Source organism: Streptomyces sp. NPDC029138 (assembly GCF_055564375.1).
The window spans coordinates 284885-341409 of sequence record NZ_JBVHWM010000002.1 but is presented as its reverse complement, the minus strand read 5'-3'; the positions used below and the strand labels follow the sequence as shown (position 1 = coordinate 341409).

General features: G+C 72.1%; 49 protein-coding genes, 4 pseudogenes and 1 riboswitch (2 of these 54 running past the window's edge). Of the genes and pseudogenes, 10 read left to right on the top strand and 43 right to left on the bottom strand.

The annotated features are described in order from the left end of the window. Positions 1 to 162: pseudogene (locus tag ACZ4WH_RS03790) on the top strand (uridine kinase family protein) (it extends 466 nt beyond the left edge of the window). A 431-nt stretch (positions 163 to 593) separates the two neighbouring features. After that, positions 594 to 2465 (top strand): AAA family ATPase, encoded by a 1872-nt coding sequence (locus tag ACZ4WH_RS03785; protein ID WP_468176239.1) that lies wholly within the window; start codon positions 594 to 596, stop codon positions 2463 to 2465. Between the two features lie 77 nt (positions 2466 to 2542). On the opposite strand, the gene ACZ4WH_RS03780 is transcribed toward ACZ4WH_RS03785, so the two are convergent. The 9 genes from ACZ4WH_RS03780 to ACZ4WH_RS03740 form a co-directional block, all read right to left on the bottom strand. Next, a complete protein-coding gene (locus ACZ4WH_RS03780; RefSeq protein WP_468176237.1) occupies positions 2543 to 3616 on the bottom strand; it encodes a hemolysin family protein in 1074 nt (357 codons plus the stop codon). Further along, on the bottom strand, positions 3613 to 4947 hold the full coding sequence (locus ACZ4WH_RS03775; protein WP_468176235.1) for a hemolysin family protein: 1335 nt from the start codon (positions 4945 to 4947) through the stop codon (positions 3613 to 3615). Before ACZ4WH_RS03775 ends, ACZ4WH_RS03780 begins: the two co-directional genes overlap by 4 nt. Before the next feature lie 164 nt (positions 4948 to 5111). Beyond that, positions 5112 to 5582, bottom strand: coding sequence for a PH domain-containing protein (locus ACZ4WH_RS03770; protein WP_468176233.1), 471 nt, complete (start codon positions 5580 to 5582; stop codon positions 5112 to 5114). Between the two features lie 16 nt (positions 5583 to 5598). Then, positions 5599 to 6447, bottom strand: coding sequence for an ATP phosphoribosyltransferase (gene hisG / locus ACZ4WH_RS03765; protein WP_468176231.1), 849 nt, complete (start codon positions 6445 to 6447; stop codon positions 5599 to 5601). 55 nt (positions 6448 to 6502) lie between these two features. After that, positions 6503 to 6775: a phosphoribosyl-ATP diphosphatase gene (locus ACZ4WH_RS03760; protein WP_031174442.1), complete on the bottom strand. Its 273-nt coding sequence runs from the start codon at positions 6773 to 6775 to the stop codon at positions 6503 to 6505. Between the two features lie 34 nt (positions 6776 to 6809). Next, positions 6810 to 7295 carry a 6,7-dimethyl-8-ribityllumazine synthase gene (gene ribH / locus ACZ4WH_RS03755; protein WP_103816493.1) on the bottom strand — a complete coding sequence of 162 codons (486 nt, stop codon included), beginning with the start codon at positions 7293 to 7295 and terminating at the stop codon, positions 6810 to 6812. Between the two features lie 23 nt (positions 7296 to 7318). Then, complete coding sequence (locus ACZ4WH_RS03750) at positions 7319 to 8632, bottom strand: bifunctional 3,4-dihydroxy-2-butanone-4-phosphate synthase/GTP cyclohydrolase II (protein WP_468176229.1); 1314 nt, start codon at positions 8630 to 8632, stop codon at positions 7319 to 7321. Beyond that, positions 8629 to 9270, bottom strand: a complete 642-nt coding sequence (locus tag ACZ4WH_RS03745; protein ID WP_030644795.1) for a nicotinamide mononucleotide transporter family protein — start codon at positions 9268 to 9270, stop codon at positions 8629 to 8631. The genes ACZ4WH_RS03750 and ACZ4WH_RS03745 overlap by 4 nt, the downstream gene beginning before the upstream one ends. Further along, on the bottom strand, positions 9267 to 9875 hold the full coding sequence (locus ACZ4WH_RS03740; RefSeq protein ID WP_468176226.1) for a riboflavin synthase: 609 nt from the start codon (positions 9873 to 9875) through the stop codon (positions 9267 to 9269). Before ACZ4WH_RS03740 ends, ACZ4WH_RS03745 begins: the two co-directional genes overlap by 4 nt. A 164-nt stretch (positions 9876 to 10039) precedes the next feature. Continuing rightward, positions 10040 to 10170: riboswitch (FMN riboswitch) on the bottom strand. Between the two features lie 259 nt (positions 10171 to 10429). Between ACZ4WH_RS03740 and ACZ4WH_RS03735 the strand changes: the two genes are divergently transcribed. Together ACZ4WH_RS03735 and ACZ4WH_RS03730 are read left to right on the top strand one after the other, a co-directional pair. Then, the gene (locus tag ACZ4WH_RS03735; protein ID WP_468176224.1) at positions 10430 to 10804 is read left to right on the top strand and encodes a hypothetical protein; all 375 of its coding nucleotides are present in this window, start codon (positions 10430 to 10432) and stop codon (positions 10802 to 10804) included. A gap of 156 nt (positions 10805 to 10960) precedes the next feature. Further along, a pseudogene (locus ACZ4WH_RS03730) lies at positions 10961 to 11128 on the top strand (DUF4262 domain-containing protein); the annotation flags it as partial. Between the two features lie 144 nt (positions 11129 to 11272). On the opposite strand, the gene ACZ4WH_RS03725 reads toward ACZ4WH_RS03730, so the two are convergent. After that, a complete protein-coding gene (locus ACZ4WH_RS03725) occupies positions 11273 to 12721 on the bottom strand; it encodes an ROK family transcriptional regulator (RefSeq protein WP_468176222.1) in 1449 nt (482 codons plus the stop codon). Between the two features lie 131 nt (positions 12722 to 12852). Here ACZ4WH_RS03725 and ACZ4WH_RS03720 point away from each other — a divergent pair, with 131 nt between their 5' ends. Continuing rightward, positions 12853 to 14067 carry an MFS transporter gene (locus tag ACZ4WH_RS03720; protein WP_468176220.1) on the top strand — a complete coding sequence of 405 codons (1215 nt, stop codon included), beginning with the start codon at positions 12853 to 12855 and terminating at the stop codon, positions 14065 to 14067. Here the strand turns inward: ACZ4WH_RS03720 and ACZ4WH_RS03715 are convergent. Together ACZ4WH_RS03715 and ACZ4WH_RS03710 are read right to left on the bottom strand one after the other, a co-directional pair. Beyond that, a complete protein-coding gene (locus tag ACZ4WH_RS03715; protein ID WP_468176218.1) occupies positions 14027 to 14485 on the bottom strand; it encodes an acyl-CoA thioesterase in 459 nt (152 codons plus the stop codon). The two genes, ACZ4WH_RS03720 and ACZ4WH_RS03715, sit on opposite strands and share 41 nt — an antisense overlap. Before the next feature lie 107 nt (positions 14486 to 14592). Continuing rightward, on the bottom strand, positions 14593 to 15852 hold the full coding sequence (locus tag ACZ4WH_RS03710; RefSeq protein WP_468176216.1) for an alginate lyase family protein: 1260 nt from the start codon (positions 15850 to 15852) through the stop codon (positions 14593 to 14595). A 150-nt stretch (positions 15853 to 16002) separates the two neighbouring features. Here ACZ4WH_RS03710 and ACZ4WH_RS03705 point away from each other — a divergent pair, with 150 nt between their 5' ends. Next, complete coding sequence (locus ACZ4WH_RS03705) at positions 16003 to 17406, top strand: uracil-xanthine permease family protein (RefSeq protein WP_468176214.1); 1404 nt, start codon at positions 16003 to 16005, stop codon at positions 17404 to 17406. A gap of 76 nt (positions 17407 to 17482) precedes the next feature. After that, positions 17483 to 18169, top strand: coding sequence for a DUF5995 family protein (locus ACZ4WH_RS03700; protein WP_468176212.1), 687 nt, complete (start codon positions 17483 to 17485; stop codon positions 18167 to 18169). A gap of 76 nt (positions 18170 to 18245) precedes the next feature. Here ACZ4WH_RS03700 and ACZ4WH_RS03695 read toward each other — a convergent pair whose 3' ends face one another. From ACZ4WH_RS03695 to ACZ4WH_RS03665, 7 genes and pseudogenes are all read right to left on the bottom strand, one after another. Continuing rightward, entirely contained in the window at positions 18246 to 19943 is a 1698-nt protein-coding gene (locus tag ACZ4WH_RS03695; RefSeq protein ID WP_468176210.1) for a flavin monoamine oxidase family protein, read from the bottom strand. A 47-nt stretch (positions 19944 to 19990) separates the two neighbouring features. After that, on the bottom strand, positions 19991 to 20779 hold the full coding sequence (locus tag ACZ4WH_RS03690) for a carbon-nitrogen hydrolase family protein (protein WP_468176208.1): 789 nt from the start codon (positions 20777 to 20779) through the stop codon (positions 19991 to 19993). Positions 20780 to 21374: 595 nt separating this feature from the next. Further along, a pseudogene (locus ACZ4WH_RS03685) lies at positions 21375 to 22799 on the bottom strand (HAD-IA family hydrolase). Between the two features lie 14 nt (positions 22800 to 22813). Beyond that, the gene (locus ACZ4WH_RS03680; protein WP_468176206.1) at positions 22814 to 23884 is read right to left on the bottom strand and encodes an ABC transporter ATP-binding protein; all 1071 of its coding nucleotides are present in this window, start codon (positions 23882 to 23884) and stop codon (positions 22814 to 22816) included. 8 nt (positions 23885 to 23892) lie between these two features. Further along, positions 23893 to 24714: an ABC transporter permease gene (locus tag ACZ4WH_RS03675; protein ID WP_468176204.1), complete on the bottom strand. Its 822-nt coding sequence runs from the start codon at positions 24712 to 24714 to the stop codon at positions 23893 to 23895. Further along, positions 24699 to 25580 (bottom strand): ABC transporter permease, encoded by an 882-nt coding sequence (locus ACZ4WH_RS03670; protein WP_468176202.1) that lies wholly within the window; start codon positions 25578 to 25580, stop codon positions 24699 to 24701. Before ACZ4WH_RS03670 ends, ACZ4WH_RS03675 begins: the two co-directional genes overlap by 16 nt. Beyond that, positions 25577 to 26734: an ABC transporter substrate-binding protein gene (locus tag ACZ4WH_RS03665; RefSeq protein WP_468176200.1), complete on the bottom strand. Its 1158-nt coding sequence runs from the start codon at positions 26732 to 26734 to the stop codon at positions 25577 to 25579. Before ACZ4WH_RS03665 ends, ACZ4WH_RS03670 begins: the two co-directional genes overlap by 4 nt. Positions 26735 to 26938: 204 nt before the next feature. On the opposite strand from ACZ4WH_RS03665, the gene ACZ4WH_RS03660 reads away from it, so the two are divergent. Further along, entirely contained in the window at positions 26939 to 27679 is a 741-nt protein-coding gene (locus tag ACZ4WH_RS03660; protein WP_468176198.1) for a GntR family transcriptional regulator, read from the top strand. A 90-nt stretch (positions 27680 to 27769) separates the two neighbouring features. Here the strand turns inward: ACZ4WH_RS03660 and ACZ4WH_RS03655 are convergent, their stop codons facing one another. The 9 genes from ACZ4WH_RS03655 to fmt form a co-directional block, all read right to left on the bottom strand. After that, positions 27770 to 28222, bottom strand: a complete 453-nt coding sequence (locus ACZ4WH_RS03655) for an Lrp/AsnC family transcriptional regulator (protein ID WP_014671501.1) — start codon at positions 28220 to 28222, stop codon at positions 27770 to 27772. Positions 28223 to 28249: 27 nt separating this feature from the next. Continuing rightward, positions 28250 to 29737, bottom strand: coding sequence for an amino acid permease (locus ACZ4WH_RS03650; RefSeq protein WP_468176196.1), 1488 nt, complete (start codon positions 29735 to 29737; stop codon positions 28250 to 28252). A gap of 403 nt (positions 29738 to 30140) precedes the next feature. Further along, entirely contained in the window at positions 30141 to 31583 is a 1443-nt protein-coding gene (locus tag ACZ4WH_RS03645; protein ID WP_468176194.1) for a GuaB1 family IMP dehydrogenase-related protein, read from the bottom strand. Positions 31584 to 31711: 128 nt separating this feature from the next. Beyond that, on the bottom strand, positions 31712 to 32056 hold the full coding sequence (locus tag ACZ4WH_RS03640; RefSeq protein WP_468176192.1) for a barstar family protein: 345 nt from the start codon (positions 32054 to 32056) through the stop codon (positions 31712 to 31714). After that, complete coding sequence (locus tag ACZ4WH_RS03635; protein WP_468176190.1) at positions 32053 to 32484, bottom strand: guanyl-specific ribonuclease; 432 nt, start codon at positions 32482 to 32484, stop codon at positions 32053 to 32055. Before ACZ4WH_RS03635 ends, ACZ4WH_RS03640 begins: the two co-directional genes overlap by 4 nt. Positions 32485 to 32607: 123 nt before the next feature. Next, on the bottom strand, positions 32608 to 33651 hold the full coding sequence (locus ACZ4WH_RS03630; protein WP_468176188.1) for a sugar-binding transcriptional regulator: 1044 nt from the start codon (positions 33649 to 33651) through the stop codon (positions 32608 to 32610). A gap of 90 nt (positions 33652 to 33741) precedes the next feature. Further along, complete coding sequence (gene rpe / locus ACZ4WH_RS03625) at positions 33742 to 34428, bottom strand: ribulose-phosphate 3-epimerase (RefSeq protein ID WP_468176186.1); 687 nt, start codon at positions 34426 to 34428, stop codon at positions 33742 to 33744. A 156-nt stretch (positions 34429 to 34584) separates the two neighbouring features. Next, complete coding sequence (locus tag ACZ4WH_RS03620; RefSeq protein ID WP_468176184.1) at positions 34585 to 36003, bottom strand: RsmB/NOP family class I SAM-dependent RNA methyltransferase; 1419 nt, start codon at positions 36001 to 36003, stop codon at positions 34585 to 34587. 896 nt (positions 36004 to 36899) lie between these two features. Continuing rightward, entirely contained in the window at positions 36900 to 37832 is a 933-nt protein-coding gene (gene fmt, locus ACZ4WH_RS03615) for a methionyl-tRNA formyltransferase (protein ID WP_468176182.1), read from the bottom strand. A 278-nt stretch (positions 37833 to 38110) separates the two neighbouring features. Here fmt and ACZ4WH_RS03610 point away from each other — a divergent pair, with 278 nt between their 5' ends. Then, a complete protein-coding gene (locus ACZ4WH_RS03610) occupies positions 38111 to 38641 on the top strand; it encodes a hypothetical protein (RefSeq protein WP_468176181.1) in 531 nt (176 codons plus the stop codon). Between the two features lie 122 nt (positions 38642 to 38763). Here ACZ4WH_RS03610 and ACZ4WH_RS03605 read toward each other — a convergent pair whose 3' ends face one another. From ACZ4WH_RS03605 to pyrR, 14 genes and pseudogenes are all read right to left on the bottom strand, one after another. Further along, on the bottom strand, positions 38764 to 40911 hold the full coding sequence (locus ACZ4WH_RS03605; protein ID WP_468176180.1) for a primosomal protein N': 2148 nt from the start codon (positions 40909 to 40911) through the stop codon (positions 38764 to 38766). A 106-nt stretch (positions 40912 to 41017) separates the two neighbouring features. Further along, a complete protein-coding gene (gene metK / locus ACZ4WH_RS03600) occupies positions 41018 to 42226 on the bottom strand; it encodes a methionine adenosyltransferase (RefSeq protein WP_468176179.1) in 1209 nt (402 codons plus the stop codon). 249 nt (positions 42227 to 42475) lie between these two features. After that, the gene (coaBC, locus tag ACZ4WH_RS03595) at positions 42476 to 43678 is read right to left on the bottom strand and encodes a bifunctional phosphopantothenoylcysteine decarboxylase/phosphopantothenate--cysteine ligase CoaBC (protein WP_468176322.1); all 1203 of its coding nucleotides are present in this window, start codon (positions 43676 to 43678) and stop codon (positions 42476 to 42478) included. A 102-nt stretch (positions 43679 to 43780) separates the two neighbouring features. Then, positions 43781 to 44053: a DNA-directed RNA polymerase subunit omega gene (gene rpoZ, locus ACZ4WH_RS03590; RefSeq protein WP_030620214.1), complete on the bottom strand. Its 273-nt coding sequence runs from the start codon at positions 44051 to 44053 to the stop codon at positions 43781 to 43783. A gap of 53 nt (positions 44054 to 44106) precedes the next feature. Beyond that, a pseudogene (gmk, locus tag ACZ4WH_RS03585) lies at positions 44107 to 44697 on the bottom strand (guanylate kinase); the annotation flags it as partial. A 27-nt stretch (positions 44698 to 44724) separates the two neighbouring features. After that, positions 44725 to 45048, bottom strand: coding sequence for an integration host factor (locus tag ACZ4WH_RS03580; RefSeq protein ID WP_003977346.1), 324 nt, complete (start codon positions 45046 to 45048; stop codon positions 44725 to 44727). Between the two features lie 298 nt (positions 45049 to 45346). After that, entirely contained in the window at positions 45347 to 46192 is an 846-nt protein-coding gene (gene pyrF / locus ACZ4WH_RS03575) for an orotidine-5'-phosphate decarboxylase (RefSeq protein WP_468176178.1), read from the bottom strand. After that, entirely contained in the window at positions 46189 to 47295 is a 1107-nt protein-coding gene (locus ACZ4WH_RS03570) for a quinone-dependent dihydroorotate dehydrogenase (protein ID WP_468176177.1), read from the bottom strand. The genes pyrF and ACZ4WH_RS03570 overlap by 4 nt, the downstream gene beginning before the upstream one ends. A 146-nt stretch (positions 47296 to 47441) precedes the next feature. Further along, positions 47442 to 50750: a carbamoyl-phosphate synthase large subunit gene (gene carB / locus ACZ4WH_RS03565; RefSeq protein WP_468176175.1), complete on the bottom strand. Its 3309-nt coding sequence runs from the start codon at positions 50748 to 50750 to the stop codon at positions 47442 to 47444. Then, positions 50743 to 51900 carry a glutamine-hydrolyzing carbamoyl-phosphate synthase small subunit gene (carA, locus tag ACZ4WH_RS03560; RefSeq protein ID WP_468176173.1) on the bottom strand — a complete coding sequence of 386 codons (1158 nt, stop codon included), beginning with the start codon at positions 51898 to 51900 and terminating at the stop codon, positions 50743 to 50745. The genes carB and carA overlap by 8 nt, the downstream gene beginning before the upstream one ends. Continuing rightward, positions 51897 to 52511: a PH-like domain-containing protein gene (locus tag ACZ4WH_RS03555; RefSeq protein ID WP_468176171.1), complete on the bottom strand. Its 615-nt coding sequence runs from the start codon at positions 52509 to 52511 to the stop codon at positions 51897 to 51899. The genes carA and ACZ4WH_RS03555 overlap by 4 nt, the downstream gene beginning before the upstream one ends. Then, positions 52508 to 53794: a dihydroorotase gene (locus ACZ4WH_RS03550; RefSeq protein ID WP_468176169.1), complete on the bottom strand. Its 1287-nt coding sequence runs from the start codon at positions 53792 to 53794 to the stop codon at positions 52508 to 52510. Before ACZ4WH_RS03550 ends, ACZ4WH_RS03555 begins: the two co-directional genes overlap by 4 nt. Before the next feature lie 5 nt (positions 53795 to 53799). After that, positions 53800 to 54771, bottom strand: a complete 972-nt coding sequence (locus ACZ4WH_RS03545) for an aspartate carbamoyltransferase catalytic subunit (RefSeq protein ID WP_468176167.1) — start codon at positions 54769 to 54771, stop codon at positions 53800 to 53802. Between the two features lie 91 nt (positions 54772 to 54862). After that, on the bottom strand, positions 54863 to 55444 hold the full coding sequence (pyrR, locus tag ACZ4WH_RS03540) for a bifunctional pyr operon transcriptional regulator/uracil phosphoribosyltransferase PyrR (protein WP_468176165.1): 582 nt from the start codon (positions 55442 to 55444) through the stop codon (positions 54863 to 54865). A gap of 263 nt (positions 55445 to 55707) precedes the next feature. Between pyrR and bldD the strand changes: the two genes are divergently transcribed. Then, positions 55708 to 56211, top strand: a complete 504-nt coding sequence (gene bldD / locus ACZ4WH_RS03535) for a transcriptional regulator BldD (protein WP_020938842.1) — start codon at positions 55708 to 55710, stop codon at positions 56209 to 56211. A 153-nt stretch (positions 56212 to 56364) separates the two neighbouring features. Here bldD and nusB read toward each other — a convergent pair whose 3' ends face one another. After that, positions 56365 to 56525, bottom strand: the final stretch of a protein-coding gene (gene nusB, locus ACZ4WH_RS03530) for a transcription antitermination factor NusB (RefSeq protein WP_468176163.1). 274 nt of this gene lie beyond the right edge of the window; 161 of the gene's 435 nt are visible here — the last part of the coding sequence; its start codon lies beyond the right edge, outside the window; its stop codon occupies positions 56365 to 56367.

Sequence of the window (56525 nt, the reverse complement as noted above, 5' to 3'; positions counted from 1 at the left end):
CGGCGGAGCACGCGCACTTCGCCGCGGACCCCTCGCGCCCCCATGCCGATCTGCTGGTGCTCCAGCGACCTGAGGGATATGAGGTACTGCCGGGACCGGCGACGACTCCGGAAGTCGGGCAGGGCCGTGACGCTCGGTGACGGACCGTCCCTGGTGTGGTGAACTGGTGAAGAGCCTTGCGGGACAAGTTCTTCCAGTGCCTCAACTCCGCTTGACCCGGGGGCCGTACAGGTCTTACGTTCTCAATGTGCGGCTTTCGGAGTCGCTCACCAACGCGAAGCCCCCGGTTGTTCCCCCGTGACCGGGGGCTTCGTTCTGCCCGCGAAAGCCGTTTTCCGGGCGCCGCGCGCACCCGCCCTCTCACCCTCGGTCACGAATCGCCGTGCGCCCCGTCTGCTCCCACCTCGTCGAACCCCCCGTGCGGCACCCTTCGGCAGGCGGAGGTACCGCGGGTACGATGCCCTCGGTGCGACCTTCGAGCGGCTGCCTCGCGCACCTGCAACTCCGGTCCGCGGCACAGCGGTTCGACCGCGGCGACCGTCGGGCGACCGCCCGGTGGTGAACCACGGGGACACGGTCTGTGGGGGGACGTGATGGACTTCGGCACGCAGGGCCCCGAGGCCCCGGCCGACCTCGCCTGGCTGCGGGGTGTGGACGCCTACACGATGGGCGCCTACCCGCAGGCGGAGGAGGAGTTCCGCACCGCGGTGCGGATGGACGCGGGCATGGCGGACGCCTGGCTCGGGCTGCACGCGCTCCGGGTCGACACGACCACCGCGCTGCTGCGGATGTTCCGGCACCGCGACCGCTTCGGCGAACAGCGCACCCGGCACCGCCGTAGCCTCAACTCCTGGTACTGGCTGGGCTGGTGGGTGCAGCCGGTGCTGGAGAGCCCACGCGATCTGCTGCTGGCGCACGCCTCCCACTGGCTCGACGGCCGGCATGTGCCCGAGCTGGACCGCGCCCTCGCCGGTCTGCCCCCGGTCGACGCCGACCCGCAGGTCCGCTTCCTGCACGCCTGCCGCGCCTATCTGGTCAAGGACTGGGAGCAGCTGGTCCGGCACACCGACCCGCTGCTGGACGATCCCCTGCTCGGCATCGAGGCCGGCCTGTTCGGCGGCATGGCCCGGGTCCGGCTGGAGATGTACGGCCAGGCCGAGCCGCTGCTGTCGGCGGCGCTGATGCGGTGCCGCAGCGAGCAGCCGCAGCGCAAGGAGCTGCGGTACTGGCTGGCGAGGGCGCACGAGGGAACGGGGCGCTCGGCCGCCGCGCTCCCCCTGTACCGCGCGGTGCACCGGGTCGACCCGGCCTTCATGGACACCTCCGCCCGGCTCGCCGCGATCTCCGAGGGCGACGGGTACGACGAGGCGGTCGACTACGCCGCGATCACGCTGACCGGCGCGGGGCAGGACGCGGTGGACGGGCCGGACGGGTTCGATCCGCTGTTCGGCACCGAGGGCCGGGATCTGCGGCTGCCGGAGCCCGATCTGCCGACCGGGCCGCTGCCGTCGGTGACCGATCCCTCGGTTCGGGTGAAGACGGGGGTGTCCGGGGTGTCCGCCGCGCCGATCCCGGCCGGGCCGACCGACCCGGCGTTACTGGAGGAGGCGCTCGCCGAACTGGAGCGCATGGTGGGGCTCGAACCGGTCAAGCGCCAGGTCAAGGCGCTGTCGGCGCAGTTGAACATGGCACGGCTGCGGGCCGGGCAGGGCCTGCCGGTCCAGCCGCCCAAACGGCACTTCGTCTTCTCCGGCCCGTCCGGCACGGGCAAGACCACGGTCGCGCGGATTCTCGGGCGGGTGTTCTACGCGCTGGGGCTGCTGGGCGGGGACCACCTCGTGGAGGCGCAGCGGGCCGACCTGGTCGGCGAGTATCTGGGGCAGACGGCTGTGAAGGCCAACGAGCTGATCGACTCCGCGATCGGCGGGGTGCTGTTCGTGGACGAGGCCTACTCGCTGTCCAACTCCGGGTACGGCAAGGGGGACGCGTACGGCGACGAGGCCCTGCAAGTGCTGCTGAAGCGGGCCGAGGACAACCGGGACCACCTGGTGGTGATCCTGGCGGGCTACCCGGAGGGCATGGACCGTCTGCTCGCCGCCAACCCCGGGCTGTCCTCCCGCTTCACGACCCGGGTGGACTTCCCCTCCTACCGGCCGCTGGAGCTGACCGAGATCGGCAAGGTGCTCGCGGCGGAGAACGGGGACCGGTGGGACGAGGAGGCGCTGGACGAGCTGCGGTCCATCGCCGGGCATGTGGTCGACCAGGGCTGGATCGACGAACTGGGCAACGGACGGTTCCTGCGGACCCTGTACGAGAAGAGCTGCGCGTACCGGGATCTGCGGTTGTCGACGTACGCCGGTTCGCTCACACGGGACGACCTGGCGACGCTCCGGCTGCCGGACCTGATGCAGGCGTACGGAGAGGTGCTGTCGGGGCGAGGGCCACAGGATCCGTCCTCTTACTAGGCACCGGCAGGTGAGCGCCCCGAAGGGGCGCGGGGAACCGCGCGAGCAGCCCCCGCGCACCCGCAGGCGACAGCGGTCTAGGTGGCCAGCGCCCCCTCCGGCTCCCCGCTCACACGTGGCTCCGGCATCTCCCGGTGCGCCGGGTCGCGGACCTCGCCGACCAGCAGCTCCAGTACGTCCTCCAGGGCCACCAGGCCGAGCACCTTGCCGGTCGCGTCCGCCACCTGGGCCAGATGCGTGGCCGCCCGGCGCATGACCGTCAGCGCGTCGTCCAGCGGCAGCTCGGCACGGAGCGTGGCCATCGGGCGCCACACGTGCTGCGGGACGGCCCGGTCGGAGTCCTCCAGGTCGAGGACGTCCTTCACGTGCACGTACCCCATGAAGGGGCCCTTCTCGTTGGCCGCGACCGGGAAGCGGGAGTAGCCCGTGCGGGCGGTCAGCTCCACGATCTCGCCCGGGGTGACCGCCGGGGTCACCGTTACCAGGGCCTCCCGGCGCAGCAGGACGTCCGTCACCGGGCGCGAGCCCAGCTCCAGGGCGTCCTCCAGGCGCTCCCGCTCCTCCGGGTCGAGGAGGCCGGCCTGGCCGGAGTCCTCCAGGAGCCGGTTGAGCTGCTCGGTGGTGACGACCGCCTCCACCTCGTCCTTCGGCTCGACCCGGAACAGCCGCAGGATGCCCTGGGCGCAGGCGCCGAGGGACACCGTGATCGGCTTGCACAGGCGCGCGAAGTAGACCAGGCCCGGGCTGAGCCACAGCGCGGCCTTCTCCGGGGCGGCCATGGCGAGGTTCTTCGGGACCATCTCGCCGATGACGAGGTGGAAGAAGACCACCGCGGCCAGCGCGATGACGTAACCCAGCGGGTGGATCACGCCGTGCGGGAGGTGGATCCACTCGAACACCGGCTCCAGCAGATGCGCCACCGTCGGCTCGGCGACCGCGCCGAGCGTCAGCGAGCAGACGGTGATGCCGAACTGCGCGGCGGCCATCATCTGCGGCAGGTGTTCGAGGCCGTACAGCACCTGCCGGGCCCGGGCCGTGCCGAGCGGTTCGATCTGGCTGCGGCGGACGGAGACGAGCGCGAACTCGGCGCCGACGAAGAAGCCGTTGGCGAGCACGAGCAGCGCGGCGAAGACCAGTTGCAGGAGGCTCATCGGGCGGCCTCCATCACGTTCACCGCCGGGGCCGTCCTGACCAGGCGGACCCGTTCGGCGCGGTAGTGGCCGACCTGGCGGACCGAGAGCCGCCAGCCGGGCAGTTCGGCCCGGTCGCCGGGGGCCGGGATCCGGCCGAGCAGGTCGGCGACCAGTCCGGCGACGGTCTCGTACGGCCCCTCGGGCACGTCGAGGCCTATGCGCTGGAGGATGTCGACGCGGCAGCTGCCGTCCACGTCCCAGGCGGGCCTGCCGTCCTCGGGCGGGGCGGGGGCCAGCTCGGGCATGTCCTTGGCGTCGTGCTCGTCGCGGACCTCGCCGACGAGTTCCTCGACGATGTCCTCCAGGGTCACCACGCCGGCCGTGCCGCCGTACTCGTCCACGACGACCGCGATGGGCTGCTCGCTGCGCAGCCGGGCGAGCAGGGGCTGGACCGGCAGGGTCTCGGGGACGAGGAGCGCCCTGCGGGCGATCCGGCTGACCGGCGTGCGCAGCCGGTCGTGCACGGGGACCGCCAGCGCGTCCTTGAGGTGGGCCATGCCGACGATCTCGTCGATCTTCTCCCGGTAGACGGGGAAGCGGGACAGGCCGGTGGCCCGGGTGAGGTTGACGACGTCCTCGGCGGTGGCCGAGTCCTGTAGCGCGCTCACCTTCACGCGCGGGGTCATGACGTGCTGCGCGGTCAGCTCGCCCAGGGACAGAGTGCGGACGAACAGGTCGGCCGTGTCCTGCTCCAGGGCGCCGGCCTGGGCGGAGTGCCGGGCCAGGGAGACGAGTTCCCCGGGGGTGCGGGCGGAGGCCAGCTCCTCGGCGGGTTCGACGCCGAGGGCGCGGACCAGCCGGTTGGCGACCGTGTTCAGCGCCGAGATCACCGGACGGAACAGGCGGGCGAAGCGGTGCTGGGGGCCGGCGACGAAGCGCGCGACCTGCAACGGCCGGGACACCGCCCAGTTCTTGGGCACGAGTTCGCCGATCACCATCTGGATCGCGGAGGCCAGCAGCATGCCGACGACCACGGCGACGCCGGAGGCGGCACCCTCGGGGATGCCGAGCGCGGCGAACGGGCCGCGCAGCAGCTCGGCCAGGGCCGGTTCGGCGAGCATCCCGACGACCAGGGAGGTGATGGTGATGCCGAGCTGGGTGCCGGAGAGCTGGAAGGACAGCTCCTTCAGCGACTCCACGACCGTACGGGCGCGGGTGTCGCCGTCGGCGGCGGCCTTCTCGGCCTCCGGGCGCTCGACGGTCACGAGGCCGAACTCGGCGGCCACGAAGAAGCCGTTGGCGAGAATCAGCAGGAACGCCGCTCCGAGGAGCAGCAGGGGGATGGTCACGCTGCCACCGCCTTCCCGCTCTGTCGGGCAGGGGTGGCGCAGGTACTACAGGACGATCCGTCCATCGCCGGAGGGAGTCACTCCTCGGGTAGCAGGAACCCCTGTGCACCGGGCGGCGCGCAGGGGCGGAGGCGCAGCGAGAGGGCCTCCGCCCACCAGATTAATCAAGATCTGGGCTCGTGCGGCAGGGCGGACGGCGCCGAGTGGGCCTCGGCGAGCGCGCGCAGGGCCTTGGCGTCGGCGATGGCCCGCTGCTTGGCGAGGCCCGGCTGGATGCCGAGCGCGGGCAGGCTGGTGCCGTCGCTGAGGTCGAGGAACACCCAGGGGTCGCCCGGCCGGAGGTTCACCCGGAGGATCTCCTCCCAGGCCAGGCGCCGCTTGCCGGCGATGTTGACGACGGTGACGCCGGACTCGTCGGCGACCACCTTCACCCGGGCCAGCTGGGCCAGGACCCAGAAGATCAGCGCGCCGGTGACGACGAAGCTGAGCTTCGAGCCCGGGCCGAGGTGCTCCAGCAGGATCGCGATCCCGCTTATCACCAGGAAGATCACGACACCGGCGGTGAGCAGGATCGCCCGGGTGTGCCCCGGCCGGAAGGTGACGGGGAGGCGGGGAAGAGGGGGCAGGTCGGACATCTCTCGGACGTACCTCTTACAGGCGGCAGGCGTGGATGGCCGTGGTCAGGATGGCGCGGGCGCCGATGGCGTAGAGGTCGTCCATGATCCGCTGGGCCTCCTTGGCGGGGACCATGGCGCGGACCGCGACCCAGCCCTCGTTGTGCAGCGGGGAGACGGTCGGGGACTCAAGGCCGGGGGTGAGCGCGACGGCCTTCTCCAGCTGCTCGACCCGGCAGTCGTAATCCATCATCACGTACGTCCGGGCGACCAGGACGCCCTGGAGGCGGCGCAGGAACTGCTGGACCTTCGGCTCCTCGCCGTCGGCGCCGGTGCGGCGGATGACGATCGCCTCGGACTTCATGATCGGCTCGCCGAAGACCTCCAGGCCCGCGTTGCGCAGGCTGGTGCCGGTCTCCACGACGTCGGCGATGACCTCGGCGACGCCCAGCTCGATCGCGGTCTCGACGGCGCCGTCCAGGTGGACGACGGAGGCGTCGATCCCGCGGTCCGCCAGGTGCCCCGCGACGATGCCCTCGTAGGAGGTGGCGACCGTCTTGCCCTTGAGGTCCTCGATGCCGTCGGCGGTGCCGGGCTTGGCGGCGAAACGGAAGGTGGAGCGGGCGAAGCCGAGCGGGAGGATCTCCTCGGCGTCGGCGCCGGAGTCGATCAGCAGGTCGCGGCCGGTGATGCCGATGTCGAGGCGGCCGGAGGAGACGTAGATCGCGATGTCGCGGGGGCGGAGGTAGAAGAACTCGACCTCGTTCTCCGGGTCGACGATGCGCAGCTCTTTGGACTCGCGGCGCTGCTGGTAGCCGGCCTCATGCAGCATCTCCGCCGCAGGGCCGGACAGTGAACCCTTGTTGGGGACGGCGATGCGCAGCATGAGGTCGGCTTCCTTTGCGTGAAGGGGTTTTCTACGGCTGTGTGCGACAGGCGGCTTACAGGTGGGCGTAGACGTCGTCCAGGGAGATCCCGCGGGCGACCATCATCACCTGGACGTGGTACAGCAGCTGCGAGATCTCCTCGGCCGCCGCCTCCCTGCCCTCGTACTCGGCGGCCATCCAGACCTCGGCGGCCTCCTCGACGACCTTCTTGCCGATGGCATGGACACCCTTGCCGACCAGCTCCGCGGTACGGGAGGTGGCGGGATCGCCGTGGGCGGCCTTCTGCTGGAGCTCGGTGAAGAGCTCCTCGAACGTCTTCTTGGACATGGTGCTGCCCACCCTACGCGGTCGGCTCCACTCCTCAGTGCCAGGGTTCGGATACTGAGCGGAGCGTGGCCGCGGTCGCCACGGCGGCGGTCACCGCCTCGTGGCCCTTGTCCTCGTTCGAGCCCTCCAGGCCGGCCCGGTCCAGGGCCTGCTCCTCGGTGTCGCAGGTGAGCACGCCGAAGCCGACGGGGACGCCGGTCTCGACGGAGACCTGGGTGAGGCCCTGGGTGACGCCCTGGCACACGTAGTCGAAGTGGGGGGTGCCGCCCCGGATGACGACGCCGAGGGCGACCACGGCGTCGTAGCCGCGGCCCGCGAGGACCTTGGCGGCGACCGGCAGCTCGAAGCTGCCGGGGACCCGGATCAGGGTCGGCTCGTCGATGCCCAGGTCACGCAGGGCGCGCAGGGCGCCGTTCACCAGACCGTCCATCACCTGCTCGTGCCACTGCGCCGCGATGACGGCGACCCGCAGGTCGCTCACATTGCGTACGGACAGTTCCGGTGCACCCTTGCCGCTCACGTCTCTCCTCAGTGCTTTCGTGCTTACTGGTTGCCACAGGTGGTCGCGGACGCGGCCACAGAAGCCGACACGGCGGGCGTGTCGAGCCAGGGCAGGTCGTGCCCCATCCGGTCCCGCTTGGTGCGCAGGTACCGGAGGTTGTGCTCGCCGGCCTGGACGGGCATCGGCTCCCGGCCGGTGACCTTCAGGCCGTGGCGCAGCAGCGCCTCGGTCTTGTCGGGGTTGTTGGTCATCAGCCGGACGCCGCGTACGCCGAGGTCGGCGAGGATCTGCGCGCCGGCGCCGTAGTCGCGGGCGTCGGCGGGCAGGCCGAGTTCGAGGTTGGCGTCCAGGGTGTCGTGGCCCTGCTCCTGGAGTTCGTAGGCGCGCAGCTTGGACAGCAGGCCGATGCCGCGTCCCTCGTGTCCGCGCAGGTAGACGACGACGCCCCGGCCCTCGGTCTGGATGCGTTCCAGGGCGGTGTCCAGCTGGGGGCCGCAGTCGCAGCGCAGGGAGCCGAAGACGTCGCCGGTGAGGCATTCGGAGTGGACGCGGACCAGGACGTCCTCGCCGTCGCCGATCTCGCCGTGGACGAGGGCGACGTGTTCGACGCCGTCGACGGTGGACCGGTAGCCGTACGCCCGGAAGGTGCCGTGCCGGGTGGGCAGGCGGGTCTCGGCCTCGCGGCGGACGGTGGGCTCGCTGCTGCGGCGGTAGGCGATCAGGTCCGCGATGGAGATGATCGTCAGGCCGTGCTTGCGGGCGAACGGGATCAGCTCGGGCAGCCGGAGCATCCGGCCGTCCTCACCCGCGATCTCCACGATGGCGCCGGCCGGGCGGAGCCCCGCGAGCCGGGCGAGGTCGACGGCGGCCTCGGTGTGGCCGTTGCGCACGAGGACACCACCGGACCGGGCGCGCAGCGGGAAGACGTGGCCGGGGCGGACGAGGTCGGTGGGCTCGGCCGTGCCGCTCGCGAGCAGCTGGAGCGTCGTCGCGCGGTCGGCGGCCGAGATGCCGGTACTCACGCCGTGGGCGGCGGAGGCGTCCACCGAGATCGTGAACGCGGTCTTCATCGACTCGGTGTTGTCCTGGACCATCTGCGGCAGCCGCAGCCGGTCCAGTTCCTCGCCCTCCATGGGGGCGCAGATCAGGCCCCGGCACTCGCTCATCATGAAGGCGACGATCTCGGGGGTGGCCTTCTCTGCGGCGATGACGAGGTCGCCCTCGTTCTCGCGGTCCTCGTCGTCCACGACGACCACCGGGCGGCCCGCCGCGATGTCGGCGATGGCCTGCTCGACCGGGTCGAGGGCGAAGTTCTCGGTGTCGTCGGTGCCGTACAGCAGCGGTGCAGAGGTCATGCCGGCGCTCCTTCCAGTGCGGGCTGCGGGCCCCGGCGGGAGCGCAGCCACCAGTCGCGCATGCCCCACAGGACGAGTGCGCCGTAGATGACGTAGACGAAGCCGGAGAAGGCGTAGCCGTTGGCGAAGTTGAGGGGGACGCCGACGAGGTCGACGAGCAGCCAGGCGATCCAGAACTCGACCATGCCCTTGGCCTGGGCGTACATCGCGACCACGGTGCCGACGAAGATGTAGGCGTCGGGCCACGGGTCCCAGGACAGCTTCGGGTAGGCCGTGAAGAGCAGGGCCACGGCGACCGTGCCGGCGGCGGCCGCGGCGAGCATGGCCGCGCGCTCCCGCCAGGTGGCGAAGCGGGGGGCGATGTGGCCGTCGTCGGACCGGTCCTTGGTGCGCTGCCACTGCCACCAGCCGTACAGCGCGACGGCCATGACGACGACCTGCTTGCCGGCGCTGCCGGTCAGGTGGCCGTAGAAGGCGGCGAACAGGACCAGGCCGGACAGGAACTGCACGGGCCAGGTCCACAGGGAGCGGCGCCAGCCGAGGGCGAGGGTGATCAGGCCCAGGATGTTGCCGATCATGTCGGACCAGATGATGTGCTGGCCGAAGAGGGTGAACGCCTCGGAGTTCATCCAGTTCACTTGGTGGCTCCCTGGGCACGGTCGCCGAGGAGCCGCTCGACGTACTTGGCGATGACGTCCACTTCGAGGTTGACCGGGTCGCCGGGCTGCTTGTGGCCGAGCGTGGTCAGGTCGAGGGTGGTCGGGATGAGGCTGACGGTGAAGTGGTCGGGGCCGGCCTCCACGACGGTGAGGCTGATGCCGTCGACGGTGATGGAGCCCTTCTCCACGACGTAGCGGGAGAGGTCGGCGGGGAGGGAGATCTTCACGATCTCCCAGTGCTCGGAGGGCGTGCGCGCCAGGATCTCGCCGGTGCCGTCCACGTGTCCCTGCACGATGTGTCCGCCGAGGCGGGCGCCGACGGCGGTGGGGCGCTCCAGGTTGACGCGGGAGCCGACGGTGAGCGCGCCGAGGCTGGAGCGTTTCAGGGTCTCGGCCATGACGTCGGCGGTGAACTCTTCGCCCTCGTGCTCGACGACCGTGAGACAGACCCCGTTCACGGCGATGGAGTCGCCGTGCCGCGCGCCGTCGGTCACGACGGGGCCGCGGAGACGGAAGCGGGAGGAGTCGCCGAGGTTCTCGACGGCGGTGACTTCACCCAGCTCTTCGACGATTCCGGTGAACACTTCCCGGGTCCTCCTGCCTCTTCGGGCACGGACTCCGGGGCCTGTCGATGACGACAGAAAGGTACGGATGAGCACACACCGGGGGCGTCGCCGGAAAGGGACACGTCCGCGCACGGACCTGTCCAGATACGGCGGCGCGCACACGGAAAACGCATGCCCGCCCGCCGCGCACTGCCTCCCATCCGGACTTTAACCGTCGGTCCAGGAATTTCACCTGGTCAACCGGCCGCTGGAAGCGACCGGGTCGCGGACTGTAACCGCCGGTTCGGAGTTTCACCGACCCCGGAGTGCGCTGCTTCTGGTACAGGGCCAGTGTGCCACGCCCGGTACGCGTCCATGCGGGTGAGAGGTGTGGGGTCGCTCACAGCGCGTGCCGCCGCTTTCGCGTGGCGCGACCGCCTTCGTCAACTGACCGGTACGGAAAGAGTATTGGCCTCGGTCCGGACCATTGACCGTACTGGTCTAGTCCTTTTAGGGTGCGGACGGGCCCGGCGGCGGTGACGACGGCCCTTGCCCGCCGCCGGGCCGCCACCCCGCCCAGTACAGTCACCCGCATGACGGCACCGGTGATCCGCGCGATCGAGTGGGACGGGACGGCGTGGGACGACCCCACCGCCGAGCAACTCCACGATCTGCTGGCGGACATGAGTCTGACCTGGCGGTTCGTCGTCGTGGAGCGGCTCGACCGGGAGCCCGCCGGGCACCACTACATCCAGGTCCGTCTCAACGACGATCTGAGTTACCAGGTCGAGTACCGCGAGGGCGGCCCGGACCGGCACTTCCAGGCCCGGGTGCCGCGCGAGCACGACGCGTTCGCCGTCGAGCCCGTGGCCGAGGTGGTACAGGCCTGGGCGTTCGAACGGCCGGGCTGGCGGGAGGCGCTGCCGTGGGCCCCTTGGCGACCGGCGGAGGAGCCGCGCCGGCCCTGAGGTTCCGTCCCTCGATGCTGCGGCCGTAGCGGTCGGGCGAGGGGACGACGAGGGCTCTTGACGGTTCGGCGGGTGCCTGACGGGACGCCACGCGCCCTGTCAGCTGCCGCCTGTGCGCCGCTCCTGTGAGGCGAGGCCCGCCGGGCCACCTCCTTTCACCGGCGGCCACCGTTCCCGGTCCTGCAAGCAGTGTGGCCGGACCCCGATGGCCGCTTCCTCTGGCAGCCGGGGACCGACGAGCAGTACCAGCAGACCCGGCCGCAGTTGTGGTTGAAGCCGGCCGAGCACCCGGCAGGGGTCCGGGTCGAACTCGCGACCGGTTGAGGTGTCGCAGCGACTCCCCGAGTGACAGTTCGAGCGAGCCAGGACCCGCTTGGGTCGCCGCGACGAAGGTGTCTGGCAGGGGCTCGCCATCGAGGACCGATGGCCGGTTCTCACGCAGCCGCTCGGTGCGCCGGCCATACGGTGTCAGCCGCCCGGGCGCTCCGGTGGCGCGAACAGTTCGTCCTGCGCCCGCTCCCGGGCGGTGAGGAGCGCGCCGCGGAGTACGGCCGTCCCGCCGAGGCTGCTCGCCCGCACCTCGGTGACCAGCGGCGACATCAGGCGCAGCCGCTCCTCCACCAGCCCGGCGAGCACCGCGCCCCCGGCCTGGCCGACCTCCCCGCCGAGCACCACACAGCCGGGGTCCAGAACGGCCACCACGGAGGCGGCACCGACGGCGATCCGGTCGGCGAGGACACGAAGGAAGCGGGCGGCGGGAAGGTCGCCGGGCAGGGCCACCGAGGGTGTGCCGCTCGCCTCCGCCGCTTCGGGCGCCCCGCATCCGACATGCCCCGGGTTCGCTGTCGCAGCCACGTCACCCACCCCCGGCGCCACGAACCCCGCCCTCCCGGACGCCGACGCGGCGACAGCACCCGGCTCCGCGCCCCCCTTCACGTCCGCCGCACCCGGCCGCGCCACCGGCACCGGCACCCCCTGCCCCGCCACGGGAACCGGCACCCCCTGCCCCGCCTTCTCCAACTCCGCCACAGCCCCCCGCACCGCCTCCGCCGCCCCCGGGCCGTCCGGTGTGGCAGGTGTCGGGAGGCCGCACTCTGTTGCCAGGGTGGCGAGTGCCGCCGCGCCGGTGAGGGAGTGGAAGCCGCCGGCACAGTCGGTCGCCGACGGGAGGGTGTCCGTTCCCGGGACCGGCAGGAAGCCGATCTCGCCGGTACCGCCGGAGGCCCCGCGGCGCAGGGTGCCGTCCAGGACGACCGCGGCGCCGACGCCGTGGCCGAGCCAGAGCAGGACGAAGGTGTCCCGGTCCCGCGCGGCGCCCTCGCGCTGTTCGGCCAGGGCGGCCAGGTTGGTCTCGTTCTCGACGGTGACCCGGGCGCCGGGCAGCCGGTCCTGGAGGGTGGCGGCCAGGCTGCGGTGCCAGGCGGGCAGCCCGGCCGAGTCGCGGAGGTCCCCGGTGGCCGGGTCGATCAGGCCCGGCGCGCCGATGCCGACGGTGTGCAGCCGGTCGGCGCCCGCCTCCTTGGCGGCGCTCTCCACCGCCGCCACCGCCTGTTCCACGGCGGGGCCGGTACCGGCGTCCCGCCCGATCGGCACGGCCGCCTCGGCGAGCACCCGACCGACCAGGTCGGAGACGAGGACGAACACGCCCTCGGTGCGGACGTCGAGCGCGGCGAGGTGGGCGCGGTCCGCGACGAGGCCGTAGAGCCGGGCGTTGGGGCCCCGGCGCTGTGCGCCGGACTCGCCGACCACCGTGATCAGCCCGGAGGCCGTGAGCCGGTCGACCAGGTCGGCGACCGTCGGCCGGGACAGTCCGGTCAGCTGCTTCAACTGCCCTGCCGTGAGCGGGCCTTCCTGCTGCAACAGCCGCAGGGCCAGCCGGTCGTTGATGGCCCGGGCGGTGCTGGGTGATGCGGGCATGACGGGAATCCTCCCAGATCGCCGTGGCGCGGCGAGACGCTGTGGCCGCTATCTATCAGGCAGGGTTCCTGATAGTTTACGGCGCGTTGCAGCGGAGCGGGGCTGGGCACGCCCGGGGAGGGGACAGGATCATGAGTGACGTGACGCGTGCGGGCGACGAGGTCAGGCGCGCCCGGTACGCCGTGGCGGCCGTGTTCGCCGTACACGGCGCCGTGACCGGCTCGTTCGCGACGCGCGTGCCCTGGGTCCAGGACCACACCTCGCTCGGCGCGGGCCAGTTGGGGTTCGCCCTGGCCTTCACGGCGCTCGGCGCCTCGTGCGCGATGCCGCTGGCGGGCGGGATCACCCATCGCTTCGGCAGCCGTACGGCCCTGCGCGGGCTGCTCGCGCTGTGGACGCTGTCCCTGATCCTGCCGTCGATCGCGCCGAACCTGGTCACCCTGTGCCTGGCGATGTTCGTCTACGGAGCGAGCGCGGGCATGGCCGATGTCGCGATGAACGCGCTCGGTGTGGAGGTCGAGCGGCGGCTCGAAAAGTCGATCATGTCGGGACTGCACGGCATGTGGAGCGCGGGCGCCCTCGTCGGCTCTGCGGCCGGCACCCTCGCCGCGCATCTCGGCGCGGACGCGCGCGTGCACTTCGCCCTGGCGTCGGCCGTCCTCACCCTGCTCGGTCTCGTCGCCTGCACCTGGGTGCTGGACCTCCAGCCCGCCGAGGACGAGGAACCGCCGCCGCGGTTCGCGCTGCCGCCGCGTTCGGCGCTGCTGATCGGCGCGGTCGGCTTCTGCGCGGTGTTCGCGGAGGGCGCGAGCCTGGACTGGTCGGCGGTGTTCCTGCGGGACCGGCTGGACAGTTCGGCCGGGCTGGCGGCGGCCTCCACGACCGGGTTCATGCTGACCATGGCCGTGGCCCGGATCGGCGGGGACGCGGTGGTGAACCGCTTCGGCGCGGTCCGCACGGTGCGGGCCGGTGGTGTTCTGGCCGGGCTGGGCGGGCTGCTGATCGTGCTGGCCGGGCATCCGGCGGTGGCGATGGCCGGGTTCGCGCTGATGGGGCTCGGCATCGCGGTGGTCGTACCGCTGTGCTTCGCGGCGGCCGGGCACGCCGGCCCGAACCCCAGTCAGGCCATCGCGGGCGTGGCGACCATCACCTACACCTCGGGGCTGATCGCGCCGAGCCTGATCGGCGGGGTGGCCCAGGCGACCAGCCTGATGGTGTCCTTCGTGGTGGTGACGGCGCTGGCGTGCGGGCTGGCGGTGTTCGCGGGCGTACTGCGTACCGCCGAGCGCCCGGGCGGCGGCGAGGTCAGCCGACGGGCCGCAGCAGTTCCCGACCCGCGGCCCTGAAGGTCTCGCTCCAGGGCGCGGGGCGCATGGTCGCCGCGTCCAGCCGGACCAGCACCCGGGTGCCCTGGGCGTAGGTGTCGGTCCCGTCGGCCGAGCAGAACCGGAAGCCGTAGGTGAGGCCGGTGGTGCCGAGCCGTTCCAGCCAGAGATGGACGGCGTAGGTGCCGGGCCGGGTGACCGGCGCCTCGTAGCTGATGCGCAGTTCGCGGACCGCGTTGCAGGCGTCGCCGGCCGCCGCCCAGTCGCCGTCGAAGCGGACGCCGTGCTCGTTCCACAGCTCGGTCCAGGCGCGCTCGACCATCAGCGGGTAGCGGGCGTTGTGCAGCAGCCCGAGCGCGTCGAGGTCGTCGAAGTGGACGGTGACGGGGATCAGCCGGCCGTAGGAGACGGCGGGGGCGGTCGGGGCTTCGGCGGTCACGGGAAGGGCTCCTGAGCAGCGCGTGTTGGGGTGGCGACACCCCCGTACGCCACCATACTAAGCGACCGCTCAGGAGCCCGGCCGGGAAGCCCCCAGGTCAGCGGGGGTCAGCCCGCTATCGAGTCCAGCTGCTCGGTGGCGGGCCGCAGCGCCCAGAGGTCTCCCCCGGGCGGCGCCTCCAGCTTCGGCACGGCCGCCTTCGCCAGCGGGTCACCGGCGTCGGCCGCCGCGTGCACGACGTCGGCCGCCGCGTAGCGGTGGAACTCCAGCTCGGGGTGCGGCCAGGCGGCGGCGCCGGTCGCGGCGGGCAGCAGATAGTCGACCGCCTTGAACAGGGTCTGCCCGTCCGGCCCCGCGTAGCCCCACAGGTTCACGCCGACGTGCCGGCCGATGGCCGCGAGCCGGGTGTAGGCGACGAGGTCGAAGGTCGAGTAGTGCCAGCTGCGGGTGCGGGTGAGTTCCTGGGGCTGGCTGCCGTCGGCCGCGATCTGCGGGTCGATCCGCTTCGCGCGCGCGTCCAGCACGGTCCGCCGGGCGAGCGCGGTGTCGCCGGTGGCGTAGGCGAGGGCGGCGAGCTGCATGTCGTAGAAGGTGCCGTGGTTGTTGGCGGCTGCGCCCTCCTGCCGGCCGAAGTCGCTGTCCTTCAGCCAGTCGCGGAAGTCCTCGTTCCACCGGGTCATCGCGGTACGGTCGGCGGCCGTCCAGCCGGGTGCGCCGGTGGCGAGGATCGCCTGCGCGTCCAGGACGCTGGTGTAGGACTGCGAGAAGTCGATGACGCCGATGGCCCGGCCGTCGTACTTGCACGGGATGAACTGGGCGTGGTTCAGGTTGGGGTTCATCCGGGTGGCCGGGTCGAGGAACCAGGTGCGCAGGATCTGCCCGGCCTTCTCGGCGTAGCTCCGCTTGCCGGTGTAGTACCAGGCGAGCGAGAGGTCGTACGTCGCGTCGAAGACCTTCTCCACGTCCTGCCGGTCGGTCCCGGTGTCGACCTCCGGATTGCGCTGGCCGTCGCGCTGGACGTACGGGCAGCCCCAGGGGTTGTCGGCGGTGGGGGCGGTCGTGGGCCACCAGTAGGGGGCCTGGCTCAGGTAGTCGTGGACGTCGCCGCCGGGGGCGGGCTTCGGCTTGTCGACGACCGTCCAGGGGCCCTGGTCAAGCCAGCCGTCCGCGCGGGTGGTCAGGTCCGCGAGGGCGTGCCGGAGCCGGGGGTCGTGGGGCAGGCGGGCCCGGGTCTGCTGGAGTCGGACGCCGTCCAGGACCGCGGTGCGCGGGGCCTTGGGCGGTGCCGCGTGGGCGGAGGGGGCGAGCAGGGCTCCGAAGGCCACCACGGCGGCGAGGAGCGCGGCCGCTCGGGGTCTTCCACTCATTCAGGCACTCCGATCTTCGCTCGACCCGATCAGGGACTCGATCAGGTATGTGAACGCAGTTCACGAGGAGGACCGTGTGAGCGTAGAGCCGCCAGGTACCCCTGACAATGGTTCGGACCCTCTTCACGTACAGAGAAAGCGAAACCCCTCATGGATCTCGGCGTGCGCTGGAAGCTGCACGGTGACGGGCGCACGCCCGCGCCCGGAGCGGTGGTACGCCCCGACGAACGGCTGTCCTGGCCCCGCACCGTGGGCCTGGGCGCCCAGCACGTGGTCGCGATGTTCGGCGCCTCCTTCGTGGCCCCCGTGCTCATGGGCCTGGACCCGAACCTGGCGATCATGATGTCGGGCGTGGCGACCATGATCTTCCTGCTCGCCACCCGCGGCCGGGTGCCGAGCTACCTCGGCTGCTCCCTGTCCTTCGTCGGCGTGGCCGCCGTCATCCGCGCCCAGGGCGGCACGAGCGCGACCGTGACCGGCGCGGTCCTCGTCGTCGGTGTCGTGCTGTTCCTCGTCGGCCTCGCGGTGCAGCGCTTCGGCGCGCGGATCATCCACGCCGCCATGCCGCCGATCGTCACCGGCGCGGTGGTCATGCTGATCGGCTTCAACCTGGCCCCGGTGACCGCGTCCACCTACTGGCCGCAGGACCAGTGGACGGCCCTGCTGGTGATGCTCTTCACCGGTCTGGCGGTCGTCTGCCTGCGCGGTTTCTGGTCCCGCGTCGCGATCTTCCTGGGCCTGGTCTTCGGGTACGGCCTCTCCTGGGCGTCCGACCGGGTCTTCGGCAAAATCCACTCGGTGGACGCGAGCGGCAAGCTCACCGACCACTGGCGCCTGGACCTGTCCGGCGTCTCCAAGGCCGACTGGATCGGCCTGCCGTCCTTCCACGGGCCGTCCTTCCAGTGGTCGGCGATCCTGGTCGCGCTGCCGGTCGTCATCGCGCTCGTCGCCGAGAACGCGGGCCACGTCAAGGCCGTCGGTGAGATGACCGGCGACCCGCTGGACGACAAGCTCGGTACGGCGATCTCGGCGGACGGCGTCGCCTCCGTGCTGTCGACGGCCGTCGGCGGCCCGCCCAACACCACCTACTCCGAGAACATCGGCGTGATGGCCGCGACCCGCGTCTACTCCACCGCCGCCTACTGGGCCGCCGCCGGCTTCGCGCTGCTCTTCGGCGTCTGCCCCAAGTTCGGCGCGGTCGTGGCCGCGATCCCCGGCGGGGTGCTCGGCGGCATCACCGTCATCCTCTACGGCATGATCGGCCTGCTCGGCGCCCAGATCTGGCTCCACGCCAAGGTGGATCTGCGCAACCCGCTGAACCTGGTCCCGGCCGCCGCGGGCATCATCATCGGCGTCGGCAACGTCACCATGAAGTTCACCGACACCTTCTCGCTCAGCGGCATCGCCCTCGGCACGCTGGTCGTCATCACCGGCTACCACGCGCTGCGCGCCTTCGCCCCGGCCCACCTGAAGAAGCAGGAGCCGCTGCTGGACGAGGGCACGTCCTCCTACGACACGGAGGCGGACGCGGCGGCGCCGCGCGCCGAGTCGTAGTCCGGCGTTCCCCCGTTCCGGCGAAGCACCGGGCCGGTCGGCACGCCGACCGGCCCCGGGCTGGGACCCTTCCCCCATGGTGCAGCTGGAACACCTCACCGCCCCCGTCGACACCGTCGTCGCCCGGATGCGCGCGCTGGACGCGGCCCTGCCCCCACGGGACGGTGTCGCCGTGTTCAACCGGGTCTACCTCGCCGTCACCGAGGAGATCGACCGGCGCCTCGACGCCGGGGAGTTCCCGGACCCGCGCGCGGCGACCGCACTGGACGTGCGGTTCGCCGAGCGCTATCTGGCGGCGGTGGACACGGCCGCCGCGGACCGCCGCCCGCCCGCCTGCTGGCGTCCCCTGTTCCAGTTCCGCCGCCATCCCGGGGTACGGCCGCTTCAGTTCGCGCTGGCGGGCATCAACGCGCACATCGGGCACGACCTGGCCCTGGCCGTGGTCGACGCCTGCCGCACGCTCGGCTGCGAACCCGCCGATCTGGAGGACGAGTTCGACCGCGTGGGCGATCTCCTGGTGTCGCTGGAGGAGCGCATCCGCGAGGATCTGATGCCGGGCCCCGACCTGTTCCAGATCGCCGACCCGCTCACCCACCTGCTGGGCTCCTGGAGCCTGGAGCGGGCCCGGGACGCGACCTGGGCGGCGGCCCGGGCCCTGTGGGCGCTGCGGCACTGCGCCGACGTGGCCGGGGAGTTCACCGAGCGGCTGGACGCGGCGGTGGGGTTCGCGGGCCGGATGTTGCTGACACCGCTGGCCGACTGAGACTCCAGCGGGATGGAAAAGGCGCGGGCGGCCGGCATCCGGGGCCGGCCGCCCGCGCCTTGGTCCGTCTCCCGGGTCAGTCCTCGGGAAGCTCCACCGGCGCGATCTCGTCGTAGACGTCACCCGGACCCGGGTTCGCCGCGTCCGTCTCGCCGCCGAGGTGGTGCATGACGCCCCAGACCGCGTTCAGCGCGGTCTGGACGGCACCCTCGGCCCAGCCGGCCGTCCAGGAGATGTCGTCGCCGGCGAGGAAGATGCCCCGCTTGTCCTCGGGCAGCCGGTCCTGCATGAAGTGCGTGAACAGGCGCCGCTGGTAGCGGTAGTGGCCGGGCAGGTTGGCCTTGAACGCGCCCATGAAGTAGGGCTCGTTCTCCCAGGAGACCGTCACCGGGTTGCCGATGATGTGCTTGCGGATGTCGACCTTCGGGTAGATCTCGCCGAGCGACTTCAGCATGACCTCCATCCGCTCGTTCGCGGACAGCGGGAGCCACTTCAGGCTGTCGTCGCACCAGGTGTACGACAGGCAGATGACGGCGGGCTTGTCCGGGCCGTCGTCCAGCAGGTAGGTGCCGCGGGTCATGCGGTCGGTGAGCGTCATCGACATGACGTCCCGGCCCGTCTCCTCGTCCTTGTCGAGCCAGAAGGGCCGGTCGACCGGGACGAAGAGCTTGCTGGACTCCATGTAGTGGGTGCGCTCGATCGCGGTCCAGTGGTCGATCGGGAAGAGCGAGTCGTCGCAGGCGATCTTGGACAGCAGCATCCAGGACTGGGCGGTGAAGATCGCCGCCTTGTACGTGCGGATGTCGCCGTTCGCGTCCGTCACGGTGATCCGGTTGCCGGCGGTGCGGTGCAGCCGGGTCACGGCCGGCAGCGGCTTGCCGCCCTCGTGCAGCGTGGCGAGCGAGGTGCCGTACGGCCAGTGGACGATCTTCTCCGGTTCGCGCTCCCACAGGCGCAGCGGCAGCTGCTGCGAGCCGCCGACGATGCCGCGGTGGTGGTCGTCGGCCTCGGTGTAGACGACGCGGAGGATCTCCAGGATGGAGTTCGGGAAGTCGGTGTCCCAGCCGCCGGTGCCGAAGCCGACCTGGCCGAAGATCTCGCGGTGCCGGAAGGACTTGAAGGCCTCCGAGTCGCAGAGGAAGCCGTAGAAGGTCTGGTTGTCCAGCTTCTCGACCAGCTTCGCCCAGATCTCCCGGATGCGCGGCACGTCCCGCTCGCGCATCGCGCGGTTCATGTCGGAGAAGTCGGCGCCCTCTTCGAGGCACTTGTTCCAGGCCTCGGCGACGTCCCGGTAGACCTGGGGCAGGTCGTCGATGGTCTCGGCGTAGTGCGACTCACCCTTGAGGTCGACCACGGTGGACGGGGTCGCCTCGGCCAGGGGGTTCGGGAACGGCCTGGTCTCCAGGCCGACCAGGTCGATGTAGTGCTGGAGCGCGGTGGAGGACGGCGGGAAGCGCATGGCGCCCATCTCGGCGGTCAGCGAGTCGTCGCAGCCCTCGAAGCCGACCGTGCGCAGCCGGCCGCCGATCTGGTCGGCCTCGTAGACGACGGGCTTGAGGCCCATCTTCATCAGCTCGTAGGCGGCCACGATGCCGGACAGGCCGCCGCCGATGATCGCGACCTCGGTGCCGTGCTCGGTCGCCGGGACCTGGCCGAGGCCCGCCGGGTGGGCGAGGAAGTCGTCGTAGGCGTAGGGGAAGTCCGGGCCGAACATGGTGATCGGCGGCTGCTGCTCGTCGGTGTGCTCGACGGCGTTGGGCACCGTGGACGTCATGGGGTACGGACTCCTTGCGCGGGGGTGGTTCGGGGAAGGCTCGGGTGTCAGACGAGGGACCCGTACAGACCGGGGCGGCGGTCCTTCAGGTACGGGTTGTGCTCGCGGGAGGCGGCCAGGAACGCGGGGTCGGCGTCGGCGAGCACCAGCTGCTCGGCGCGGCCGGCGCGGGTGCGGGCGACACCGTCGGGACCGGCGAGGACGGAGAGGCCGACGAACTCGAACTCGCCTTCCTGGCCGACCCGGTTGACGTAGGCGACGTACATCTGGTTCTCGAAGGCACGCACCGGGATCATCGACTCGGCGACGAACTGGAAGGGGTGCATCTGCGCGGTCGGCACGATCAGGAGGTCGGTGCCGGCCAGGGCGTGGGCGCGGACGTTCTCCGGGAACTCGACGTCGTAGCAGATCAGCAGGCCCACGGTGAGGCCGTTCAGCTCGGCCTGGACGACCTGCCGCTCGCCCGGCGTGAAGTGGTCGCGCTCGAAGCAGCCGAAGAGGTGGGTCTTGCGGTAGTTCGCGAGCCGGGTGCCGTCGGCGGAGATCAGCTGGGCCGAGTTGAAGACGGTGTCGCCGGCGCGCTCCGGGTAGCCGTAGGCGAGGGCGACGCCGTGCCGGCCGGCGATCTCGGCGATCGCGTCGGCGGAGTCACCGTCGGCGGGCTCGGCGAGGCGGGCGATGTCGTCGCCGATCGCGTACCCGGTGAGGAACATCTCCGGCGCGGCCAGCAGCCCGGCGCCAGCGGCGGCGGCCCGGCCCGCGGCCTCGTCGAGGACCTTGAGGTTCTCGGCGATCGAGCCGGGGCGGCCGGAGCTCTGGAGCAGGGCGGTGCGCATGCGTCATCCTCACCGGAACGGGGGTTTGGGGGGCCAGAAAGACGGTACGGTCGCCGCGCTCGGCCGGACAAGAAGGAGCCGTTGCGCGCCGGTGCGCGGTTCGTTGCGTCGAGGAGGCACCGGGCGGCGATTCGTTGCGCGCCCGGGTACGGGGTACCGGTCGACGGGCTCCGCGCCTGACCGGCGGGAAGCCCCCGATGCGGGACGGCTGCCCCGCGCCCCACCCCTGGCTGTGCCGAGGCGGGCCGAGCCGGCGAGCACCGCCGCGAGGTCGAGGCTCGCCACCGGCGGTGGCTGACCAGGGGCCGCGCACGAACCGTGGGGAGCCACCCCCTGCCGGACGGCCACCCCCTACTGGATGGCCCCCCCTGCGGGACCGCCACCCCTGCCGGACGGCCCGCCCCCATCCTCCCCTGAGCTACGCCCCCTGGGCAGGCCGAGGTGGTGAGCACCGCCGCGTGGTCCAAGGGTCGCCACCGGCGAAGGCTGACCAGGGCCCGCGCACGAACCGTGGGGAGCCACCCCCTGCCGGACGGCCACCCCCTACGGGACCGCCACCTCCTGCCGGACGGTCCCCGCCCCCATCACCCCTGAGCTACGCCCGAGGCAGGCCGAAGGTGGTGAGCAGCGCCGTGTGGTCCGACGGCCAGTCGTTGTCGGCCGCGTTCGGCCAGTGGCGGGGGGTGCCCGTGACGACGGTGCGGGCGTCGCGCACGGTCAGGCCCCGGTGCAGCACGTAGTCGATCCGGTCCTGCGGCTCGGGCCGCCCGCTGCCGTCCTCGTGCACGGGGTGGATCGGCGACCAGGTGTGGCCGGGAGCGGCGGCGGGGTCGGGGTTGGCCTCCCGGGTGGGAGTCCGCGAACCCCGCCTCCTCGGCTGCCCGCGTCACCGGCCACGGCACGTCCGGTCGGTCGAGGTGCGAAGGACAGGTGAAGTCGGCGACGAGGACGACCGGCACGCCGTCGCGCGACGACTCGGCGATCCGGCGCAGCGCGTCTCGCAGCTGCGCGAGCCGCACCCCCTCGTGGGCGACCAGCTCGGCCGCCGGCAGCCCGTCGAAGCCGGCTTCGTAAGGGCCGTACGGCGTGTGGTGCAGGTGCGCGGTCCACACGTCGACCTCGCGACCGGGGGCCACCCGGACACGGACGCCCGCCGCGCCGTAGAAGCCGACGTCCGGGTCGCCGAAGCGGGCGGTGATCGGGTGACGGCTGAGCAGCCCGAGGTTCTCGCCGGCCCGGTGGTGGTGCCAGCCCAGGGCCTCGGCCAGTTCCTGGGCGGCGGTGCCGGCGTTCTCCTGGAGTCCGACGACGTCGGCACCGCTCTCCAGGATCACCTTCAGCCGAGCCAGAGGTTCCAGCTCATGACGCGCGGCTCGGGCGCGAGCATCCGGCCCAGCTCGGCCGGCGTGACCCCGGCCAGGCTGTCCCGCACGGTCCGGCCGGGCGCCGCGCCGATCGGGGCGAGGGACGGTACGGCGAGTACGGCGCACCCCGCGGCCTCGGCGGAGGCCACGCCGGTCTCGGTGTCCTCGACGGCCACGCAGGCCGCGGGGTCGACGCCGAGGGCGCGGCAGGCGTCGAGGTAGGGGTCGGGGGCGGGCTTGGTGCGGGCGGTGTCGTCGGCGGTGACGGAGACCGCGAAGCGTCCGGCGCCGAGCGCGTCGAGGACGACGTCGGCGACCGCGCGCGGGGACGCGGTGACCAGGGCGGTGGGGATGCCGGCGGCGGCCAGCGCGTCCAGCAGGTCCAGGGCGCCGGGCCGGGGCACGATCCCGGTGCGGACGCGCCCGGCGAACGCGCGGTGCAGGCCGGCGGCGAGGTCGGCGACCGGGCGGCCGGTGACCGCGCCGAGCCAGACGGCGGTGTGCTCGACCGGCCGGCCGAGCACGTCCGGCTGGTCGGCCTCGGTCAGCGGGCGCCCGGCGACCTGCTCGACGGCCTCCCACCACAGGCGCTCGGTGTCCACGAGCGTGCCGTCCATGTCGAACAGAACCGCCTGCGGGGCGGTGTGGGGGGTCATGTACGGGTGGTTCCTCACTTCTGGATACGTTCGGCCACCAGGACCGGCCGCTCGGGCAGCGACACGGTCACTGCGGTTCCGGCGCCGAGCCCGGCGGCCTCGTGCGCGGGCAGGTCGGCCTTGGCCTCGGTGCCGTCGGCGAGCCGTACGGTGACCCGGACGACCGCGCCGAGGAAGGCGGTGGCGACGATCCGGGCAGTGCCCCGCTCGTCGGCGCGCACCCGGACGGCCTCGGGCCGCACCAGCACGTCCACGGCACCGTCCGGCACCGCACCGTCGGCCGGCAGCCGCTGCCCGAGCACGGCGACCGTGCCACCGGTCAGCTCGCCCGGAATCCGGCTCATGGTGCCGACGAACTCGGCGACGAAGGCGGTGGCGGGACGGCCGTACAGCTCGGCGGGCTCGGCGCACTGTTCCAGGCGGCCGGCGCGCATCACGGCGACGCGGTCGGCGACCGACAGCGCCTCCTCCTGGTCGTGCGTCACGAACAGGGTGGTGATGCCCAGCTCCCGCTGGAGCCGGCGGATCTCCTCGCGGAGGCTGAGCCTGACCTTGGCGTCCAGCGCGGACAGCGGCTCGTCGAGCAGGAGCACGCGCGGGCGCAGGGCGAGGGCGCGGGCCAGGGCGATGCGCTGCTGCTGCCCGCCGGAGAGCTGGTGCGGATACCGCTCGCCCTTGTCGCCGAGCCCGACCAGCTCCAGCAACTCGGCGGCCCGGGCCCGGCGTTCGGCCGTACGGACCCCGCGCATGCGCAGCCCGAAGGCGACGTTGTCGACGGCGTTCAGGTGCGGGAAGAGGCTGTACGACTGGAAGACCATCCCGGCGTCGCGGCGGTGGGCCGGGACGTGGGTGACGTCCTCTCCGTCCACCAGAACCGCGCCGGCGTCGGGGTGCTCGAAGCCGGCGAGCATGCGCAGCGCGGTGGTCTTGCCGCAGCCGGAGGGGCCGAGCAGGGCCAGGAACTCCCCCGGCCGGACGGTCAGGTCGAGTCCGTCGAGGGCGACGGTGGCGCCGAACTCCCGTCGCAGCGAACGGAATTCGACGGTGGCGGCCTGGAGACGGGTCTCTGGCAGGGTGGCGGTCATGGTGTGTGTCATCCCCGGGAAGGAGCGGTTCGGGCGCGTCCGCCGCCGGCACCGGCGAGCGCGAGGAGGAGGGCCCAGGTGACGAGCAGGCTGAGCACGGAGACGGCGACGGACATCTGGGCCTGCGAGCCGCCGACGTTGTAGATCCACACCGCGAAGGGCTGGTAGCCGAGCAGTTGGGCGACGGTGAACTCGCCCAGCACCAGGGCCAGGGTCAGAAAGCCCGCGTTCAGCAGCGCCCCGCGCAGATTGGGCAGGACGGCCCGGACGAGCGCCTGCGGCCAGGAGGCGCCGCAGCTGCGGGCGGCCTCCACGAGGGTGCGGACGTCGATGGCGCGCAGGCCGGCGTCCAGCGCCCGGTAGACGAAGGGCAGGGCCATCACGACGTAGGCGAGGACGAGGACGACCGGGAAGTCGGGGTTCTGGATCGCCACGAAGGTCTGGAACAGCGGGGTGCGGGAGAGGTGCTCCGGGCCCCACTTCAGCACGCTGACGATCCCGGCGACGAAGGCGATCGGCGGCACCACGAGCGGCAGCGAGCACACCACCTCCACCACCGGCCGCAGCCGGGGCGCACCGAGCCGGAGCGCGACCACGGCGGGCACCATCAGCAGCAGCACGGCCGCGATGGTGGCCACGGCCAGCTCCAGGGAGAGCAGCAGGCTGGAGACGAAGCCGTCGGTGGACAGGATCTTCGTGTAGGCGTCGAAGCCGACGCCGTGGCCGGGCACGTCGACGGTGAAGACCACGGAGGCGGCGAGCGGCACCAGGAAGTACAGCGCGGCGAGGCCGAGGACGGCCCACCGCCAGGGGGTCAGGCGTCGAGCCATCGGGCGCTCCGGCGTTGCAGGGGCAGGTACACGGCCATGACCAGGCCCGCCACCAGCACCATGTCGAGGCTGAGGGCGAGGGCGACGTTCTCCTGGCCGACCAGGACGTTCCCGGAGAGGGCGTCGGCGATCTGGAGGGTGACCAGCGGGACCGCGCTGCCGACCATGGCGGCGGCGGTCGCGTAGGCGGCGAAGGCGCTGCCGAACAGCAGGACGAGCCCGCCGAGCAGGGAGGGCGCGAGCACGGGCAGGGCCACGTGCCGCCAGTACTGCGCGCCGGTGGCGCCGTTGTTCAGGGCGGCCTCGCGCCACTGGGAGCGCAGGCCGTCCAGCGCGGGCGTGATGGTGAGGACCATGAGCGGGACCAGGAAGTACAGGTAGACGAGGACCAGGCCCCAGAAGCTGTACAGGTCCCAGCCGCTGTCCTTCAGGCCGAGGTGCACGGTCAGCACGCCGGCGTTGCCGAGGGTGGCGACGAAGGCGAAGGCCAGCGGGACCCCGCCGAAGTTGGCGAGGACGCCGGAGGCGGTCAGTACGGCCTCGCGCAGGGCGCGGGAGCGGGAGCTGACCACGGCCTGGGCGAGGGGCAGCCCGAGCAGGGCGCCGAGGGCGGCGGAGATCGCGGAGAGCCTGACGCTGCCGAGCAGGGCGGTGAGGTACGGCCCCTGGAGCGAGGTGGTCAGGTTCTGGGCGCCGTACCGGCCGTCCACCGTGAAGGCGCCGTCGAGGACGGCGACGGCGGGCAGCCCGAAGGCGACGGCGGTGAAGGCCAGCAGCGGTACGACGGCGAGCCAGCCGGGGGCGCGGCGCCGCCGCTTCGCCGAAGCGACGGGCGCCACGTCCGCGCGGGTGAGGGCGGCGGTCATCCGGAGACGGCCTTCCCCCAGCCCTGCGCGAGGACCGTCTTGGCCTTGCTCTGCTGGTCCTCGGTCGGGAAGGCGGGCGTGCCGGTGACCTTCGGGAGCTTGGCGGCGGCCGTCCGGTCGAGGGTGCCGGCCTTCTCCATGGCGGCCATCAGGGCCGGGCGGGCGTACCCCTTGAGCCACAGGTTCTGGCCCTCGGCGCTGTACAGGTACTCCTGCCAGAGGCGGGCGGCGGCCGGGTGCGGGGCGTCCTTGTTGACGGCCTGGGAGTAGTACTGGGCGTACTGGCCGTCGCTCGGGATGGCGACCTTCCAGTCGACGCCCTTGGACGTGAACTCGTCGGCGTATCCGGCGTTCAGGTAGTCCCAGTCGATCGAGATCGGCGTCTCGCCCTTCTCGACGGTGGCCGGGGTGGACTCGACGGGGGTGTAGTTGCCGTTCTTCTTCAGCTTCGCGAAGAAGTCCAGGCCGGGCTGGATGTCGTCGAAGGAGCCGCCGTTCGCGAGGGCCGCCGCGTAGACGCCGCCGAAGGCGGAGCCCGACTTGGTGGGGTTGCCGTTGAGGGCGACCTGGCCCTTGTACTCGGGCTTGAGCAGGTCCTTGAAGCTGGTCGGGCAGGTCTTCACCCGCTTGGCGTCGCAGCCGATGGAGATGTAGCCGCCGTAGTCGTTGTACCAGCGGGCCTTCGGGTCCTTCTGGCCCTCGGGGATGTCGGCGTAGGAGGCCACCCTGTACGGCGCGAGCAGGCCCTGCTGGGCCGCGCTCAGCGCGAAGGAGCTGCCGAGGTCGAGGACGTCGGGGGCGCGGTCCTGGCCCTTCCTGGAGGTGACGGCGTTGATCTCGTCCTGGCTGGAGCCGTCGGGGCTCTCCACCTGGATCCTGATGCCGTACTTCTTCTGGAAGCCGTCGATGAGGGCGCCGTAGTTGGCCCAGTCGCGCGGGAGCGCGACGGCGTGCAGCGTGCCCTCCTTCTTGGCCGCCTCGGCCAGGGCGTCCAGGCCGCCGAAGTCGGCCGCGGAGGTGGCGGTGGCGGCGCTCCTGCCGTCCTTGGTGGTGGTCGACGCGTTGTCGGGGGCGGCGCCGCAGGCGCTCAGCGCGAGGGCGGCGACGACGGCGAGGGAGCCGCCGAGGACGGCGCTTCTCGGGGACACGGGCACGGTCTCTCCAGGGGACGCATGAGGCGGGAGGAAGAACTTGTCTGAACAAGTCGGCCTCAGTACGCCCGCCGCCGATGTCCGGTCCATGAACGCCCGAGAAACGCGGACCCGTGTTTGCCTGCACACTTCCGGCTGACACGGATCACCTCCGGACGTCGATTAGGCTGGTCACGCTGTGCACAGCCGCCTACGCAGAGGGGAAGCATGACGGCGCGACACGAGGAGATCGCCGACGAGCTGCGGCGCGCGATCGACCGCGAGGAGTACACGGTCGGCAGCCGGCTGCCCTCGGAGTCGGAGCTGGCCGCGCACTACGGCGTCTCACGCGGCACGGTCCGCCAGGCCGTCGCGGCCCTGACCGCCGAGGGCCTGATCGGCTCCCGCCAGGGCGCCCGCCGGGTCGTGCTGGCCAGCCGCCGCAGCCAGAGCTTCGAGGAACTGCGAAGCTTCGCCCAGTGGGCCCGCGCGATGGGCCGCGAGGCCACCGGCCGTGTGGTGTCCCAGGAGTACCGCCCGGCGACCGCCGAGGACGCGGTACGCCTCCAACTGGCCGTCGGCACACCGGTGTTGCACGTCCTGCGGGTGCGCGGCCTGGACGGCGAGCCGGTGCTGCTGGAGCGCACGGTGTACACCGACTGGATCTCCCCCGCCGTGGAGTCCATCGAGCCCGACTGCCCGTCCGTCACGCAGCGCCTGTACGACGACACCGGTCTGGTCTTCGCCTACGGCGAGCACATCATCGACGCGGTCGCCTGCGGGGCGCGCGACGCCGAGCTGCTGGGGGTACGCCGCACGAGTCCGCTGCTGCGGGTGCGGCGCGTGACGACCACCCGGGAGGGGCGCCCGGTGGAGTGGTCGGACGACCGGTACCGACCGGACGCGGTGAGCTTCAGCGTGCGAAATTCCCTGGGGAACAACGCGCTGGCGCGAAAGACGGCGGAGTAGAGCGCCCGAAGGGGCGCGGGGAACTGCGCGAGGAACCTCGGCGCACCCGCACCCGGCCCACCACCGGACGCCCCGGGCTGTGATCCGCGCTTACCCCGGCGCCCCCGAGGAGAACCTCCTCAGCAGGGGCGACAGCACCAGCACCGACTTGGTCCGCTCCACGAACGGCTCCCCCGCGATCCGCTCCAGCACCCGCTCGAAGTGGCGCATGTCGGACGCGAAGACCTGCGCGACCGCGTCCGCGTCCCCCGTGACGGTGGACGCGGCCACGACCTCCTGGTACCGCTCCAGCCCCCGCTGGATCGTCTCCGGCGAGGTGTTCCGCCGGCAGTAGATCTCGATGAACCCCTCGGTCTCCCAGCCGAGCGCCGCCGGATCCACCCGCACGGTGAATCCGGTGATCGCTCCGGTGGCCCGCAGCCGGTCCACGCGCCGCTTCACCGCGGGCGCGGACAGGCCGACCATCTGCCCGATGTCCGCGTAGGAGCGGCGGGCGTCCTCGGCGAGGGCGTGCACGATGCGTTCGTCGAGATCGTTCAGCACAGGGGGTGGTTCACTTCTTCGGTCCGGTCACTTCTCTGCCGTCACCGCGAGAGCGTCATCGGCCGCGAGACGGGAACGGCGATAGCCGTAGAGGAAGTAGAACACGAGCCCGGCGGCCATCCAGAATCCGAAGACCACCCAGGTGATGGTGTCGAGGCTGAGCATGTTGTACGCGCAGAACAGGAAGCCCAGCACCGGCAGGACCGGGCCGAACGGCACCCTGAACGTGCGCTCCAGCTCCGGCCGCTTGACCCGCAGCACGATCACCGCGATGTTGACCAGGCCGAAGGCGAACAGCGTGCCGATGCTGGTGGCGTCGACCAGCTTGCCCAGCGGGATGAGGGCGGCGAGCGCACCGCAGAAGAGGGACACGATCACCGTGTTGAGGCGGGGCGCGCCGGTCTTCGGGTGGATCTTGCCGAGCGCCTTCGGCACCAGGCCGTCGCGGGCCATCGCGAAGAGGATGCGGGTCTGGCCGTAGAGCACGGTGAGCACCACGCTCGCGATGGAGATGACGGCGCCGAGCGCGAGCAGCGTGCCCCAGAACGTCTGACCGCTGACGTCGTTCATGATCCCGGCGAGGGAGGCCTCGGAGCCGTCGAACTTCTTCCAGTTCCAGGCACCGACGGCGACGGCCGCGACGAGCACGTACAGCGCGGTCACGATGATCAGCGACAGCATGATCGCCCGCGGCAGGTCCCGCTTGGGGTCCTTCGCCTCCTCACCGGCGGTGGAGGCGGCGTCGAAGCCGATGTACGAGAAGAACAGCGTGGCACCGGCGGCGCTGACCCCGGTCATGCCGAGCGGCATGAAGTCGGCGTAGTTGCCGGACTTGAAGCCCATGACGCCGATCGCGCAGAACAGCACCAGCGCGGCGATCTTCACACAGACCATGATCGTGTTGGCGCGGGCGGACTCCCGCGCGCCACCGAGCAGGAACACCATCGCCAGCAGGACGACGATCAGGGCCGGCAGGTTGATGATGCCGCCCTCGCCCGGCGCCGAGGACAGGGCGGCCGGGATGGTGACCCCGATGGTGCCGTCCAGCAGCTCGTTCAGGTACTCGCCCCAGCCGACGGCGACCGCGGCCACCGACACGCCGTACTCCAGCACGAGACACCAGCCGCAGACCCAGGCGACCAGCTCGCCCATCGTTGCGTACGCATACGAGTAGGAGGAGCCGGCGACGGGGATGCTGCCGGCCAGTTCGGCGTACGACAGGGCCGAGAACAGCGCCGTGAGACCGGCGATGACGAAGGCCAGGGTGACCGCGGGACCGGCCTTGGGAACGGCGTCGCCGAGGACGACGAAGATGCCGGTGCCGAGTGTCGCACCGATGCTGATCATGGTCAGCTGCCACAGCCCGAGGGAGCGCCGAAGCTGCCCTCCCTCACCGTGGCCGCCCTCCGCGACCAGGTGTTCCACGGGCTTGCGACGCATGAGGCGCGCGGCGACGCCCGGGGACGCGGGGGCGGCCGATATCTGGTTGTGCGGGGGTGCGCCTTGGTCGAGCACGCGTTGGCTCCTTATCGCTGCCGGTGATTGCGGGACGGGCCGGCATGATCGCCGGCCCTCGTGGGCGGGGACCGGTGGAGCCTGCGAGGGCAGGAACCCACCGAGCGGGGTCCCCGCACGCCACGTACTAGCGCAGCACCCTACGAGGCGGGGCTTCACGGGCGTAATGCAGCAACCTTGCGCATCCCCGCATGATCATTGCGTTCATCCGGGCGGAACGACAGATCGTTGCGCGCGACCTGTCGACCGTTGCACACGAGTCTCATGGGTCCCGTTTGCCGCCGGTTTCCTTGTCGGCTTCGTCGGTTTCCTCGCCGGCTTCCTGCTCGGTGCAGGACACGCCGACGGCCCCCGTCGTTCCCGCAGGCGGGAAGGACGGGGGCCGTCGGTGTGGAGCGGGGGATCAGTTCCAGCTGGCGTGCAGCGGCTTGCCCTCGGCGTAGCCGGCCGCGCTCTGGATGCCGACGATGGCCTTCTCGGCGAACTCCTCCAGGGACCCGGCACCGGCGTAGGTGCAGGAGGAGCGGACGCCCGCGATGATCGAGTCGATCAGGTCCTCGACGCCCGGGCGGGCCGGGTCGAGGAACATGCGGGAGGTGGAGATGCCCTCCTCGAACAGCGCCTTGCGGGCGCGGTCGTAGCCGGACTCGTCGGACGTGCGGTTGGCCACGGCACGCGCGGAGGCCATGCCGAACGACTCCTTGTAGGCACGGCCGTTGGCGTCGTGCTGGAGGTCGCCCGGGGACTCGTACGTGCCCGCGAACCAGGAGCCGACCATCACGTTGGACGCGCCCGCGGCGAGCGCCATGGCCACGTCGCGCGGGTGGCGGACACCGCCGTCGGCCCAGACGTGCTTGCCGTACTTCTTCGCCTCGGCGGCGCACTCCAGGACGGCGGAGAACTGCGGGCGGCCCACGCCGGTCATCATGCGGGTGGTGCACATGGCGCCCGGCCCGACACCGACCTTGATGATGTCCGCGCCCGCGTCGATCAGGTCCTTGACGCCCTCGGCGGACACGATGTTGCCCGCGGCGATCGGCACCCGCGGGTCGAGCGCGCGCACCACCTTGATCGCGTTGATCATCGACTCCTGGTGGCCGTGCGCGGTGTCGATGACGAGGGTGTCCACGCCCGCGTCGAGCAGCTGCTTGGCCTTGCCCGCGACGTCGCCGTTGATGCCGACGGCGGCGGCGATCCGCAGCCTGCCGTTGGCGTCCACGGCCGGGGTGTACAGCGTCGCGCGCAGCGCGCCCTTGCGGGTGAGGATGCCGGCGAGCTTGCCGTCCTTGTCGACGGCCGGGGCGTAGCGGCGGTTGTGCTGGTCGAGGGTGTTGAAGGCCTCGCGCGGGTCGATGTCGGCGTCCAGCAGGAGCAGGTCCTTGGACATGACCACTTCGAGCTGGGTGAAGCGGTCGACACCGGACAGGTCGGCGTCGGTGACGACACCGACGGGCCGGTGGTTCTCGTCCACGACCACGCCGGCGTTGTGCGCCCGCTTGGGCAGCAGCGACAGGGCGTCGGCGACGGTCTGGTGCGGGGCCAGCACGATCGGGGTGTCCAGCACCAGGTGGCGGCTCTTCACCCAGGAGATCACGTCGGTGACGACGTCGATCGGGATGTCCTGCGGGATGACCACCAGGCCGCCCCGGCGTGCCACCGTCTCGGCCATGCGGCGGCCGGCGATGGCGGTCATGTTGGCGACGACGAGCGGGATGGTGGTGCCCGTGCCGTCCGGCGAGGCGAGGTCCACGCCCTGACGCGAGCCGACCGCGGAGCGGCTCGGCACCATGAACACGTCGTCGTACGTCAGGTCGTACGCGGGCTGGATGTCATTGAGGAAACGCACGTGCTGCACATCCCAGTCGATCAGAGGCGACCCCCTGACAGGTGTGCCAGGGGGAAAGAGCACGTACTTCATTGTCCCATGTCGGTGCCGGTGTCATGCCCTGACAGATCGTCCAGGGTCGTCGCCGATCACCTGGGAGCTTCCTCCAAGCTTCCTCCAAGGGCGAGGGCGACGGTGAGCGACGGCATCACGCGCATGGCCTGCGAGAAGACCTCCTGGGCGGTCTCCCACTCCCACGGCCGCGCCTTCGCGTAGCCCTCCCAGCCGCGTACGACGACCAGGAGCCCTCTGCCCTCGGCCTCCTCCGGCCACACGGACAGGTCGGACAGGGAGTCGGCCAGCGCGTCCCAGTTGCGGCCGAACCAGTCGGGCAGCGACAGGGCCCGGGCGGCGCGGTCCATCAGGCCGGCCTTGTCCGTGACGCCGTCGAGGTCGAGCGCGACCACGAAACGGCCGGTCAGGTCTTCGCTCATCTCAGTACCGCCCGGAACGACTCGTAGTGATCATCGGTGTAGTAGATCTCCGCGCCCTGCCCGGTGACGAGGCGGCGGGCCCCGCGGTCGTGCGAGCCGGGGGTCGGCACGGTGTACTCGTGGTAGTAGCCGCGCCGGTGCTCAGGCAGACGTCCCTCGAAGTTCCCGAAGACGGTCCCGTCCTTGGCGTAGGGGAAGGGGCCGCCTTTGTCGATGAGGGCAAGCGTCCTGCGGGCCTCGGCCGGAAGCCGGGACTCCTGGACGGTGGCCATGCCCGCGGCCCAGGGCGGGGTGGACGTACTCGCGCTCGGAGAGGCCGTACTCGTGCTCGGAGAGGCCGGTGAGGAACCGCTGGAGCACCCCGCCAGGAGAACGGCGAGACAGAGCAGCAGCCCGGCGAGAGCACGGGGGACGAACCGTGGCAGCATGCGGACGATGCTGCCACGGCCGTCCCGTCACGAACCCGCCGCGACCCGCTGGCGGACTCCGTCGGAACTCCGTCGGACTCCGTCGGAACTTCAGCGCGCTCCGTCGAGGCCTGACGGCTGGCGTCAGACTCCGTCGGGGTCCTGACGGCTGAGCGCCGGCTTCGGGGTCGGGCCCGCCGTCATCAGGTAGTCGGCCGCCGAGGTGTCGGTCACCAGGCTGGTGACCAGCCCGGAGCGCAGCACCGCGTCGATCGCGGCGGCCTTGCGCTGCCCGCCCGCGATCGCCACGACCTCCGGGACACGGCGCAGCTGGTCGGCCTTGACCGTGATGCACCGCTCCCCCAGGTCCCGTCCGATCCGGCGCCCGTCGGCGTCGAAGAGGTGTGCCGACATCTCGGCGGCGACCCCGAGCGAGGCGTAGTGCGCGCGCTCCTCGTCGCTGAGCATGTCGTGCACGGTCGAGATGCCCGGCTCCCAGGAGCCGATGGAGACACAGGCGACCGTGACCTTGTCGAAGTACTCGAAGGCCCGGGCGATCCCGGTCTGGTGGCGCAGCGCCGCCGCGGTGGCCTCGTCCGGCAGCAGCATCGGCGCGTAGATGGGGTGCGCGTCACCGCCCGACACCTGGGCGGCCCGGCGGACGGCCTCCACCGAGCCGCGCTCGGCGGTCCCGGCGTCGTACACGCCCGTCAGCTGCACCACCGTGCACGGCGGCAGCCGGTCGAGCGCCGCCGCCATGTGGATGGTGGACCGGCCCCAGGCCAGCCCGAGGACGTCCCCCTCGTTGACGAGTTCGCCGAGCAGGTCGGCGGCGACCTCGCCGAGGTTCTCGGGGTCGGGGGTCTCCTCGGCCTCGGCCGGCGACTCGACCACGACGGCGTGCCTCAGGCCGTAGCGGGCGCGGAGCGCGTCGGAGCGCTCGGCGTCCAGTTCGGCCGGCACACGGATCTCGATGCGTACGAGATCCCGTTCGAGGGCCGTCTCCAGGACCCGGGCCACCTTGAAGCGGCTGACGCCGAACTCCTCCGCGATCTGGATCTTGGACTTGCCCTCGAGGTAGAAGCGGCGGGCCATGGCCGCCGCCTGCACCAGCTCAGCGGGTCCCATCCGCATGGCTGACCGGCCCGCCGACATACCCGACACGGCGATCTCCTCACTGCTGTTCACACTCTGGATTCGCCGTTCATCCTTGCAGATTCGGGGCGACTGATCTGCCCTGATGGGCGCCGTTCACTTAACCGTTCACTTGGCTGTGGCTCAGTGGTCGCATGCCCAGGACGCCTTGGCGGTGGCCGCCTCCACCTGGGCGCGCAGGGCACGTACGGCCTCCGCCGGGTCCTTCGCGCCGTAGACTGCCGAGCCGGCGACGAACACGTCCGCTCCCGCGTCCGCGCACCGCTCGATCGTCGAGGCCGAGACACCGCCGTCGACCTGTAGCCACAGCTCCAGACCGTGCTTCTTGATCAGCTCACGGGTGCGGCGGATCTTCGGCAGCATGATGTCCAGGAACGCCTGGCCGCCGAAGCCCGGCTCCACCGTCATGATGAGCAGCATGTCGAGTTCCGGCAGCAGGTCCTCGAACGGCTCGATCGGCGTCGCCGGCTTGAGCGCCATGGAGGCACGGGCGCCCTTGGCGCGGATCTCCCGGGCGAGGCGCACCGGTGCGGCGGCGGCCTCCACGTGGAAGGTGACGGAGGAGGCCCCCGCCTCGACGTACTGGGGCGCCCACCGGTCGGGGTCCTCGATCATCAGGTGGCAGTCCAGCGGGGTGTCCGTCGCACGCGCCAAGGACTCCACCACCGGCACGCCGAGCGTGAGGTTCGGGACGAAGTGGTTGTCCATGACGTCGACATGGAGAAAGTCGGCGCCTTGAACCGCCTTGGCCTCCTCCGCGAGGCGGGCGAAGTCGGCGGACAGGATGCTGGGGTTGATCTGCACGGCCATGACCCAAGCCTGCCATGCCGCTGCGCTGGGCTGTAGCGCCGGTCCCTGGAGGTTGTGGTTCGGCTGCGGGCCGTCGTGGGTTGCTCGCGCCCACCCGGCGCAGCCGCGTATCGGTACAGCCCCGCGCTTCTTCGGGGCGCGCCGTCCTGCCCGGCGTCATGCAGTTCTGCGGATCAATGCCAGGTACATCGCGTCCGTGCCGTGGATGTGGGGCCACAGCTGGATGTCCGGGCCGTCGCCGAGGTCCGGTACGCCCGGCAGGACGGGGCGGGCGTCGATCAGTTCGGTGTCCGGGCGTTGCTTGAGTACGTCGGAGACGACCGCTCGGGTCTCCGCCAGGTGCGGGGAGCAGGTGGCGTAGCCGACGACGCCGCCGACGCGGACGGAGTCCAGGGCGGTGCGGAGCAGGCCGCGCTGGAGCGGGGCGAAGTTGTCGAGGTCGTCGGGGCGGCGACGCCAGCGGGCCTCGGGGCGGCGGCGCAGGGCGCCGAGACCGGTGCACGGGACGTCCACCAGCACCCGGTCGAAGCTGCCGGGGCGCCAGGGCGGGCGGGTGCCGTCGGCGGCGATGACCTGGTACGGCCCCGGGTTGCCGTGCAGGGCCCTGGCCACCAGCCCGGCCCGGTGCGGCTGCTTCTCCGAGGCGAGCAGCGCGGCCCCGCGCTCGGCGGCGAGGGCGGCCAGCAGCGCGGCCTTGCCGCCCGGCCCGGCGCACCCGTCGAGCCACTTCTCGTCGGGGCCGTCGAGCGGGGCGTTCGCCAGCGCGAGGGCGACCAGCTGACTGCCCTCGTCCTGGACGCCGGCCCGCCCCTCGCGCACGGCCTCGACCGCGCCCGGCTCACCGCCCTCGGCGAGCCGCACGGCGTACGGCGACCAGCGCCCGGGTACGGCGGCGTCCTCGCGGAGGAGTTCCTCGGTGGTGGCCCGGCCCGGGCGGGCGACGAGCGTCACCTCGGGCCGCTCGTTGTCCGCCGCCAGCAGCCGCTCGATCCCGGCCCGGCCGCCGCCGAGGGAGTCCCAGAGCGCGGAGACGACCCAGCGGGGGTGCGAGTGCACGACGGCGAGGTGGTCCTCGGGATCGTCGTCGTACGGCGGCGCGACCTTCTCGATCCATCCGTCGAGATCGTCCTGGGCCACCTTCCGCAGCACGGCGTTGACGAACTTGGCCCGCCCGTCCCCGAGCACGACCCGGGCCAGCTCGACCGAGGCGGACACGGCCGCGTGCGTGGGAATCCGCGTGCCGAGCAGCTGGTGCGCGCCCATGCTCAGCACATCGAGCACCGGCGGGTCGACCTCGCGCAGCGGCCGGTCGACACAGGCGGCGATGACGGCGTCGTACGTGCCCTGCCGGCGCAGCGTGCCGTACACCAGCTCGGTGGCGAGGGCGGCGTCCCGGGCGTCGAAGTCGCCCTGCTCGCGGGCCTTCCGCAGCAGCGGGGGCAGCACGAGGTTGGCGTACGCGTCCCGCTCGTCCACCGCGCGCAGCGCCTCGAAGGCCAGGATGCGGACGGGGTCCTTCTTGGGACGCCGGTAGGGCTTGGCGGGCTTGCGGGGCCGCCGGGACTGCTCGCTCACGAAAAAGGTGCTCCGGGTGTGAAGAGGGGAATGCGCCTCCAGCGTACGTCGCCCCACCACCGACCCGACCGCCCGGGCTCGCCTGCGCCGCCACCCGACGCCGCCGGGAAATCGAGCCACCATCGCCCAGCCTCACTCGCGCCCCGCCCAGCTCACCGGCGCCGCCTGCGGGGCCAACCGCTGCCGGGGTTCAACGGTCCGGCCCCGGGCATCGGCCGCCGCCGTCCAGGCTCACCCCCACGTCACCCGCGCGTCAGCCGCGAGCGCCTCGCCGTCCGGGAGGCGCGCTTCTCGGGCCCAGTCGCCCGGCATCACCGGTCCCACCCGGACCGTCAGCCACCGTTCCCGGCGGACTCACCCACGGAACCCGGCCCCCAGCCGCCGCCGTCCGGGCTCACCGGCGCCGTCCGCTGTGTCAGCGGCTCAGCGTCTCGCCCTCCGGGAGGCGCGCTTCTCGGGCCCAGTCGCCCGGCATCACCGGTCCCACCCGGACCGTCAGCCACCGTTCCCGGCGGACTCACCCACGGAACCCGGCCCCCAGCCGCCGCCGTCCGGGCTCACCGGCGCCGTCCGCTGTGTCAGCGGCTCAGCGTCTCGCCCTCCGGGAGGCGCGCTTCTCGGGCCCAGTCGCCCGGCATCACCGGTGCCACCCGGACCGTCAGCCACCGTCGCCCGCGGACTCACCCACGGAACCCGGCCCCCAGCCGCCGCCGTCCAGGCTCACCGGCCCCGAAACGTCAGCCGCCCAGCGTCTCGCCCTCCGGGAGGCGCGCTTCTCGGGCCCAGTCGCCCGGCATCACCGGCGCCACCCGGACCGTCAGCCACCGTCGCCCGCGGACTCACCCACGGAACCCGGCCCCCAGCCACCGCCGTCCAGGCTCACCGGCCCCGAAACGTCAGCCGCCCAGCGTCTCGCCGTCCGCGGTGCGTACCCCGCGGGCCCAGTCCGCCGCGCGCATCGGCTTCTTGCCCTGGGCCTGGACCCAGAGCAGCTCGACGGCGTACGACCCCGTGCCCACGTGGACGCTGTTCTTGCCCACCGCCAGCCGTCCCGGCGCGAGGTCCGTCCGCTCGGGCACGGGCGTGACCTGGATGAGCTTGAGCCGCTCGCCGCGGAAGGTGGTCCAGGCGCCGGGCGCGGGCGTGCAGCCGCGCACGACCCGGTCGACGCGCAGCGCGGGCGCCGCCCAGTCCACCTGGGCGTCCTCGACGGTGATCTTCGGCGCGACGGTGATGCCCTCGGCGGGCTGCGGTACGGCCTTCAGGCTGCCGTCCTCGATGCCGTCCATGGTCGCGGCGAGCAGCCCGGCGCCCGCGAAGGCGAGCCGGGTGAGCAGGTCGCCGCTGGTGTCGGTGGGGCGGATCTCCTCGGTCACGGTGCCGTAGACGGGCCCGGAGTCCAGCCCCTCCTCGATGAGGAAGGTGGACGCCCCGGTGATCTCGTCGCCCGCCATGACGGCGTGCTGCACGGGCGCCGCGCCGCGCCAGGCGGGCAGCAGCGAGAAGTGCAGGTTGACCCAGCCGTGGGCGGGGATGTCCAGGGCGGCCTTCGGCAGCAGGGCGCCGTAGGCGACGACCGGACAGCAGTCCGGGGCGATCTCCCGCAGCCGCTCCAGGAACTCCGGGTCCCGTGGCTTCAGCGGCTTCAGCACCTCGATCCCGGCCTCCTCCGCCCGCTCGGCCACGGGCGACGCGACCAGCCTGCGCCCGCGCCCGGCCGGCGCGTCGGGCCGCGTGACGACGGCGGCCACCTCGTGCCGCCCGGCGGCGAGCAGGGCGTCCAGAGCGGGAACGGCGACCTCGGGGGTACCGGCGAAGACGAGCTTCATGGGCGGGATGGGGCCTCTCGGGCGGGGGTCGGCGGGCAGCGCACCAGTCTATGACCACGGGCGTGGGGACGCCGACGGAACCGACCCCCACGGGTTTCCCGGCCTCCCGGTCGGCTGGGAACGGGGGGTGCGCGGGTGGGAGAACGGCGTACGCATATGCCCGTACGCCCCCACCCCGTGACCAGCGGAGCGTCAGCGCGTTGGTCAAGACAGAGTTGACCACATCGGGCCGCTGTCGCGGCCCAATTCCTTTCAACGCCGGTTCGAGAGGCTTGTTCATGGCCGACCACGCAACCCACGACGCCCAGGCCCGGGCCAGCCTGCACTTGCTGGTGCGGGACATCGAGAGGGTCCGCCGGCAGGTGGACGCGCTGCGCACGCTCACCGCCCAGTTGGGCAACGTCTACCGCCCGCGCCGCTCCGGCCCGTCCACGGGCTTCGTCGTCTACGGACGCGCCCCCGCCCCGACGGTCCGCCTAGCCCAGGAACTCCGGGACAGTGTCGAAACCCTGGTCACGGCCGCCGTGGACTTCGACCGCTCGCTCGGCTTCTCGTGGGACGCGGTGGGCTCGGCGCTCGGGGTCACCAAGCAGGCGGTGCACCGCCGGTACGGCGCCCGCCGCGCCGCGGCCCAGGCGGCGGAGGCGGAGCGGACGCCGGAGCCGTCCGGCACCCGCACGATCAATGCGAACACGGGGCTGCCGACGGTTCCCGCGGCCCGGTCCATGCCCACGCAGCCGACGGCGGGCAGCCCGACACTGCGCGACGACGCGCGCCCGACGGCCTTCCCGGGTCCCCGCAACGGCTGACACCCCCCACCCCTGCTCTCCCGGACCATCTCCGGGAGGGCGGCCGTGTCCGCACATCCGCTCCAGCCGGTCGAGTGGGCCGGGGACTTCGACGAGGCCGGGTGCGGCTCGGCTCGCCCCCGTCACCCGATGTCCGGCGGATCGATCCTCACCCGTACCGCCTCCCCGCTCCCCCGGGCCATCCGCGCGGCCTGGGCGGTCTTCAGGGCCGTGGCCAGCGCGGAGCCGCTGCCCGGCGGTACGCGGACGAGGGCCCGCTCCCAGTGTTCGCCGGGCGGCGGGGCGCCGGGGCGGCGGGGTCCGCCGGGCGGGGGCGGCGCCAGTGGCACCGGTCCCAGCACCTCGGCGTCCGGCGGCAGCTCGACCGCCGCCAGGAACTCGGCGACGGCCGCGGGCGGCCCGGAGACGGCCGCCATCCGGGACACCGGCGGGAAGCCCAGTTCGGCCCGCTCGGCCAGCTCCCGTACCGCGTGCCCGACGGGGTCCCACCGCACCAGCGCCTGGACGGGCCGCAGGGTCGGCTCGGCCACCACGACCACCGTGCCGCCCTCGCTCTGGGGCCGCACCAGCGCCCCGGCCGCGATCCACCGGCGCAGCGCGTCCTCGCCGGCCCGCAGGTCGGGTCGTACGAGCATGGCCCAGCCGTCGAGCAGCAGGGCCGCCGCGTAGCCGCCCTCGGCGACCGGTTCGGCACCCGGCGTGCTGACGACCAGCGCGGGCGTGTCCGGGACGGTGTCCAGCACATGCTCACGCCCCGAGGTGCGCACCGGTACGGCGGGAAACGCCCGCCCCAGCTCCTCGGCGGTGCGGCGCGCGCCCACCACCTGGGCGCGGAGCCGGAAGCCGCCGCACTCCGGGCAGTGCCAGGCGCCCTCCTCGCGCCCGCACCACCCGCAGCGCAACACGCCCGCGTCCTGTCCCTGGAGCGGGCCGGAGCAGTGCCGGCACCGGGCGGGCGCCCGGCACCGGTCGCAGGCCATGCGGGGCGCGTAACCACGCCGGGGCACCTGCACCAGCACAGGCCCGTGCCGCAGCCCCTCGCGGGCCGCCTGCCAGGCGAGCGTGGGCAGCCGGGCGGCGCGGGCGGCCTCGTCACGTGCGAGGTCCTCGTCCCCGACCGTCCGGACGAGGGGCGCGGCCCGGCGCACCTGCTCCCGCCCGGCGACCAGCGGCCGGGCCCAGCCGCTCTCGACGAGCTGGGCGGCCTCCACGGTGCAGCTCCAACTCCCCAGCAGAAAGGCACACTTGTCGAGCGCGGCACGCAGCAGGAGGACATCGCGGGCGTGCGGCTGCGGGGCGTGCTGCTCGCCGTGGCTGTCGTCCCCGTCGTCCCAGATCGCGACGAGGCCCAGATCCTGGACGGGCGCGAACATCGCCGCCCGCGTCCCGACGACGGCGCGCACGGAACCGCGCCGCACCGCCAGCCACTGCGCGTACCGCTTCTCGGGCCCGGCGTCGGCGGTGAGCAGCGCGTGCCGGCCGGTGCCGAGCAGCGCGGTGAGCGCGGCGTCCACGCGCGCGGCGGAGCGCCCGTCCGGTACGACGACGAGGGCGCCGCGCCCGGAGGCGAGGGTGGCGGCGACCGCCCGGGCCAGTTCCTCGCTCCACAGCGGCCCCGGCAGCGCGTTCCACACGGCCCTGGGCGCGCCTCCGGACGCCAGGGCGTCGAGGAAGGCGTCCCCGTGCTCGTACCGGCTCCAGGAGCCCGGGTCCGGCGCCTGGGGCGGGGGCAGCGGCTCGGGGGACGGGCGCTGCTCGGCGCGGGCGTTGCGCGGGGGCACGGCCAGCTGGAGGACATCGGCGAGGCTGCCCGCGTACCGGTCGGCGACGGCCCGGGCGAGGCCGAGCAGCTCCTCGCTCAGCACCGGCTCGGGCGACACGACCTGGGCGAGCGCTGCCAGCGGCCCGGCGTAGTCGGACTCGGCCCGCCGCTCGACGAGGAAGCCGTCGATGAGCCCGCCGCCCTCCCGGCGTCCGTCGCGCACCCGGTGCCGACCGGCCCCGAACCGCACCCGCACCCGCACCCCGGGCTGCGCGTCCGCGTCCAGCTCCGCGGGCACGGCGTAGTCGAAGTATCGGTCGAGGTGCAGCACACCCTTGTCGACCAGGACCCGCGCGACCGGAAGATCCTCGGCGAGCGCGGCCCCCCGCCAGGTCCGCGGCTTGGCCCGCGGCACCTTCGCCTTCCGCACGCTCTCCCGGATGAGCGCGAGCTGCTCCGGCGGCGCCCCCTCGGCCCCGCCACCCCCCGACCCGTTCTCGCTGCTCACGCTTGCATTCTTGCAAACCCCACTGACAACGCCGCCGGTCCGGAGCGACGCCGAGGCCCGGCGCCCCGAAGGGAGCCGGGCCTCGGCGACAGCGGGTGGACCGGGGTTACAGGCCCGCGGCCTTGCGCAGGGCGTCCACGCGGTCCGTCTGCTCCCAGGTGAAGTCGGGCAGCTCGCGGCCGAAGTGGCCGTAGGCCGCCGTCTGGGCGTAGATCGGGCGGAGCAGGTCGAGGTCGCGGATGATCGCGGCCGGGCGGAGGTCGAAGACCTCGTCGATGGCCTTCTCGATCTTCTCGGGCTCGATCTTGTGGGTGCCGAAGGTCTCCACGAAGAGACCCACGGGCTCGGCCTTGCCGATGGCGTAGGCGACCTGGACCTCGCAGCGGGAGGCCAGGCCCGCCGCCACGACGTTCTTGGCCACCCAGCGCATGGCGTACGCCGCCGAGCGGTCGACCTTGGACGGGTCCTTGCCGGAGAAGGCGCCGCCGCCATGGCGGGCCATGCCGCCGTAGGTGTCGATGATGATCTTGCGGCCGGTCAGGCCGGCGTCGCCCATGGGGCCGCCGATCTCGAAACGGCCGGTCGGGTTGACCAGCAGCCGGTAGCCCTCGGTGTCCAGCTTGATGCCCTCGTCCAGGAGCGCCTTCAGCTCCGGCTCCACGACGAACTCGCGGATGTCGGGGGCGAGCAGCGACTCCAGGTCGATGTCGGAGGCGTGCTGGGAGGAGACGACCACCGTGTCGAGGCGGACGGCCTTGTCGCCGTCGTACTCGATGGTGACCTGCGTCTTGCCGTCGGGGCGCAGGTAGGGGATGGTGCCGTTCTTGCGGACCTCGGAGAGGCGCTTGGACAGCCGGTGCGCCAGGAAGATCGGCAGCGGCATCAGGGTGGGCGTCTCGTCGGACGCGTAGCCGAACATCAGGCCCTGGTCGCCCGCGCCCTGCTTGTCCAGTTCGTCGTCGTCGCCCTCGACCCGGGCCTCGTACGCCGCGTCGACACCCTGCGCGATGTCCGGGGACTGTGCGCCGATGGACACCGAGACACCGCAGGAGGCGCCGTCGAAGCCCTTCTTGGAGGAGTCGTAGCCGATCTCCAGGATCTTGCTGCGGACGAGGGTCGCGATGTCCGCGTACGCCTTCGTCGTCACCTCGCCGGCCACATGCACCAGGCCGGTGGTGATCAGCGTCTCCACGGCGACCCGGGAGGTCGGGTCCTCGCGCAGGAGCGCGTCGAGAATGGTGTCGCTGATCTGGTCAGCGATCTTGTCGGGGTGACCCTCGGTCACGGACTCCGAGGTGAACAGGCGACGGGACACAACGCTCCCTGTGGTTGCAGCGGCTGCTGGCTGATCATTTGCGGTCGACACGGGGGTGCGCCCGGCGTCGACCGTGAACAGTTTATCGGTCGCACTCGACCGGCGGGCCACTGTCTCGCCTCTCGGGAGCGCTGTGACCTGCGGCACGGGCATTCTGCACAATGGCGAGCGGCCTTGGCCAGGGCCGCCACACCCGATTTCGACGTGGCGTGAACCTGACGTCGAGTTCGCCCGATCGACTGCCGGAGGTTAGTCCAGTCGCCGTACGACCAAGTCCCAGACGGTGTCGGCCAGGGCCTCCTTGGGGCCGTGCGGCACCGGGGTCTCGCTGCCGTCGGCGCCCAGCACGACGGCCTCGTTCTCCTCGGAGCCGAAGGTCTTGCGCTCCCCCACCTCGTTGACCACGAGCAGGTCGCAGCCCTTGCGGGCGAGCTTGGCGCGGCCGTTGGCGAGGACGTCGTCGGTCTCGGCGGCGAAGCCGACGACGACCTGTCCGGGGCGGGCGCGGTCGGCGGAGATCTCCGCGAGAATGTCCGGATTCCGCACCAGAACGATCGGGTCCGGGTCCTGGCCGTCCTTCTTCTTGATCTTTCCGGCGGCGTAGGTGGCCGGGCGGAAGTCGGCGACGGCGGCGGCCATGACCACGGCGTCGGCGTCCGCGGCGGCCTTGAGGACGGCCTCCCGCAGCTGCACGGCGGTGCCGACCGGGACGACGTCCACCCCCGCCGGGTCGGGCAGGCCGGCGTTGGCGGAGACCAGGGTCACCCGGGCGCCACGGGCCGCGGCGGTGCGGGCGAGGGCGTAGCCCTGCTTGCCGGAGGAGCGGTTGCCGAGGAAGCGGACCGGGTCGAGCGGCTCGCGGGTGCCGCCGGCGGAGACGACGACGTGCCGGCCCTTGAGGTCGGGCTCGGTGACGCCCCGGGCCAGCACCCGGCGGCACACCTCGAAGATCTCCCCCGGGTCGGGCAGCCGGCCCTTGCCGGTGTCGACGCCGGTGAGGCGGCCGACGGCGGGCTCGACGACGACGGCGCCACGGCGGCGCAGCGTGGCCACGTTCTCCTGGGTGGCCGGGTGCTCCCACATCTCGGTGTGCATGGCCGGGGCGAACACGACCGGGCAGCGGGCGGTGAGCAGGGTGTTGGTCAGCAGGTCGTCGGCGAGGCCGTGGGCGGCCTTGGCGAGCATGTCCGCGGTGGCCGGGGCCACGACGACCAGGTCGGCGTGCTGGCCGATGCGGACGTGCGGGACCTCGTGGACGTCGTCCCAGACCTCGGTGGCGACCGGGTTGCCGGACAGCGCGGACCAGGTGGCGGCGCCGACGAAGTGCAGCGCGGAGGCGGTGGGCACCACGCGGACGTCATGACCCGACTCCGTGAACCTTCTCAGCAGCTCACAGGCCTTGTAGGCGGCGATGCCGCCGCTGACCCCCAGCACGACCTTCGGCTTGTCCACCATGGCTCCTCGCGTTCGAGAATCTGCAACACCCATGACACACCACAGGCCCGGCAGTATGACTGCCGGGCCTGTGGATAAGTCAGTCGCGATCTGAAAGTACTACTGCGCCGGGCCGTCGACGGCCTCGGAGGTCAGCAGACCGGCGTTGATCTCGCGCAGGGCGATCGACAGCGGCTTCTCGTGGACGTGGGTGTCGACGAGCGGACCGACGTACTCGAGAAGGCCCTCACCGAGCTGCGAGTAGTACGCGTTGATCTGGCGGGCACGCTTGGCCGCGTAGATCACGAGGCTGTACTTCGAGTCGGTCGCCTCGAGAAGCTCGTCGATCGGCGGGTTGATGATGCCCTCGGGCGCGGTGATGGAAGAGGACACGCTCTACCTTCCGATGGATGGGAAAGAATCAGACATCGTGATCACAGTCACGATCACACAACGTCCATCAAGGCTAGCAGCTCGCGGGCCACGTCCTCGACGGAGGTGTTGACCAAGGTCGTATCGAACTCCGGCTCGGCCGCCAGCTCGGTCTTCGCCGCCGCCAAGCGGCGCTCGATGACCTCGGGCGGCTCGGTCCCCCGGCCGGTCAGCCTGCGCACCAGCTCCTCCCAGGAGGGCGGAGCGAGGAACACCAACTGGGCGTCGGCCATGGACTCGCGGACCTGCCGGGCGCCCTGGAGGTCGATCTCCAGCAGGACGGGCTCGCCGTTCTCCAGCCGCTCCAGCACCGCCGCGCGGGGCGTGCCGTAGCGGTTGCCGGCGAACTCGGCCCACTCCAGCAGCTCGCCGTTGGCGATCAGCTTGTCCATCTCGTCGTCGGTGACGAAGAAGTAGTGGACTCCGTGCTGCTCGCCGGGGCGCGGCTTGCGGGTGGTCGCCGACACCGAGAGCCAGACCTCGGGGTGTTCCTTGCGCATATGGGCGACGACCGTGCTCTTGCCGACCCCCGAGGGGCCGGAGAGCACGGTCAGCCGCGGACGTTCACTCATGCAGCGATTATTCCAGCAATCCCGGAGTGCCCGGGACTCCCGGTCCGCCGGGCGGCGGACTCAGGAGCCGGTGCTGCCGAACTCACGCTCCAGGGAGGCGATCTGGTTGGAACCGAGACCGCGCACGCGGCGGCTCTCGGAGATGCCCAGACGCTCCATGATCTGCTTGGCGCGGACCTTGCCCACGCCCGGCAGGGACTCCAGCAGGGCGGAGACCTTCATCTTGCCGATGACGTCGTTTTCCTGGCCCTGCTTGATGACCTCGTGCAGGGAGGCGCCGGAGTGCTTGAGTCGATTCTTGACCTCGGCCCGCTCCCGGCGAGCCGCGGCGGCCTTTTCGAGCGCGGCTGCGCGCTGTTCAGGGGTAAGGGGCGGAAGAGCCACGCCTACGTCACCTCGGATGTCGAACTGTCGGATACGGACCGGTGAGGAACCTAGTCGCCCCACACCTGGGGAGCCACGAGCAACACGCTGCCCGCTCTCCCCCACTGCCTGAGGGGCGTGGGAGGCGCCCCCACTGCTCGGAGACTAGCGGGCAAGTCCGCCAGAGTCAGCGAGAACAGCGGAAAAGTCCTGGTCAGCCTCCGTCAGGCCGGACATTTCAGACATACTGCCCCCGATTTGAGGATGTATTCACACTCAAGTCGGCGCGATCCCGCTCAGCCGAGCACGCGGCCGGGCCTCAGACGCCCTCGACGGCCGCCCGGATCTCCGCCGCGAACCGCTCGGCCGCCCCGCGCAGCGCGCTGACGTCGGGACCGTGACGCAGAACACCCCGGCTGACGTTGGGCACGACGTTGCGGACGGCCGACCCGAAGACCCCGGGAAGATCGGCCGGGGTCGCGCCCTGGGCGCCGATGCCGGGCGCCAGGAGCGGGCCGTTGACGGCGAGGTCGTACGAGGACAGGTCGCCGAGCGTGGCGCCGACGACCGCGCCGAAGGAGCCCAGCGGCTCCTCCCCCGCGTTCTCGGCCGCCAGGTGGGCGAGCATGGTCGCCCCGACGGTCCGGCCGTCGGCGCGGACCGCGTGCTGCACCTCGCCGCCCTCCGGGTTCGAGGTCAGCGCCAGCACGAACAGCCCGGCGCCGCTCTCCCGGGCGAGCGCGACGGCCGGACTCAGCGAGCCGTAGCCGAGGTACGGCGAGACCGTCAGGGCGTCGGAGAACAGCGGGGCGTCCGGGCGCAGGAACGCCTCGGCGTAGGCGGCCATGGTCGAGCCGATGTCGCCGCGCTTGGCGTCCATCACGACCAGCGCCCCGGCCGCGCGCGCCTCCTGGACCGACTTCTCCAGGACGGCGAGGCCGCGCGAGCCGAACCGCTCGAAGAAGGCGCTCTGCGGCTTCAGGACGGCCACCCGGTCGGCCATGGCCTCGACGACCGTGCGGCTGAACCGCTCCAGGCCGGCGACGTCGTCGTCCAGGCCCCACTCGGCGAGCAGGGAGGCGTGCGGGTCGATGCCGACGCACAGCGGGCCGCGCTCGTCCATGGCGCGGCGCAGCCGGGCGCCGAAGGGCTCCAGGGGGCTCATGCGGGCTTCCTCACGTCGGCGCCGACCGCGTCGGCGAGGGTGGCGTACGGGCTGGTGCGCAGGCGGGCGGCAAGGCCCTTGTGGACGGCGCGGCACCAGAAGGGGCCCTCGTAGACGAAGGCGCTGTAGCCCTGGACCAGCGTGGCACCGGCCAGGATGCGCTGCCAGGCGTCCTCGGCGGTCTCGATGCCGCCGACACCCACCAGGGTGATCCGGTCGCCCACGCGCGCGTACAGGCGGCGCAGGACCTCCAGGGAGCGTTCCTTGAGCGGGGCGCCGGACAGGCCGCCGGTCTCCCGCACCAGCGCGGGCGCCGACCGCAGGCCGAGGCCGTCGCGCGCGATGGTGGTGTTGGTGGCGATGATGCCGTCCAGGCCCAGCTCGACGGCGAGGTCGGCGACCGCGTCGACGTCCTCGTCGGCGAGATCGGGGGCGATCTTCACCAGCAGCGGGACGTGCCGGTTCGCGACCGTGCGGTCGGCGGCCTCGCGCACGGCGGTGAGCAGCGGACGCAGGTGGTCCACCGCCTGGAGGTTCCGCAGACCGGGGGTGTTCGGGGAGGAGACGTTGACGACCAGGTAGTCCGCGTACGGCGCGAGGCGCTCGGCGGACTTCACGTAGTCGGCGACGGCCTCCGCCTCCGGCACGACCTTGGTCTTGCCGATGTTGACGCCGACCACGGTCCTGAAGACGGGCTCACGGGTGGCGAGGCGGGCCGCCACGGCCAGGGAGCCGTCGTTGTTGAAGCCCATGCGGTTGATCAGCGCGCGGTCCGCGACGAGCCGGAACAGCCGCTTCTTGGGGTTGCCGGGCTGCGGCTCCCCGGTGACCGTGCCGATCTCGACGTGGTCGAAGCCCAGCATCGACATCCCGTCGATGGCGACCGCGTTCTTGTCGAAGCCGGCCGCGAGCCCGAACGGGCCGTGCATGCGCAGCCCGAACGCCTCCGTGCGCAGCTCCTTGTGGCGCGGCGCGAGCGCGGCGGCGACGAAGGTCCGCAGCACGGGGATCCGGACGGCGAGACGGATCCAGCGGAAGGCGAGGTGGTGGGCCTGCTCGGGGTCCATCCGCCGGAAGAACAGGCGGAAGAAGAGGTGATACATCAGGTGTCCTCACACTGAGGGGGGACACCGTTTCCGGAGTCCCCCCTCGTCGGCGGCTAAGGGTCCGCGCCCCCGAAGGGGCGCGGGGAACTGCGCGACCAGCCACAGACGGGCCCGCAGTGTGCGCACGGCCTCCGCGCGGAGCGCTAGTCGCGGGCCGCGGTCAGGTGTTCCGCGTGTTCCTGGAGCGAGCGGACGCCCACGTCACCGTGGTTGAGGGCGTCGATGCCCTGGACGGCCGCCGCGAGCGCCTGGACGGTGGTCAGGCACGGCACGGACCGCGCCACGGCCGCCGTACGGATGTCGTAGCCGTCGAGGCGGCCGCCGGTGCCGTACGGGGTGTTGACGATGAGGTCGACCTCGCCGTCGTGGATGAGCTGGACGATGGTCCGCTCGCCGTTCGGGCCGGTGCCCTCGGACTGCTTGCGCACGACCGTGGCGTTGATGCCGTTGCGCTTGAGGACCTCGGCGGTGCCGGAGGTGGCGAGCAGCTCGAAGCCGTGGGCGACCAGCTCGCGCGCCGGGAAGATCATCGAGCGCTTGTCGCGGTTGGCGACCGAGATGAACGCGCGGCCCTTGGTGGGCAGCGGGCCGTAGGCACCCGCCTGCGACTTGGCGTACGCCGTGCCGAAGACGGAGTCGATGCCCATGACCTCGCCGGTGGAGCGCATCTCGGGGCCGAGGACGGTGTCGACACCGCGGCCGTGGATGTCGCGGAACCGCGACCACGGCATGACGGCCTCCTTGACGGAGATCGGCGCGTCCAGCGGCAGCTCGCCGCCGTCGCCCGCCTTGGGCAGCAGGCCCTCCGCGCGCAGCTCGGCGATGGTCGCGCCCAGGGAGATCCGGGCTGCGGCCTTGGCCAGCGGCACGGCGGTCGCCTTCGAGGTGAAGGGGACCGTGCGGGAGGCGCGCGGGTTGGCCTCCAGGACGTAGAGGATGTCGCCGGCCATCGCGAACTGGATGTTGATCAGGCCGCGCACGCCGACGCCCTTGGCGATGGCCTCGGTGGAGGCGCGCAGACGCTTGATGTCGAAGCCGCCGAGGGTGATCGGGGGCAGGGCGCACGCCGAGTCGCCGGAGTGGATGCCGGCCTCCTCGATGTGCTCCATCACACCGCCGAGGTACAGCTCCTCGCCGTCGTAGAGCGCGTCGACGTCGATCTCGATGGCGTCGTCCAGGAAGCGGTCGACGAGGACCGGCCGGGAGGGGCTGATCTCGGTCGACTCGGCGATGTAGGAGGCGAGGCGGGTCTCGTCGTAGACGATCTCCATGCCGCGTCCGCCGAGGACGTACGACGGCCGGACCAGGACCGGGTAGCCGATCTCGTCGGCGATGGCCTTGGCCTCCGCGAAGGTGGTGGCCGTGCCGTGCTTGGGCGCCGGCAGGCCGGCCTCCGCGAGGACGCGGCCGAAGGCGCCGCGGTCCTCGGCCGCGTGGATGGCCTCGGGGGACGTGCCGACGATCGGCACGCCGTTGTCCTTCAGGGCCTGCGAGAGACCCAGCGGGGTCTGGCCGCCCAGCTGGACGATGACGCCCGCGATCGGGCCGGCCTGCTGCTCCGCGTGGACGATCTCCAGCACGTCCTCCAGCGTGAGCGGCTCGAAGTACAGCCGGTCGGAGGTGTCGTAGTCCGTGGAGACGGTCTCCGGGTTGCAGTTGACCATCACGGTCTCGTACCCGGCGTCGGACAGCGCGAAGGAGGCGTGGACGCAGGAGTAGTCGAACTCGATGCCCTGGCCGATGCGGTTCGGGCCGGAGCCCAGAATGATCACCGCGGGCTTCTCGCGCGGGGCGACCTCGGTCTCCTCGTCGTAGGAGGAGTAGAAGTACGGCGTCTTCGCGGCGAACTCGGCGGCGCAGGTGTCGACGGTCTTGTAGACCGGGCGGACGCCGAGGGCGTGCCGCACCTCGCGGACGACGTCCTCGCGCAGGCCGCGGATCTCGGCGATCTGCTGGTCGGAGAAGCCGTGCCGCTTGGCCTCGGCGAGCAGGTCGCGGGTCAGCTCGGGGGCCTCGGCCAGCTCGTCCGCGATCTCCTTGATGAGGAAGAGCTGGTCCACGAACCAGGGGTCGATCTTCGTGTACTCGAAGACCTCTTCCGGGGTGGCGCCCGCGCGGATGGCCCGCATGACCGTGTTGATGCGGCCGTCGGTGGGCCGTACGGCCTCGCGCAGCAGGGCTTCCCTGTCGCCGGGGTCGCCGACGAAGGTGAACTGGCTGCCCTTCTTCTCCAGCGAGCGCAGCGCCTTCTGGAAGGCCTCGGGGAAGTTGCGGCCGATGGCCATGGCCTCGCCGACCGACTTCATGGTGGTGGTCAGCGTGGAGTCGGCCTGCGGGAACTTCTCGAAGGCGAAGCGCGGGGCCTTGACGACCACGTAGTCGAGCGTGGGCTCGAAGGAGGCCGGGGTCTCCTGTGTGATGTCGTTCGGGATCTCGTCCAGGGTGTAGCCGACGGCCAGCTTGGCGGCGATCTTGGCGATCGGGAAGCCGGTCGCCTTGGAGGCGAGCGCCGAGGACCGCGACACGCGCGGGTTCATCTCGATGACGATCACGCGACCGTCCTCGGGGTTCACCGCGAACTGGATGTTGCAGCCGCCGGTGTCGACGCCGACCTCGCGGATGACGGCGATGCCGATGTCCCGCAGGATCTGGTACTCGCGGTCGGTCAGCGTCATCGCGGGCGCCACGGTGATGGAGTCACCGGTGTGCACGCCCATCGGGTCGAAGTTCTCGATGGAGCAGACGACCACGACGTTGTCGTTCTTGTCGCGCATCAGCTCCAGCTCGTACTCCTTCCAGCCGAGGATGGACTCCTCCAGGAGCACCTCGGTGGTCGGGGAGAGCGTGAGGCCCTGGCCGGCGATGCGGCGCAGCTCCTCCTCGTCGTGCGCGAAGCCGGAGCCGGCGCCGCCCATGGTGAAGGACGGGCGGACGACGACCGGGTAGCCGCCGAGGGTCTCGACGCCCTTGAGGACGTCGTCCATGGAGTGGCAGATGACCGAGCGGGCGGACTCGCCGTGCCCGATCTTGCGGCGGACCTCCTCCACGACCTCCTTGAACTGGTCGCGGTCCTCGCCCTTGTGGATGGCCTCGGGCTTGGCGCCGATCAGCTCGACGCCGTACTTCTCCAGGACACCGTTCTCGTGCAGCGAGATGGCGGTGTTCAGGGCCGTCTGGCCGCCCAGTGTGGGCAGCAGGGCGTCGGGGCGCTCCTTGGCGATGATCTTCTCGACGAACTCGGGGGTGATCGGCTCGACGTAGGTGGCGTCGGCGATCTCCGGGTCCGTCATGATCGTCGCCGGGTTGGAGTTGACGAGGACGACGCGCAGCCCCTCGGCCTTGAGCACACGGCAGGCCTGGGTGCCGGAGTAGTCGAACTCGGCGGCCTGGCCGATGACGATCGGGCCGGAGCCGATGACCAGGACGGACTGGATATCGGTGCGCTTAGGCACGCTGGCCCTCCATCAGGGAGACGAAACGGTCGAAGAGGTAGGCGGCGTCGTGCGGGCCGGCTGCCGCTTCGGGGTGGTACTGGACGGAGAAGGCGGGCTGGTCGAGCAGCTGGAGCCCCTCCACGACGTCGTCGTTGAGGCAGACGTGGGAGACCTCGGCGCGGCCGAACTTGGTCTCGCTGACCTTGTCGAGCGGCGCGTCCACGGCGAAGCCGTGGTTGTGCGCGGTGACCTCGACCTTGCCGGTCGTACGGTCCTGGACCGGCTGGTTGATGCCCCGGTGGCCGTACTTCAGCTTGTAGGTGCCGAAGCCGAGGGCCCGGCCGAGGATCTGGTTGCCGAAGCAGATACCGAACAGCGGCGTCTTCCGCTCCAGGACGGCGGTCATGAGCGCGACCGGGCCGTCGGCGGTCGCCGGGTCGCCGGGACCGTTGGAGAAGAACACGCCGTCCGGGTCGACGGCGTAGACCTCGTCGGCCGTGGCGGTGGCGGGCAGGACGTGCACCTCGATGCCGCGCTCGGCCATGCGGTGCGGGGTCATGCCCTTGATGCCGAGGTCGATGGCGGCGACCGTGAACCGCTTCTCGCCGACCGCCGGGACGACGTACGCCTCCTGCGTGGCGACCTCCTCGTAGAGGCTCGCGCCCTTCATGTGCGGCTGGGCCTGCACCCGCTCCAGCAGCTCGGCCTCGGGGGCGATCGCCTCGCCGGAGAAGATGCCGGCGCGCATGGAGCCGCGCTCGCGCAGATGGCGGGTGAGGGCCCGGGTGTCGATGCCGGAGATGCCGACCACGCCCTGCCGCTCCAGCTCGTCGTCCAGGGAGCGCTTGGCCCGCCAGTTGGACGGCACGCGCGCGGGGTCGCGCACGACGTAGCCGGAGACCCAGATGCGGCTCGACTCGTCGTCCTCGTCGTTCCAGCCGGTGTTGCCGATCTGCGGGGCGGTCGCGACGACGATCTGGCGGTCGTACGACGGGTCGGTGAGGGTCTCCTGGTAGCCGGTCATGCCGGTGGAGAACACGGCCTCGCCGAAGGTCTCCCCCACGGCCCCGTAGGCGCGGCCGCGGAAGATGCGGCCGTCCTCCAGGACGAGTACGGCGGGAAGCGCCTTGGTCCTCGGAGAGGAGCTTCCCCTGGTGGAGGTCGTCATCGTGCGCCTTCCGTGTCGTTGATCATCTGGTTCAGGGTGTCGACCCACTCGGTGTGCTCGGCCGCGTGGTCGGAGCGGAAGCCGGAGTCGATCAGCTTGTCGCCGTGTGCCCAGGTCACCACCAGCAGTCCGCCCTCGGTGAGGACCTTGCCGGCGATGCCCTTGTCCAGCCGGGCCCCGCGCAGTGCGGCCGTGGGGACGAAGAAGTCGGTGGCGCCGGGGCGCTCGACCTCCAGGCCCGCGTCGGTCAGGGTGAGCTGGGCCCGGCTGCGGGTGCCCAGGCCGTGGGCCACGATGCGGTCCAGCCACTGCCCGGCGGTGGTGGAGCCGTGGTAGCGGCCGCTCATGCTCAGTCTGGCCGGGCCGGTCTCCTCCGGCATACCAGGCTGCGGCGGCTCGCCGCCTCCGTTGAGGGCGGTGGTGGGAGACGGGCGGGCAGGCAGCTCGGGCAGGTCGCCCTGGAGGGTGCCGCGCCACTTCCAGCCCTCGCGCATCAGCCAGTAGACGAGCGCGATGAACAGGACCAGTGCGACGAGCCAGCCGATGCGGGCCGGCCAGTCGGTGACGTCGGCCGACCTCTTGGCCTCGGCCAGCAGGATTACAGGTGTCACGTGAGCTTCCCGTCGACGAGCGTGGCCTTGCCCCGCAGCCACGTGTGCGTCACACGGCCCGGCAGCTCACGCCCCGCGTAGGGGGTGTTGCGGCTGCGCGAGGCGAAGCCCGCGGGGTCCACCTGACCACGGTATTCCGTGTCGACCAGGGTGAGGTTGGCGGGCTCACCAGCCGAGACGGGACGGCCGTGACCGGTGGCCTGTCCGATCTGCGCGGGCTTGAAGGACATGCGGTCGGCGACGCCGGCCCAGTCCAGCAGGCCCGTGTCGACCATGGTCTCCTGGACCACTGACAACGCGGTCTCCAGGCCGACCATGCCCATGGCGGCGGCGGCCCACTCGCAGTCCTTGTCCTCGTGCGGGTGCGGGGCGTGGTCGGTGGCGACGATGTCGATCGTGCCGTCGGCGAGCGCCTCGCGCAGGGCCAGCACGTCGCGCTCGGTGCGCAGCGGCGGGTTGACCTTGTAGACGGGGTTGTAGGTGCGCACCAGCTCGTCGGTGAGGAGCAGGTGGTGCGGGGTGACCTCGGCGGTGACCTGGATGCCCCGGGACTTGGCCCAGCGGACGATCTCGACGGAGCCGGCGGTCGAGAGGTGGCAGATGTGGACGCGGGAGCCGACGTGGTCGGCGAGGAGGACGTCGCGGGCGATGACCGACTCCTCGGCGACGGCCGGCCAGCCGCCCAGGCCCAGCTCGGCGGAGACGACGCCCTCGTTCATCTGGGCGCCCTCGGTGAGCCGCGGCTCCTGCGCGTGCTGGGCGACGACACCGCCGAAGGCCTTCACGTACTCCAGCGCGCGACGCATGATCACGGCGTCGTCCACGCACTTGCCGTCGTCGGAGAAGACGGTGACGCCGGCCGCGGACTCGTGCATCGCGCCCAGCTCGGCGAGCTTCTTGCCCTCCAGGCCGACGGTGACGGCGCCGATGGGCCGGACGTCGCAGTAGCCGTGCTCCTGGCCGAGCCGCCAGACCTGCTCGACGACACCGGCGGTGTCGGCGACCGGGAAGGTGTTGGCCATGGCGAAGACGGCCGTGTAGCCGCCGCTCGCCGCCGCGCGGGTGCCGGTGAGGACGGTCTCGGAGTCCTCGCGGCCCGGCTCGCGCAGATGGGTGTGCAGGTCGACCAGGCCCGGCAGCAGCACCTTGCCGTCGGCCTCGACGACCTCGACGCCCTCGGCCCTGAGGTTCGTGCCGACCTCGGCGACGGTCTCGCCGTCGATCAGGACGTCCTGCGGCGCGCAGCCGAGCACCTTCGCACCACGGATCAGGATCTTGCTCATGGGTCTTACTTCTCCTCAGTGCGGGTCTGGGCGGGCTCGTTGCCACCGAGCAGCAGGTACAGGACGGCCATCCGGATGGAGACGCCGTTGGCGACCTGCTCCACGGCGGTGCAGCGGTCGGAGTCGGCGACCTCGGCGGTGATCTCCATGCCGCGCACCATCGGGCCGGGGTGCATCACGATGGCGTGCTCGGGCAGCTTGGCCATGCGGTCGCCGTCGAGGCCGTAGCGCCGCGAGTACTCGCGCTCGGTCGGGAAGAAGGCGGCGTTCATGCGCTCGCGCTGGACGCGGAGCATCATCACGGCGTCGCACTTGGGCAGCGTGCTGTCGAGGTCGTACGAGACCGCGCACGGCCACGAGCCGACGCCGACCGGCACCAGGGTGGGCGGGGCGACCAGGGTGACCTCGGCGCCGAGGGTGTGCAGCAGGTCGACGTTGGAGCGGGCGACCCGGCTGTGCAGGACGTCACCGACGATGGTGATCCGCTTGCCGGACAGGTCCTGGCCGAGCCCGGCGTCGCGGCCGATGAGCCGGCGGCGCATGGTGAAGGCGTCCAGCAGCGCCTGGGTGGGGTGCTGGTGGGTGCCGTCGCCGGCGTTGATGACGGCCGCGTCGATCCAGCCGGAGTTGGCGAGGCGGTACGGGGCTCCGGAGGCGCCGTGCCGGATGACCACGGCGTCGACGCCCATGGCCTCCAGGGTCTGCGCGGTGTCCTTCAGGGACTCGCCCTTGGACACCGAGGAGCCCTTGGCGGAGAAGTTGATGACGTCCGCGGACAGGCGCTTCTCGGCGGCCTCGAAGGAGATGCGCGTGCGCGTGGAGTCCTCGAAGAAGAGGTTGACGATCGTCCGGCCGCGCAGGGTCGGCAGCTTCTTGATCGGCCGGTCCGCGACCCGGGCCATCTCCTCGGCGGTGTCGAGGATCAGGACGGCGTCGTCGCGGGTGAGGTCGGCGGCCGAGATGAGATGACGCTGCATCTGTCAGGCTCCGTAAGGCAGTTCATTCGGGAGATTTCGGGCAGGCGGGCGCGTGTTCACGGCACGCCGGAGCGGCCGTGCGCCTGACTTGCTACTGAGCGGCCGGCTTCACGCCGAGCAGCACGGTGTCGCGACCGTCCTCCTCGGCGAGCTGGACCTTGACCGTCTCCCGCAGCGACGTGGGGAGGTTCTTGCCGACGTAGTCGGCACGGATGGGCAGTTCGCGGTGGCCGCGGTCGACCAGGACCGCGAGCTGTACCGCGCGCGGGCGCCCGATGTCGTTCAGGGCGTCGAGGGCGGCGCGGATGGTGCGCCCGGAGAAGAGCACGTCGTCGACCAGGACGACCAGCCGACCGTCGATGCCGTCACCGGGGATCTCGGTGCGGGCCAGCGCGCGCGGCGGGTGCATGCGCAGGTCGTCGCGGTACATGGTGATGTCGAGCGAGCCGACCGGGACCGCGCGGTCGGTGATCTGCTCCAGCTTGGCGGCGAGCCGCTGGGCGAGGAAGACACCCCGGGTCGGAATGCCGAGGAGCACCACGTCGTCGGCACCCTTGGCGCGCTCGACGATCTCGTGGGCGATACGGGTGAGTACCCGTGCGATGTCGGGGCCTTCGAGAACGGGCCGCGGATCGGACGCTTGCGGATGTGCAGGCGTGACGTGCTTGTCCATACGAAACGGACCTCCTTCTCCGCCTCACGGGACGGACCTTAAAGGACGTCGGAATTGCGCCATCTACCGTAGCAGGTCACCTGACCGGCCTCGGCCGCCCCCCTGTCACCCGCTTGGCCCAATCGGCCGTCACTACCACGGAAGAGTCGGTGTGGACCATTCGGCTTGACGCGCAAGAGTCACGCTGCGTAACCTCACAGTGAGTTACCAGCCGCGCGGCGGGAAAACAGCCGGCCGCGTCGACACAGTGTCCGGGGAGCTATATGTCCAGCGAATACGCCAAACAGCTCGGGGCCAAGCTCCGGGCCATCCGCACCCAGCAGGGCCTTTCCCTCCACGGTGTCGAGGAAAAGTCCCAGGGTCGCTGGAAGGCCGTGGTGGTCGGTTCCTACGAGCGAGGCGACCGTGCCGTGACCGTGCAGCGCCTGGCCGAGCTGGCCGATTTCTATGGCGTCCCGGTGCAGGAGCTCCTGCCGGGCACCACGCCGGGCGGCGCCGCCGAGCCGCCGCCGAAGCTGGTCCTCGACCTGGAGCGGCTGGCCACCGTGCCGGCCGAGAAGGCGGGCCCCCTCCAGCGTTACGCGGCGACGATCCAGTCCCAGCGCGGTGACTACAACGGCAAGGTGCTCTCCATCCGCCAGGACGACCTGCGCACACTCGCCGTCATCTACGACCAGTCCCCCTCGGTTCTCACCGAGCAGCTGATCAGCTGGGGCGTCCTGGACGCGGACGCGCGCCGCGCGGTGGCCACGCACGAAGACGCGTAACCGCCTCACCACCTCAGCAGAAACGTGCCGCCGGGGTGGCCGGGAATCTACGGTTCCGGCCACCCCGGCGGCGTTTCAGCGACGGTACGACGAACGCCGGAGGGCCCGCAGCACAGGCATGCTGCGGGCCCTCCGACGACGGCTGTCGGGCGGTTACGCCTCGCCCCTGCGCAGGGACGGCTTGAGCTCCTTCAGGCGGCCCAGCAGACCGTTGACGAAGGAGGGCGACTCGTCCGTCGAGAACTCCTTCGCCAGCTGCACCATCTCGTCCAGGACGACGGCGTCCGGGGTCTCGTCGACCCAGATCAGCTCGT

What these genes read in the sequence shown, in the direction of transcription:
- ACZ4WH_RS03785 (WP_468176239.1), top strand. Translation starts at nt 594, where the DNA reads ATGGACTTCGGCACGCAGGGCCCCGAGGCCCCGGCCGACCTCGCCTGG.
- ACZ4WH_RS03780 (WP_468176237.1), bottom strand. Translation starts at nt 3,616, where the DNA reads ATGAGCCTCCTGCAACTGGTCTTCGCCGCGCTGCTCGTGCTCGCCAAC.
- ACZ4WH_RS03770 (WP_468176233.1), bottom strand. Translation starts at nt 5,582, where the DNA reads ATGTCCGACCTGCCCCCTCTTCCCCGCCTCCCCGTCACCTTCCGGCCG.
- hisG (WP_468176231.1), bottom strand. Translation starts at nt 6,447, where the DNA reads ATGCTGCGCATCGCCGTCCCCAACAAGGGTTCACTGTCCGGCCCTGCG.
- ACZ4WH_RS03760 (WP_031174442.1), bottom strand. Translation starts at nt 6,775, where the DNA reads ATGTCCAAGAAGACGTTCGAGGAGCTCTTCACCGAGCTCCAGCAGAAG.
- ACZ4WH_RS03750 (WP_468176229.1), bottom strand. Translation starts at nt 8,632, where the DNA reads ATGACCTCTGCACCGCTGCTGTACGGCACCGACGACACCGAGAACTTC.
- ACZ4WH_RS03735 (WP_468176224.1), top strand. Translation starts at nt 10,430, where the DNA reads ATGACGGCACCGGTGATCCGCGCGATCGAGTGGGACGGGACGGCGTGG.
- ACZ4WH_RS03725 (WP_468176222.1), bottom strand. Translation starts at nt 12,721, where the DNA reads ATGCCCGCATCACCCAGCACCGCCCGGGCCATCAACGACCGGCTGGCC.
- ACZ4WH_RS03720 (WP_468176220.1), top strand. Translation starts at nt 12,853, where the DNA reads ATGAGTGACGTGACGCGTGCGGGCGACGAGGTCAGGCGCGCCCGGTAC.
- ACZ4WH_RS03710 (WP_468176216.1), bottom strand. Translation starts at nt 15,852, where the DNA reads ATGAGTGGAAGACCCCGAGCGGCCGCGCTCCTCGCCGCCGTGGTGGCC.
- ACZ4WH_RS03705 (WP_468176214.1), top strand. Translation starts at nt 16,003, where the DNA reads ATGGATCTCGGCGTGCGCTGGAAGCTGCACGGTGACGGGCGCACGCCC.
- ACZ4WH_RS03700 (WP_468176212.1), top strand. Translation starts at nt 17,483, where the DNA reads ATGGTGCAGCTGGAACACCTCACCGCCCCCGTCGACACCGTCGTCGCC.
- ACZ4WH_RS03695 (WP_468176210.1), bottom strand. Translation starts at nt 19,943, where the DNA reads ATGACGTCCACGGTGCCCAACGCCGTCGAGCACACCGACGAGCAGCAG.
- ACZ4WH_RS03690 (WP_468176208.1), bottom strand. Translation starts at nt 20,779, where the DNA reads ATGCGCACCGCCCTGCTCCAGAGCTCCGGCCGCCCCGGCTCGATCGCC.
- ACZ4WH_RS03680 (WP_468176206.1), bottom strand. Translation starts at nt 23,884, where the DNA reads ATGACCGCCACCCTGCCAGAGACCCGTCTCCAGGCCGCCACCGTCGAA.
- ACZ4WH_RS03675 (WP_468176204.1), bottom strand. Translation starts at nt 24,714, where the DNA reads ATGGCTCGACGCCTGACCCCCTGGCGGTGGGCCGTCCTCGGCCTCGCC.
- ACZ4WH_RS03670 (WP_468176202.1), bottom strand. Translation starts at nt 25,580, where the DNA reads ATGACCGCCGCCCTCACCCGCGCGGACGTGGCGCCCGTCGCTTCGGCG.
- ACZ4WH_RS03660 (WP_468176198.1), top strand. Translation starts at nt 26,939, where the DNA reads ATGACGGCGCGACACGAGGAGATCGCCGACGAGCTGCGGCGCGCGATC.
- ACZ4WH_RS03640 (WP_468176192.1), bottom strand. Translation starts at nt 32,056, where the DNA reads ATGAGCGAAGACCTGACCGGCCGTTTCGTGGTCGCGCTCGACCTCGAC.
- ACZ4WH_RS03635 (WP_468176190.1), bottom strand. Translation starts at nt 32,484, where the DNA reads ATGCTGCCACGGTTCGTCCCCCGTGCTCTCGCCGGGCTGCTGCTCTGT.
- rpe (WP_468176186.1), bottom strand. Translation starts at nt 34,428, where the DNA reads ATGGCCGTGCAGATCAACCCCAGCATCCTGTCCGCCGACTTCGCCCGC.
- fmt (WP_468176182.1), bottom strand. Translation starts at nt 37,832, where the DNA reads ATGAAGCTCGTCTTCGCCGGTACCCCCGAGGTCGCCGTTCCCGCTCTG.
- ACZ4WH_RS03610 (WP_468176181.1), top strand. Translation starts at nt 38,111, where the DNA reads ATGGCCGACCACGCAACCCACGACGCCCAGGCCCGGGCCAGCCTGCAC.
- pyrF (WP_468176178.1), bottom strand. Translation starts at nt 46,192, where the DNA reads ATGAGCCCCCTGGAGCCCTTCGGCGCCCGGCTGCGCCGCGCCATGGAC.
- ACZ4WH_RS03570 (WP_468176177.1), bottom strand. Translation starts at nt 47,295, where the DNA reads ATGTATCACCTCTTCTTCCGCCTGTTCTTCCGGCGGATGGACCCCGAG.
- carA (WP_468176173.1), bottom strand. Translation starts at nt 51,900, where the DNA reads ATGACGACCTCCACCAGGGGAAGCTCCTCTCCGAGGACCAAGGCGCTT.
- ACZ4WH_RS03550 (WP_468176169.1), bottom strand. Translation starts at nt 53,794, where the DNA reads ATGAGCAAGATCCTGATCCGTGGTGCGAAGGTGCTCGGCTGCGCGCCG.
- ACZ4WH_RS03545 (WP_468176167.1), bottom strand. Translation starts at nt 54,771, where the DNA reads ATGCAGCGTCATCTCATCTCGGCCGCCGACCTCACCCGCGACGACGCC.
- pyrR (WP_468176165.1), bottom strand. Translation starts at nt 55,444, where the DNA reads ATGGACAAGCACGTCACGCCTGCACATCCGCAAGCGTCCGATCCGCGG.
- bldD (WP_020938842.1), top strand. Translation starts at nt 55,708, where the DNA reads ATGTCCAGCGAATACGCCAAACAGCTCGGGGCCAAGCTCCGGGCCATC.